At 40.3% G+C, this 57,671-nt stretch carries 52 protein-coding genes and 2 pseudogenes (1 of these 54 running past the window's edge); 27 read left to right on the forward strand and 27 right to left on the reverse strand.

Features of this window, described 5'->3' with window-relative positions; translation table 11 throughout:
* Positions 1 to 222, forward strand: a 222-nt coding sequence (locus O8C68_06530) for a hypothetical protein (protein ID MCZ7395459.1), incomplete at its 5' end; no start/stop codon positions are given.
* Between the two features lie 94 nt (positions 223 to 316).
* On the opposite strand, the gene O8C68_06535 is transcribed toward O8C68_06530, so the two are convergent.
* Positions 317 to 1,615, reverse strand: a complete 1,299-nt coding sequence (locus O8C68_06535; GenBank protein ID MCZ7395460.1) for a tripartite tricarboxylate transporter permease — start codon at positions 1,613 to 1,615, stop codon at positions 317 to 319.
* A gap of 62 nt (positions 1,616 to 1,677) precedes the next feature.
* Here O8C68_06535 and O8C68_06540 point away from each other — a divergent pair, with 62 nt between their 5' ends.
* Positions 1,678 to 2,361, forward strand: a complete 684-nt coding sequence (locus O8C68_06540) for a uroporphyrinogen-III synthase (GenBank protein MCZ7395461.1) — start codon at positions 1,678 to 1,680, stop codon at positions 2,359 to 2,361.
* A gap of 16 nt (positions 2,362 to 2,377) precedes the next feature.
* Here the strand turns inward: O8C68_06540 and O8C68_06545 are convergent, their stop codons facing one another.
* From O8C68_06545 to O8C68_06585, 9 genes and pseudogenes are all read right to left on the reverse strand, one after another.
* Entirely contained in the window at positions 2,378 to 2,611 is a 234-nt protein-coding gene (locus O8C68_06545; GenBank protein ID MCZ7395462.1) for a sulfurtransferase TusA family protein, read from the reverse strand.
* 9 nt (positions 2,612 to 2,620) lie between these two features.
* A pseudogene (gene pstB, locus O8C68_06550) lies at positions 2,621 to 3,370 on the reverse strand (phosphate ABC transporter ATP-binding protein PstB).
* Positions 3,371 to 3,376: 6 nt separating this feature from the next.
* Positions 3,377 to 4,225, reverse strand: coding sequence for a phosphate ABC transporter permease PstA (gene pstA / locus O8C68_06555; protein MCZ7395463.1), 849 nt, complete (start codon positions 4,223 to 4,225; stop codon positions 3,377 to 3,379).
* A complete protein-coding gene (gene pstC / locus O8C68_06560; GenBank protein MCZ7395464.1) occupies positions 4,218 to 5,123 on the reverse strand; it encodes a phosphate ABC transporter permease subunit PstC in 906 nt (301 codons plus the stop codon). Before pstC ends, pstA begins: the two co-directional genes overlap by 8 nt.
* Positions 5,124 to 5,186: 63 nt before the next feature.
* The gene (locus O8C68_06565) at positions 5,187 to 6,215 is read right to left on the reverse strand and encodes a substrate-binding domain-containing protein (protein MCZ7395465.1); all 1,029 of its coding nucleotides are present in this window, start codon (positions 6,213 to 6,215) and stop codon (positions 5,187 to 5,189) included.
* A 283-nt stretch (positions 6,216 to 6,498) separates the two neighbouring features.
* Positions 6,499 to 7,824 carry a putative sulfate exporter family transporter gene (locus O8C68_06570; protein ID MCZ7395466.1) on the reverse strand — a complete coding sequence of 442 codons (1,326 nt, stop codon included), beginning with the start codon at positions 7,822 to 7,824 and terminating at the stop codon, positions 6,499 to 6,501.
* Positions 7,825 to 8,388: 564 nt separating this feature from the next.
* Complete coding sequence (locus O8C68_06575; protein ID MCZ7395467.1) at positions 8,389 to 8,688, reverse strand: hypothetical protein; 300 nt, start codon at positions 8,686 to 8,688, stop codon at positions 8,389 to 8,391.
* Between the two features lie 8 nt (positions 8,689 to 8,696).
* Positions 8,697 to 8,855 (reverse strand): hypothetical protein, encoded by a 159-nt coding sequence (locus O8C68_06580; GenBank protein MCZ7395468.1) that lies wholly within the window; start codon positions 8,853 to 8,855, stop codon positions 8,697 to 8,699.
* Positions 8,856 to 9,271: 416 nt separating this feature from the next.
* Entirely contained in the window at positions 9,272 to 9,580 is a 309-nt protein-coding gene (locus O8C68_06585; GenBank protein MCZ7395469.1) for a hypothetical protein, read from the reverse strand.
* 640 nt (positions 9,581 to 10,220) lie between these two features.
* Between O8C68_06585 and O8C68_06590 the strand changes: the two genes are divergently transcribed.
* On the forward strand, positions 10,221 to 10,367 hold the full coding sequence (locus O8C68_06590; protein ID MCZ7395470.1) for a hypothetical protein: 147 nt from the start codon (positions 10,221 to 10,223) through the stop codon (positions 10,365 to 10,367).
* Between the two features lie 212 nt (positions 10,368 to 10,579).
* On the opposite strand, the gene O8C68_06595 is transcribed toward O8C68_06590, so the two are convergent.
* On the reverse strand, positions 10,580 to 10,834 hold the full coding sequence (locus tag O8C68_06595; GenBank protein MCZ7395471.1) for a hypothetical protein: 255 nt from the start codon (positions 10,832 to 10,834) through the stop codon (positions 10,580 to 10,582).
* 23 nt (positions 10,835 to 10,857) lie between these two features.
* Positions 10,858 to 13,029, reverse strand: coding sequence for an S-layer protein domain-containing protein (locus tag O8C68_06600; GenBank protein MCZ7395472.1), 2,172 nt, complete (start codon positions 13,027 to 13,029; stop codon positions 10,858 to 10,860).
* Between the two features lie 289 nt (positions 13,030 to 13,318).
* On the opposite strand from O8C68_06600, the gene O8C68_06605 reads away from it, so the two are divergent.
* The 3 genes from O8C68_06605 to mqnC are packed head-to-tail and all read left to right on the forward strand — an operon-like array spanning position 13,319 to position 16,540.
* On the forward strand, positions 13,319 to 13,951 hold the full coding sequence (locus O8C68_06605; protein ID MCZ7395473.1) for a MarC family protein: 633 nt from the start codon (positions 13,319 to 13,321) through the stop codon (positions 13,949 to 13,951).
* A 2-nt stretch (positions 13,952 to 13,953) separates the two neighbouring features.
* Entirely contained in the window at positions 13,954 to 15,429 is a 1,476-nt protein-coding gene (locus O8C68_06610; protein MCZ7395474.1) for a dihydropteroate synthase-like protein, read from the forward strand.
* A complete protein-coding gene (mqnC, locus tag O8C68_06615; GenBank protein MCZ7395475.1) occupies positions 15,416 to 16,540 on the forward strand; it encodes a dehypoxanthine futalosine cyclase in 1,125 nt (374 codons plus the stop codon). The genes O8C68_06610 and mqnC overlap by 14 nt, the downstream gene beginning before the upstream one ends.
* On the opposite strand, the gene dph2 is transcribed toward mqnC, so the two are convergent.
* From dph2 to O8C68_06645, 6 genes are all read right to left on the reverse strand, one after another.
* Entirely contained in the window at positions 16,537 to 17,511 is a 975-nt protein-coding gene (gene dph2, locus O8C68_06620) for a diphthamide biosynthesis enzyme Dph2 (protein ID MCZ7395476.1), read from the reverse strand. The two genes, mqnC and dph2, sit on opposite strands and share 4 nt — an antisense overlap.
* Positions 17,511 to 18,158 (reverse strand): S4 domain-containing protein, encoded by a 648-nt coding sequence (locus O8C68_06625; protein ID MCZ7395477.1) that lies wholly within the window; start codon positions 18,156 to 18,158, stop codon positions 17,511 to 17,513. Before O8C68_06625 ends, dph2 begins: the two co-directional genes overlap by 1 nt.
* 162 nt (positions 18,159 to 18,320) lie before the next feature.
* The gene (locus tag O8C68_06630; GenBank protein ID MCZ7395478.1) at positions 18,321 to 19,400 is read right to left on the reverse strand and encodes a hypothetical protein; all 1,080 of its coding nucleotides are present in this window, start codon (positions 19,398 to 19,400) and stop codon (positions 18,321 to 18,323) included.
* A 193-nt stretch (positions 19,401 to 19,593) separates the two neighbouring features.
* Positions 19,594 to 21,504, reverse strand: a complete 1,911-nt coding sequence (locus tag O8C68_06635; protein ID MCZ7395479.1) for a hypothetical protein — start codon at positions 21,502 to 21,504, stop codon at positions 19,594 to 19,596.
* Complete coding sequence (locus tag O8C68_06640) at positions 21,501 to 22,277, reverse strand: hypothetical protein (GenBank protein MCZ7395480.1); 777 nt, start codon at positions 22,275 to 22,277, stop codon at positions 21,501 to 21,503. Before O8C68_06640 ends, O8C68_06635 begins: the two co-directional genes overlap by 4 nt.
* A 114-nt stretch (positions 22,278 to 22,391) precedes the next feature.
* Complete coding sequence (locus O8C68_06645) at positions 22,392 to 25,193, reverse strand: PGF-pre-PGF domain-containing protein (protein ID MCZ7395481.1); 2,802 nt, start codon at positions 25,191 to 25,193, stop codon at positions 22,392 to 22,394.
* A gap of 65 nt (positions 25,194 to 25,258) precedes the next feature.
* On the opposite strand from O8C68_06645, the gene O8C68_06650 reads away from it, so the two are divergent.
* The 3 genes and pseudogenes from O8C68_06650 to O8C68_06660 all read left to right on the forward strand — a co-directional run bounded on the left by O8C68_06650 (position 25,259) and on the right by O8C68_06660 (position 28,034).
* A complete protein-coding gene (locus tag O8C68_06650; protein ID MCZ7395482.1) occupies positions 25,259 to 25,945 on the forward strand; it encodes an ABC transporter ATP-binding protein in 687 nt (228 codons plus the stop codon).
* Complete coding sequence (locus tag O8C68_06655; protein MCZ7395483.1) at positions 25,935 to 27,098, forward strand: FtsX-like permease family protein; 1,164 nt, start codon at positions 25,935 to 25,937, stop codon at positions 27,096 to 27,098. Before O8C68_06650 ends, O8C68_06655 begins: the two co-directional genes overlap by 11 nt.
* A gap of 115 nt (positions 27,099 to 27,213) precedes the next feature.
* Positions 27,214 to 28,034 (forward strand): annotated as a pseudogene (locus O8C68_06660) (DUF1616 domain-containing protein).
* On the opposite strand, the gene O8C68_06665 reads toward O8C68_06660, so the two are convergent.
* The 6 genes from O8C68_06665 to O8C68_06690 form a co-directional block, all read right to left on the reverse strand.
* Positions 28,031 to 28,843: a hypothetical protein gene (locus tag O8C68_06665; GenBank protein ID MCZ7395484.1), complete on the reverse strand. Its 813-nt coding sequence runs from the start codon at positions 28,841 to 28,843 to the stop codon at positions 28,031 to 28,033. The pseudogene O8C68_06660 and the gene O8C68_06665 overlap by 4 nt on opposite strands.
* Positions 28,825 to 30,222 (reverse strand): DUF58 domain-containing protein, encoded by a 1,398-nt coding sequence (locus O8C68_06670; protein MCZ7395485.1) that lies wholly within the window; start codon positions 30,220 to 30,222, stop codon positions 28,825 to 28,827. The genes O8C68_06665 and O8C68_06670 overlap by 19 nt, the downstream gene beginning before the upstream one ends.
* A gap of 2 nt (positions 30,223 to 30,224) precedes the next feature.
* The gene (locus O8C68_06675) at positions 30,225 to 31,166 is read right to left on the reverse strand and encodes a MoxR family ATPase (GenBank protein ID MCZ7395486.1); all 942 of its coding nucleotides are present in this window, start codon (positions 31,164 to 31,166) and stop codon (positions 30,225 to 30,227) included.
* The gene (locus O8C68_06680) at positions 31,166 to 32,158 is read right to left on the reverse strand and encodes a DUF4350 domain-containing protein (protein ID MCZ7395487.1); all 993 of its coding nucleotides are present in this window, start codon (positions 32,156 to 32,158) and stop codon (positions 31,166 to 31,168) included. Before O8C68_06680 ends, O8C68_06675 begins: the two co-directional genes overlap by 1 nt.
* Positions 32,142 to 34,475, reverse strand: coding sequence for a DUF4129 domain-containing protein (locus O8C68_06685; GenBank protein MCZ7395488.1), 2,334 nt, complete (start codon positions 34,473 to 34,475; stop codon positions 32,142 to 32,144). Before O8C68_06685 ends, O8C68_06680 begins: the two co-directional genes overlap by 17 nt.
* Before the next feature lie 193 nt (positions 34,476 to 34,668).
* Positions 34,669 to 34,899: a hypothetical protein gene (locus tag O8C68_06690; protein MCZ7395489.1), complete on the reverse strand. Its 231-nt coding sequence runs from the start codon at positions 34,897 to 34,899 to the stop codon at positions 34,669 to 34,671.
* A 109-nt stretch (positions 34,900 to 35,008) separates the two neighbouring features.
* Here O8C68_06690 and O8C68_06695 point away from each other — a divergent pair, with 109 nt between their 5' ends.
* Positions 35,009 to 36,211: an ABC transporter permease gene (locus O8C68_06695; protein ID MCZ7395490.1), complete on the forward strand. Its 1,203-nt coding sequence runs from the start codon at positions 35,009 to 35,011 to the stop codon at positions 36,209 to 36,211.
* 557 nt (positions 36,212 to 36,768) lie between these two features.
* Entirely contained in the window at positions 36,769 to 38,370 is a 1,602-nt protein-coding gene (locus O8C68_06700; protein MCZ7395491.1) for a glycosyltransferase family 2 protein, read from the forward strand.
* A 4-nt stretch (positions 38,371 to 38,374) separates the two neighbouring features.
* On the opposite strand, the gene O8C68_06705 is transcribed toward O8C68_06700, so the two are convergent.
* Positions 38,375 to 38,899: a metal-dependent hydrolase gene (locus O8C68_06705; protein ID MCZ7395492.1), complete on the reverse strand. Its 525-nt coding sequence runs from the start codon at positions 38,897 to 38,899 to the stop codon at positions 38,375 to 38,377.
* 416 nt (positions 38,900 to 39,315) lie between these two features.
* Between O8C68_06705 and O8C68_06710 the strand changes: the two genes are divergently transcribed.
* From O8C68_06710 to O8C68_06785, 16 genes are all read left to right on the forward strand, one after another.
* A complete protein-coding gene (locus O8C68_06710; GenBank protein ID MCZ7395493.1) occupies positions 39,316 to 39,534 on the forward strand; it encodes an antitoxin family protein in 219 nt (72 codons plus the stop codon).
* Positions 39,509 to 39,937, forward strand: coding sequence for a type II toxin-antitoxin system VapC family toxin (locus O8C68_06715; GenBank protein MCZ7395494.1), 429 nt, complete (start codon positions 39,509 to 39,511; stop codon positions 39,935 to 39,937). The genes O8C68_06710 and O8C68_06715 overlap by 26 nt, the downstream gene beginning before the upstream one ends.
* Positions 39,938 to 39,945: 8 nt before the next feature.
* Positions 39,946 to 40,728 carry a hypothetical protein gene (locus O8C68_06720; GenBank protein MCZ7395495.1) on the forward strand — a complete coding sequence of 261 codons (783 nt, stop codon included), beginning with the start codon at positions 39,946 to 39,948 and terminating at the stop codon, positions 40,726 to 40,728.
* A 3-nt stretch (positions 40,729 to 40,731) separates the two neighbouring features.
* Positions 40,732 to 41,760, forward strand: a complete 1,029-nt coding sequence (locus tag O8C68_06725) for a GNAT family N-acetyltransferase (protein ID MCZ7395496.1) — start codon at positions 40,732 to 40,734, stop codon at positions 41,758 to 41,760.
* 10 nt (positions 41,761 to 41,770) lie between these two features.
* Positions 41,771 to 42,460 (forward strand): class I SAM-dependent methyltransferase, encoded by a 690-nt coding sequence (locus O8C68_06730; GenBank protein ID MCZ7395497.1) that lies wholly within the window; start codon positions 41,771 to 41,773, stop codon positions 42,458 to 42,460.
* Complete coding sequence (locus tag O8C68_06735) at positions 42,444 to 43,508, forward strand: DUF354 domain-containing protein (GenBank protein MCZ7395498.1); 1,065 nt, start codon at positions 42,444 to 42,446, stop codon at positions 43,506 to 43,508. The genes O8C68_06730 and O8C68_06735 overlap by 17 nt, the downstream gene beginning before the upstream one ends.
* 21 nt (positions 43,509 to 43,529) lie before the next feature.
* Positions 43,530 to 44,870 (forward strand): phenylacetate--CoA ligase family protein, encoded by a 1,341-nt coding sequence (locus O8C68_06740; GenBank protein ID MCZ7395499.1) that lies wholly within the window; start codon positions 43,530 to 43,532, stop codon positions 44,868 to 44,870.
* A 51-nt stretch (positions 44,871 to 44,921) separates the two neighbouring features.
* Positions 44,922 to 45,962 (forward strand): CapA family protein, encoded by a 1,041-nt coding sequence (locus O8C68_06745; protein ID MCZ7395500.1) that lies wholly within the window; start codon positions 44,922 to 44,924, stop codon positions 45,960 to 45,962.
* A 4-nt stretch (positions 45,963 to 45,966) separates the two neighbouring features.
* The gene (locus tag O8C68_06750) at positions 45,967 to 47,091 is read left to right on the forward strand and encodes a glycosyltransferase (protein MCZ7395501.1); all 1,125 of its coding nucleotides are present in this window, start codon (positions 45,967 to 45,969) and stop codon (positions 47,089 to 47,091) included.
* A gap of 54 nt (positions 47,092 to 47,145) precedes the next feature.
* Positions 47,146 to 48,402 carry a glycosyltransferase family 4 protein gene (locus O8C68_06755; protein MCZ7395502.1) on the forward strand — a complete coding sequence of 419 codons (1,257 nt, stop codon included), beginning with the start codon at positions 47,146 to 47,148 and terminating at the stop codon, positions 48,400 to 48,402.
* A 12-nt stretch (positions 48,403 to 48,414) separates the two neighbouring features.
* The gene (locus O8C68_06760; protein MCZ7395503.1) at positions 48,415 to 50,286 is read left to right on the forward strand and encodes a hypothetical protein; all 1,872 of its coding nucleotides are present in this window, start codon (positions 48,415 to 48,417) and stop codon (positions 50,284 to 50,286) included.
* Between the two features lie 39 nt (positions 50,287 to 50,325).
* Positions 50,326 to 51,480, forward strand: coding sequence for a glycosyltransferase family 4 protein (locus tag O8C68_06765; protein ID MCZ7395504.1), 1,155 nt, complete (start codon positions 50,326 to 50,328; stop codon positions 51,478 to 51,480).
* Positions 51,470 to 52,741 (forward strand): hypothetical protein, encoded by a 1,272-nt coding sequence (locus tag O8C68_06770; GenBank protein ID MCZ7395505.1) that lies wholly within the window; start codon positions 51,470 to 51,472, stop codon positions 52,739 to 52,741. The genes O8C68_06765 and O8C68_06770 overlap by 11 nt, the downstream gene beginning before the upstream one ends.
* 14 nt (positions 52,742 to 52,755) lie before the next feature.
* A complete protein-coding gene (locus O8C68_06775) occupies positions 52,756 to 53,787 on the forward strand; it encodes a peptidoglycan bridge formation glycyltransferase FemA/FemB family protein (protein ID MCZ7395506.1) in 1,032 nt (343 codons plus the stop codon).
* Positions 53,784 to 54,389: a GNAT family N-acetyltransferase gene (locus O8C68_06780; GenBank protein MCZ7395507.1), complete on the forward strand. Its 606-nt coding sequence runs from the start codon at positions 53,784 to 53,786 to the stop codon at positions 54,387 to 54,389. Before O8C68_06775 ends, O8C68_06780 begins: the two co-directional genes overlap by 4 nt.
* Before the next feature lie 76 nt (positions 54,390 to 54,465).
* Positions 54,466 to 55,623, forward strand: coding sequence for a glycosyltransferase family 4 protein (locus tag O8C68_06785; protein MCZ7395508.1), 1,158 nt, complete (start codon positions 54,466 to 54,468; stop codon positions 55,621 to 55,623).
* Between the two features lie 154 nt (positions 55,624 to 55,777).
* On the opposite strand, the gene O8C68_06790 is transcribed toward O8C68_06785, so the two are convergent.
* Both O8C68_06790 and O8C68_06795 read right to left on the reverse strand, forming a co-directional pair.
* A complete protein-coding gene (locus tag O8C68_06790) occupies positions 55,778 to 57,241 on the reverse strand; it encodes an oligosaccharide flippase family protein (GenBank protein MCZ7395509.1) in 1,464 nt (487 codons plus the stop codon).
* Between the two features lie 57 nt (positions 57,242 to 57,298).
* Positions 57,299 to 57,671 carry the 3' end of a class I SAM-dependent methyltransferase gene (locus O8C68_06795; protein ID MCZ7395510.1) on the reverse strand. Its footprint extends 650 nt past the window's final position, so 373 of the gene's 1,023 nt are visible here — the last part of the coding sequence; its start codon lies off the right edge, out of view — the gene reads right to left on this strand; the stop codon is at positions 57,299 to 57,301.

Here is a 57,671-nt window from a genome sequence, read left to right on the forward strand (position 1 = left end):
GGATGGAGTGTTCATAAATCGCATGCTGTAAAAACTTTTGCAGCATTGAATCCAAGATTGCATCTTATTCCATTACCTTCGTGCTCATCATGGATGAATTCAATTGAACGCATTTTTTCTAGAATCCAGGTTGAAGTTTTGGATAATAGCGATTTTCAATCACCTTTAGAGGCAATTTATACAGTTAGTGCATTCCTTGAAAAAGAGCTTAATTCAAGTTGAAGGCGTAATTAAGTTAGCTTAGAATGTGTCCTAACAAATTCCAGACAGAATAAGAATACCTTCCAGAATTATTTTTAATGTGTTCCTGTATTTTTCACAGGAAATACAGTATGACAGGCAGCATTATCACTCCCATGGCATGTGTTTTTCTTACCTTTGCAAACGATGCCATCATCCCGATGGGTGTGGATATTAAAAATATGACAAACCCGAACCAGCCTGTGAACATGAAAACCATAAAAGACAGCCCTGCAAGGACTCCCGCGCACAGTTTTGAGTAATTGATTCCAGACAGGAAACCTGCTACCCTGTCTCCAAGGTAAATCGTGGTATAATAAGAGATCACCGAAACAAATACTATAACAATCAACAAAATTATTATCACGGAAAGCTCCCACTCTTTTATATTGACAAGTTTATCAATGGCAACCATCGCCCCGCTTCGTGCCTTTTGAATGATATACAGGGCGATTAAACTGAAAATCGCATTCGACGTATTGGCGCTGCTTATTGATACCATGAACTCTTTTGACGAATCCGCTCCTTTTTCCTCACGGACAAAGAGCCTTGCGATTATTGTGCCAACCGCAGAGGATACGCCGGGAAGCCAAGCCACAAAAGAACCTGCTATGCTTCCTGTAAACATGGCGCGAACAATCCTCCTTTCCGAGAGCTCAAACCTGCATTTCTCCTGCTGCGGAGGGATCTCTGATTTTGTCATAAGGCTGATAACAAGCATGGAAGCACCGAACAGCCCCGAAAGAAGAGGAAGAAGAATCGAGGGTTCCCCAAATTTAACAAGCGGCTGCATCAATCCCTCATTGCCGAATGCAAATATCCCGAGCAATCCTGAAATAAAAAACAGTATGACAGCGTACATCTTGAATTTGAGGTGCACAAGCGACCCCTGCCCTTCAACAACTTCCCCGTTCTCGGTGGCTATCATGAGGACCACAATTAATACAAGAATCCATCCGATGTATGCGTTTATTGTATTGTAGATGGTAAGGAAGAAAAATGCCATGGGAATAACCATTAACAGAGAGACGAAGACTGCGCCTGCGCTTCCAAGAGCAGAAAGCCGCACAGCCTCTGCACCTCTTCCCTCCATGAGGAGCGCATGACCCGGGAGTACCGCAAGCGCTGTATCGGGTTCGGGCGCGCCCAGGAAAATAGAAGGAATAATGTCAAGGAAGGTGTGCGCTATGGAATTTGAGAGGATTACCACTGCGATATAGAACGGCGCAAACCCGATGCTTGCGAAGAACGGCGACAGCCCAACAAGGAGCAGGGCAAAGTTATTGACGTGAACGCCTGGCGTGAGACCTGAGATGATGCCGAGGAAGAAGCCAAAGAATATGGAGATAAGGAGGAGGGTAAGGGAGATATCCATAGAGTAGTCTCAAGTCTATTGTAAACAAAAGCATTATGCTTTGATGTGTGATTTTGTGTTGCGTGAAAATCGCAGTCACCAAACTTGAAGAGAAATCCGAAGGCATCCCTGAGCTATTCCGAAGATACGGTCATGAAGCCGTAATAATATCCACTATGCGGTCGGCAGAACCTTCTAACCCTGAACCGCTTTCCCGACTGGCGGAGCGCCTCTCACAAAATGAAATCGACATCCTGGTTTTTACAAGCGCTCTCGGGGTTGAAAAACTTTTTGAGAAAGTAAAACCCGGGGATAACGTGAGAATCGTAAGTGTAGGTCCGAAAACAGCAAGGAAGGTGGAAGAATATGGCATGTCAAGTGAAGTCATCGAGAAATTCTCATCCGGCCACTTTGCGAAATATCTCGGCGACATTAAAGGAAGAACAATCGGCATCGCCCGCGCCGAGGTACCAAATCCGGAATTGATACGCTCCCTGACATCAAAAGGCGCCAGAGTTATCGAAGCCCCTGCATATCGGCTGGAACCCGCTGATAAAAGCATTGCAGGCGAATTAAAAAATGTGGATGCTGTGATTTTTACAAGTGCTAAATCCTTTGAGTTCTCAGGCTTTGATAAGAACAATGCAGATATGATAAAGGTTATAGCTATCGGTCAAAAAACAGCCGAAGCGATGCGAAAACATGGCATAGCTCCAGATATTGTGGGGAACGGTACGCTTGAAAATTGTTTATCTCTTATTTCCTGATAATTACTATCTTCTTTCACTCCTGCTTCTGTATCACTATCTCCCAATCCGTCTTATTTATCTGCTTGACGTTCAATACCTTATGCCCGTCGGCTTCCATGCCCCTTGGCACCTCGGTAACTGCCGTAGCATCATCTACGATCACCTTGAGGATTTTGCCCTTCTCGAGGTTATGCAGCGCCTGTTTAGCATACACAAAATTATATGGGCACTGGTTCCCTTTCGTGTTGATCACTTCATCTATTTTCACATCTGCAAGGAAAGTTCCATTAATATATGCCCGCGTCCTCTCTTCCTTCGGGTTTTCAAACACCTCGTTCGCAGGACCATGCTCTACGATTTCGCCGAGATACAGGTGGATCACGTAGTCAGCAAGCCTCATGGCCTGGTGGATGTTGTGGGTGACTATCACGATGGTGTAATCATTCTTGAGTTTGAGGAGCTGCTGTTCGATATGCTGCGATGAGACCGGGTCTAAAGCCGACGTGGGCTCGTCGCACAGGATTATCTCAGGTTCAACAGCCAGCCCCCTTGCAAGGCAGAGCCTCTGCTGCTGACCTATGGAAAGTTTCGATGCAGGTGACTTTAAGCGGTCTTTCACTTCGTCCCAGAGACCGGCGATTTTCAGGTATTTTTCCACTATCTGGTCTAATTTCTTTTTGTCTTTGATGCCGTGCAGCCGAGGTCCATAAGCCACGTTGTCGTATATCGACATCGGAAGAGGATTTGGCTTTTGCGGCAGCAATCCCATCCTGCGCCTCACCTCGGTGATGTCAACGCTGCCGTTAAGGACATCTATGCCATCGACAATTATTTTCCCTGAAGCTCTTGCTCCCTCCGTGAGATCAATAAGCCTGTTGAAACATTTGAGTAAGGTGCTCTTCCCGCATCCACTCGGTCCTATGATGGCTGTTATCTGCTTTTCCGGTATCTCAACTGTTATGCCTTTTAAAGCCTGATGATCGCTGTAGAACGCATTAACATCCTGGATACTGATATGACTTTTCAAATTTAATCACCTTATAATGTTTTTCATGAACTTCCTGGATAAATACCGTGATGTTAAACTGAGTGCAAGTACTATTAATAGAAGTATCAACGCACTGGCATACGCACGTTGTTGCACCTCGGGGAAGGGCGTGCCAAGCTGGAAGAACACAGCAAGCGGCAATGAAGCTACAGGGTCAAACAGCGAGCGCGGCAGGCTGTCGGTGTAACCTGCTGTGAACAGAATAGAGGCAGCGTCCCCGATCCCTCTGCCGAAGGCAAGGATTACCGCAGTCACTATCCCCGGCAACGCCTGCCTCACCACTACGCCAGCGGTGGTCTCAAAACGCGTTGCTCCGAGGGTATAGGAGGCTTCTTTTAACTCTCCTGGAACCATTTTTATTACCTCTTCCATTGCGCGAATCATTATTGGGAGCTCCAAAATCGTAAGAACCATGATCCCACCCAGGAGCGACGCTCGTATACCTAAATATAGCATTATAATAAAACCGAATGCTCCGTACACGATTGAGGGGGTACCCCAGAGGACATCAAGGGAGAGCCTGATGTAATAGGCAGCCTTTGTTTTCCCAATATAATCTTTCTGCAGCGATAGCGCCGCCGGCAGACTTATCATCAGGGCAAGAATCAGGCTTCCAAATGCAAGGTACAGTGACCCCACTATGGCATTCAGAATCCCGCCTTCCTTTCCAAGATAGTATCCCCCTTTAGGCGTCTGCGTTATCATGGATAACGAAAGCGCAGGCATGCCGTTCCAGACTATCACAGCCACCACTATGAAAAGGCTGCCCACCACCATAGCCAGCGATGAGATCATGAGAGCCTTGAATATCTTTTCCTCACGAAGTTTATCCATGCATCCTCCTCTCAATGCGTATCAATATCAGTCTCGCGCCCAGAGTAGAAAACAAAATGATCAGCATCAGTATGAGGGCGGCAAGCAGCAGGGCTGAATCGTACAGCGGTATGGACATCATTTCGCCATAGTTATTGGCGATCAGCGCAGGCAGAGGATAAGCGGATTCGAAAATCGAGGACGGGATTTTCGCTACATTCCCTACCACCATGAGAACAGCCATCGTCTCTCCGATCGCTCGGGAGAAACCCAGGATAACGGCGGCTGCTATACCCGGTAATGCGGCTCTTATCACAGCATGCTTTATTGTCTGCCACCGTGTGGCTCCGAGCGAGAGGGATGCTTCCCTCACCTCGAACGGCACAGCCTTGAATACCTCGTATGAGATCGAGATAATAATAGGGAACACCATGATAGCAAGCACGATGCCGCCGGCAAGCAAGCTGTAGCCGGTGGAGTAACTGCCGCCGCTCAACAAGGGTATTCCCGAGTTTCTGAATAAAGGTGCTATGGCTGCTACGAGAGGTACGATGGCCAGCACCCCGAAAACTCCGAACACTACAGGGGGTATGCCTGCAAGCAGGTCTATCAGGGGCAAGATCATTGATTTCAATCTCACGTTAGCGTATTCCGCAAGATATGCCGCACTCAGGATAGAGAGGGGTATCGCGAAGACCATGGCAAGCGCGGTTACATAGACAGTACCCAGAATAAAAGGATAAAAGCCAAATTCGCCCCGGGAAGGCAGCCACGTACTTCCGAGCAAAAGCTCGCCCAGCGATTTCACTTCAAGGATCGGCTCAGACCGCAGGAAGAGGACGAAAGCTACAATAAATACCAGAGCGCTTGAGAAAAGAGCGGCAGCCAGCATGAGCCTGCCGGCAATTATATCTTTCAATCGTCTGATATGCATTTTTTTACCAAAATAAAAAGTATAGGGTTAAGGCAAAACCTTAACCGCTCAATCAAGCTTTTTCAACTCACCATCAAGTGTTTCCTTGGACAACTGTATGTAGCCCACCTCATCCACATACTTCTGTCCGTCCGTGAGAACCCATCTTATGAATTCGGAAGTAATTTCTGTGGGCTTTCCTTTGGTCACAAATAATTCGATTCTCGCAGGCGGACTCGGGAACACTCCGTTTTTAATGGCTGCAATTGTTTTTTCCTTGGTGCTTATATTCTCGTCAGGGTCAACAATACCGTTCTCATTCACGTCAAATGGTATTATCTGGATACCCGCCACTGGTAGTCCGGTCTTCATATCAAATGCATAATTGTAGTTGTTATACCCTATTCCTAAGGGGTCTTTCTGCACTGCTGCAAGCAATCCCGGGTCGCCATAAACGCCTGTGCCTTTGAGACTTTCCTGTTTGCCTCCGATGTACTTTGCCCATATATCAGAAGCACCCGATGCATCGCTTCTCGTATATACATGAATTTCTGCTTTATTTTCAGTCCCGACTACATCGCCCCACGTATTCACAGTCCCGTTGAGATACAGAGCCGCAAAGGTCTTTCTTTTGACACCTCTGCTCTGGAGGTCGTTAAGCACCGGGTTTTTTGCATTGACTGTGGCTACAACGGCATCCTTGGTGACGCCAATCGGATATGCGCCTTTCTGGAGCTCCGAGGGGTCAACATCCCTTGAAATCATGCCGATGTCGACAAGCCCGCCAAGCGTGTCAGCCATACCCTTCCCCGCGCCTCCCGCAGAGATCTCAACATTAACCTTTGGATGAAGTTTCTGGAACTCCTCGCCCCAGCGCACAGCCATGGGATACAAAGCGAATGCACCTGATAGCGTTATAGTGCCCGAAAGTTCCTGCGGGCTTGCAGCGGTCTGTACAGCCGTAATTCCAGGTGATGCCGGGGTTGTAGTGACTGCAGGTGTGGCCTGGGTTTCGGACTTTGGATTGCCGACGCATCCTGATAATAATGCACCGATCAGAACTGTGATGAATATAATCGTAATAAATTTTCCTTTCATTAATTCCACCTCGAATTGCTTAAAATAGTCCTTTATTTGTTGTTATCATTTTAATTCACCTGCTTATGATAAGCGAGAGAAGATGGATGGATGTCTATAAATATGCAGAGAAACAGGCGATAATTGGAACGATTGTTACAAAATCCGAATAATTGCGGCAAAAATTGTACGCCAATGAAAATCAACCACGGAGGACACAGAGTTCACAGAGAGAGGATTATTTTTTCTCTGTGTCCTCTGTGCTCTCTGTGGTTTTTCAAACCACCCACCGAGTCTCTCTCTTCTATCCGCCGAAGAACAGGTAGGAAATGAATCCTCCCCAGATTATGGCGATGAGCAGGGAAATCGCATAGACGGCTGCCGGCTTCCCGAGACCGATCTCCTTGAATCTCGAAAAGCGCGTATTGAGCCCTATTGCAAGGAAGGTAAACATGAAGAACGCCACCCTGAGAGGATCGGTTCCGAATGTCACTACAGGTGCAACTGCCCTGGCACCTGCAGCAGCAGAAGGATACGTGAAGGCAATCGCTGACAACACCGCGCTGGTCGCAATATATCCCAGAACGAACTTGGGAAACCTGTACCACAGCACTCCCGGACCTGCATTCGCGCCTGTCTTCCCCAATCTGTACGCCCACACAGCGGCGAGTAAGAATGCTATCACACCAATCCATACGTCAATCATTACCTTGGTCATCACAGCAGAATTCAGTGCTGCTCCATTTGCATTCAGGAGTCCGTCAACTATGGATCCGCTGGCTGACGCTGCTCCGTCTGTCTTAACTGAGAGCCCCATCCACACCCCTGCCGCCGTCGCATGTGTAGGAAAGACATAAGCTGCCACGAAAGGCATTACGACTATCTCTACAGCCGCAAAGATTACAATTATCGACGAGATCACGGTTGAATAGATGGCGGGTGCCTCGATTGCGGCTGCCGTTGCTATGGCGGCTGAAACCCCGCAGACGCCCACACCCGAAGAAAGGGTTGCTGCAAAATCCCTGTCAAGCCCCATCTTTCTTGAAATGAGAAATGCGATGACCCAAACGACAGGGAAAGACAGGAGGGCCGCTGCCAGCATGCCCGGGGCACTTGTGACAAAAGACGTGAGCAGGATCTTGGCGCCCAGGAGCACTATCGCTATCTTGATAAAGAGTTCGCCCCTGGCTGAATCCTTTAACCACGATGGCAGATGCGTCACATTTGTAACCACTATCCCGACTAACAAGGCCACAATGAATCCGACTTCGGCACTTCCTGCAACCTTCACAAGTGGGGCATAGTTCGAAAGTATCCAGATCGCCCAGGCGGTGAAGAATATTACAAAGAATCCCCTGAACCAATCTTTGGGTTTGACTCCGTTGAATTTCAGCGCTGGTGTCAGCAGTATGGCAAGGAAGAAGAAGCTGAAGAGGAGACCTATCCAGGGGTTGAGCGCCTTTGTCGCAAGAGCCTGGCTGATGTCTGACCAGGACTTCGCGGTAGGAATCCATCCGAGTAGAAATATGCCGAGGTACGAAGGAAGCGAAAGGATGAATATTGCCAGCCCGATCCACACTGCCCACCAGTCTTCCTTTTTCCACAGCGATGACCAGTCTATATCTGCCATTTTATGCCTCCTGAACTATGCTCATGGTAGTTCATGGATTAAAAGGAATACATACATATAAATGTGGGGGAGAGAACGTCAATGGCTGCAAAGATTACAAAAATCGAATAAATGCGGCAAAGCATGAAACTAATTCAGACCTGCATAATCCATTACTGCTTTCTGGTCATTCAGGAATTTAACAATCTTATCAAACTCGACATCATTTTTTGATTTTATAGCTTCAACTTTCATCCGACAGGAGTTATTTATTCGAGATTGGGTATATATTTCCTCAGTCATATCTATCTCAATCGAAAGATTATACTGCTGGCTATATATAATTACACGAAGAGGCAGATCTTGACACAATTATTCCAATGTAACAAAAAATTAAACCGGAAGCATTTCAATTTCCCACATCTATTGCCTTGTTGGCAACGTTTCCTGAACGACGGATTTCTGTGACAACGCCGTCAAGTATATTTGGCGCGCTTATTTTAATCTGCATAAAGAGGCTGTTTTTGGTAAATTGGTTCGGAAAAATGAGAGAATGGAGAAATAATTGCCGCAATTGTTTTGTTTTTACATCTCTATCAAAATAAGCTCGAACTTGATACCCATGCAGGATTGACAGAATCCCAGGAATTCTTTTGCATTGACTGACATTTCTTCATAGAGAGATTTCGAGATATAAAAAATAATATGGACCTTTCCTGAATTCCCTGCAATCCTCTTTCTTATCTCGCCGTGAAGCTCCTCAAAAAGGCTTACTAGAGTCTTGAAGTTTATCCTTTTCAGGATACGTATGCGCCCCACCCCAGCCTCATCTACCCAGATACGGTAATTGGCAGATTTTCGAATAAAAACATCCATATCATTCATAGTATGCTCTAGCTGTTTTTGCTGGCTTCGATATCCCATTTGACTTCTTCAGCCAGAGACCGTCTTGCTGCGGCAACAATATCGAGCTGCTCATGGATATATCCGCGCAGGATCATATCTTCGATTTTTTCCGCATCATTTTCGATATCATGCTGGCGGTCAAGCATGTTTCCAAGTTCTCTTTGTGCATGATGCCTGCTTGTACGCCGCCAGCTTCCTTCAATTATCGAAAGCGAGCGGACTAATCTTTCAAGACCGATCCTTATACGGTGGTATTCCGGTCTTCCCAGCCTTTCCTTTGCATAGTTTTCATACCCCGATGCTTCTTGTATTTCCTCAGTACCCTCGGCTATATCCGATACTTCACCATTCCATTTTTTATGGACGGCAAAAACGATCCCTTCTTTGATTGAACATATTTTTCACATCCTCTCTATATGAAAAGATGATATATATCCCTGAATATACAGGCAGGTTTTGTCACAATTTAATCAAAACAGGAATTATTGCGACAACAATTGCCGAATAAGTTAAACTTATACCTATCCCTTATCCAGATAATCTATCTGGTTGATAAATATGCTCACCCATTTTTTAACATTCTTCTCCAGATTTCTGTCCCCTTCTCCGCATATATCTGTGATTTTACAATTAGCATCTTATTGTAAACTGCCATGATAAATGCTATCAGGAAGACAACCTGTGTTATCTCAACAATATAATAGGTGTTAAACACATCACCTGCGATTCTGAACCAAATCGTAAACTTGATTAGTATATTTAGAGCAAACCCTGCTCCAGCAACTGAAATATAAATCCAGGTTCGCTCCAGCACTGCCTTGTCAAGAAATAGATCAGTATTTGATAAGTCCCTGTCCGCCTTGCGTATCATAAAGAGAATCTGCCCAATGAGGATTATTAAAATAAACGCAGCGCATACAGTAAATATTTCAAGGAAAGCCTCAACAAACCCTTTTGTTAAAATCTCTAATTCCTCCTTTATGAAATTTTATGAGTAGGTCATTTGAAGTCATACAATCCGGAACAATAACCAACATACCTATAACGATATTAATAATGCATATATATATTTGTATTGTATCATAATGCCACAAAAGATTAAACATCCCATTTTTTGATAAATCTTCTGTTTTGTATATTTCGGATGGAAATCGAGCCGTTTACCTCTGACTCCATGCAGCTTAAGGTTAAAAGTTAAATAACTATCCATTATTAGTTACAAAAACATTAAATGCTGAAAGTTTCAGGTAATTATTGCCCTTTTGTTCCTGAAAACCGCATAGAGCTGTCAAATATATCCTTTTTACGTGATTTTAATATGTATGAAAACTATGGAATTTCTGGTGATTGAAATGACAACTCAAGAAAACAGAAGGGGTTTTCTTTGCCCCTGGAACAGAATACAGTAAAGGTAAAAGGGATGCCAACCCTGAACCGGTAAAAGTTAAGAAGAGGGCATCTTTTAAAAGCGCGGGCAATGTCCGGATGCATGATACTGTCTGGTGGCTTATATGACCTCGACCAGACAGTACAAATGCCCCAACTGCAAGCATGCAATACCGATAACAAGCGCTGATTTCATAAAAGGAATTGCCATGGTTTCATGCGTGGACTGCGGCATGGATGCTTTCGCTATAGAAGAGGCGCTGTTAAAATGACAAAAAGAAAAAGGGGCGTTTTTTTCCTATCCATTAACGCTCCTTTTTCCAATTCGAGGTAAATATGGATTATAAAACAGAAGAAATAAACGATGATGTAAGCGAAACTGTCGAAAATATGGATGAAGAAGACCTGAGGCGCTTCCTGCGGGGAGGCTTCGGGGCAAAGTGAGCGCATGGGATTTCACATCTCATGCGAGACTACGGATCTTTCAACCAGTATCTGTCATAAGCATGCACATTTTCTTCGATGAACCATGGAGCTTCAACAGGCTATAGTCCCATGCTCTGCAATCCTTCCGCAGCGCCTTCCGCAGATCCATCAACTCTTTTATAATGTTTACGGATACGAGCTGCCGATTTTCCTCAGGATACTTGTCGAATCTGTCCGTTGAAGCTATCCCAACAAGGTCTGCACCCGCAAGCATAGCTGCCTTTTTAATAGGTTTTGCTGATATCCCGGGCATAAAAAATCGAAAGAAAGATGGTCTTAATCCTTCTTCCTTAGTACAAAGTATGCGGCACCACTAATACCTAAGACTGCATAAAACCCCCAGAACCCAAGCAACCCTTTCAGAGGTGCATTCTCTGTCGCTGTCTTTACAGGTGAATCTGACTGTACTGCGGTCACCGCTCCTGCCTGTATCGAGGCAGACGAGGGTACCTGTGTTGCGACTGCTGTTGATGCTATCGCTGGCGCTGAAGTGGAGACTGGAGGGGTTGCAGCCTTCAGTCCTAATGTGGATGTAGCCTGAATTGTCTGCTCAACAAATGGATAAAACCGAAGGGCATCATCCTTATCCGCTATTTTAAATTTCAGGTCGCTATATAAAGGCTGAACACTATTTTGACTGAGGTCTATCTGCTTGTCTTTGTTATAGAGGAGCAAGTAATTCTCATTTGCATCCTTTACCTCAAATACACCGAACTGATCCCCGCCTTTGACTTCAAGCACATTCTCGGAGATAAGCCAGGTGTATCTAAGCTGGACAACTGCTGACATGCCTTCAGCACCTGTAAATATACCATTCACGTAGGTCACGAATAGCGGGAAATCCGACTCTCCCTGCAGGTTTTTCTCGACGTATGTGTAAACCTCACCCTCATGGACGACTTTCGTGTCAACAGTTTTCCCGTCCTTGCTAAGAGTTAGCGATGCCTGCCTTGGAGATACACCGGTATCGAGTGCATCAACCGTAAGATTGTAGCCTTCGCCGAAGTTCCATGTTTCACCCAGCTTCAGTGTCTTTTTATCCCTTCTATCCTGCTCATAGATCAATTTAGCCATCTTGTTTGCTTTGCCGTTCACAGCCACGTATCGGTTGCCAAACCAGCCAAGCTGTGCATACTTGCCGCCTGTACTGCCTTTTGTAAATCCTTTGGAACTGCTGTAACTCAGACCATTCTCCACTGTTAAACCTTTGTCTGTGAACACGGTATAGTTCTGGTCTGTACGCGATGTATTATAGAAGAGATTATTTTTCAAAATGGTCCTGCTGCTGAATTTTAGGCTTGAAGCGGGCTGGGTGATGGTGAGAGTTTCACCTGACTTCCCGCCATTAAAGTTATACCAGAAACCAGGGAATTTCTGGGCATCCCACTGCAATGTGGTATTATATGTTTTTGATTTCTCATCAAAAACCACGCCGTGAAGCTCGTATTTCCCTGGCGTAGTTTTTTGGAGAACTGGATAAAACCGAAGCGAATCGTCCTTATCCGCAATTTTGAACTTGAGATCGCCATATAATGGCGAAACACTATTTTGACTGAGGTCTATTTGCCTGTCCTTGTTATAGAGGAGTAAGTAATTTTCATTAGCTTCCTTTACCTCGAATACCCCGAACTGATCTCCGACTTTAACTTCAAACACATTCTGCGAGATAAGCCAGGTGTATCTAAGCTGGACGACAGAAGCCATGCCTTCAGCACCTGTAAATATGCCATTTACGTAGGTCACGAATAGCGGGAAATCCGACTCTCCCTGCAGGTTTTTCTCGACGTATGTGTAAACTTCGCCCTCATGGACGACTTTCGTGTCAAAAACTTTTCCATCTTTGCTAAGAGTTAGCGATGCCTGCCTTGGAGATACACCGGTATCGAGTGCATCAACCGTAAGATTGTAGCCTTCGCCGAAGTTCCATGTTTCACCCAGCTTCAGTGTCTTTTTATCCCTTCTATCCTGCTCATATACCAGTTTAGCCAATTTGTTGGCTTTGCCGTTCACAGCCACATACCGATTGCCAAACCAGCCAAGCTGTGCATACTTGCCGCCTGTGCTGCCCTTTGTAAATCCTGTGGAACTGCTGTAACTCAGACCATTCTCCACTGTTAAACCTTTGTCTGTGAACACGGTATAGTTCTGGTCTGTGCGTGAGGTATTATAGAAGAGATTATTTGCCAAGATAGTCCTGCTGCTGAATGTTAAACTTGAAGCAGGTTGAGTGATGGTGAGAGTTTCACCTGACTTCCCGCCGTTAAAGTTATACCAGAAACCAGGGAATTTCTGGGCATCCCACTGCAATGTGGTATTATATGTTTTTGATTTCTCATCGAAAACCACGCCGTGAATCTCGACTGTTGTCACATTGGATGCGTTTGCAGGCATTGCCAGTATGAATGAAAGCGCAAATATTGCGATTATTTTAATTATTTTTTTCTCCATGCGCCAGACATTTTTCCGAACCTATATAATATTAGATAAATCAGCAACTTTTGATGGATATATTCTGAAATCGTAACAATAGAGGCAATTTTGTTATGAAAATTTGAGGATATACTTGTTGGATTGTACAATGCACCCCTGAATGAACTCGCTATAGTTTTTTGGCATTTTCGAGCATGAAAATCCGATGTAATTGGAACTTTGAACATGCTCCGTTAATTAACGCATTTCAGCATTAATAAACGGGCTATCCAAAACATTCAATAGCATTTAAGGAATATTACACTCAATGACCCCGGAGCTTACTTTCTTCATATATGCCTTCACATCCATCTTTGCCATCGTCAATCCAGTCAGTGGCGTGATGGCTTTTATCTCCATGACCTCGCACATGAGCCGTGCAGATAAAATCTATATAGCAAAGCGTTCCGTAGTGATAGCCTGCATTGTGGCGATAGTTTTTTCAATATCGGGAGAAATCCTATTAAAACTTTTTAACATCACAGCCGATTCCCTCAGGGTGGCAGGAGGAGTGTTGCTTTTCCTCGTGGCAATAGACATGCTTTTCGCAAGAACCACGCGTGAGAGCATTACAACCGAGGAATTAAAAGATGCCTCACAGAGGGAAAACATTTCGATATTCCCGATAGCAATGCCCCTCTTAACAGGTCCGGGTGCGATTACCACAATCATAGTATTGATCAAAACAGCAGAGAATATCGACTTAAAACTGATAGTAGTAGGGGCAATCCTGCTTACTTTCTTAATCACTTTTTTAATTTTCAGGTTTTCTGATTACTTTAATAAAGTAGTGGGAATGACCGGAATGCTTGTTATGACACGATTGATGGGTCTATTCCTCGGTGCTATCGCAGTTGATTTTATTTCTACTGGAATAAAAGGCATATTTAATCTGGCTTAAGTATGAATATCCTCGTAGCAACAGGGAAACTTGCAGAGAATTCCGTTAAAAAAGCTGTACTGAATGGCGCCGATGTTCTTGTACTGGATATAGATATTGCGGCTTTTATTACACCTGCCCTGCTTCGCCGCTCCTTGCCCGAAAAAAAGTACGATTTAATACTTATTTCAGGTCTTGCAACAGGCGATTTTTCACGGATTGAAAAGGAAATAAATACGCCTGTAAGGCTTGGACCGAAGCATGCTGCTGACCTTGATTTTGTTCTATCCTTTGAAGACATGACTTTTTCCACAAAAGTACCTGCATGCGAACTCTTAATTGAAAAAAGACGTTTTGGCGCTTTTGAAAGAATAAAGGAACTTGAAACCAGAGCGGCTTCACCTTTAACTTTAAAAGGAGTAAAGCTTGGCGGGAATTCCAGGATGAAAGTGATGGCAGAGATAGTGGATGCGGGTCATTTAAGGCTGAATGAATTGACCAGTAAAATAGTATACTTTGCAGAAAGAGGTGCGGATATCATTGATCTTGGGATTTCCCTCGACACCACACTTCAGGAAGTCAGGACTGCCGTGGAAACCGCAAGCAGAGCTTCGGCACTTCCCCTGAGTATAGACACGCTTGACCCTGAGCTAATAAACACAGCCCTGGATTCAGGAGTAGATATTGTGCTCAGCCTGAACTCAGAAAACATCCATGAGGTAAAAGAGAACATCGTCAGGCACAATGCAGCGTCTGTCATAATACCTGACTGCGTGGAGGAACTTGAAAGCTTATTTAACAATATTGAATACGCCCGCAGCCTTGGGATCACAAATATTATTGCAGACCCTGTGCTGGAGCCCCTCGGCAGCGGGCTTGTGGAATCGATCGGAAGGTATTACGAATTCAGGAAACGCCAGCCGACAACTCCTTTATTCTTTGGCGCGGGTAACGTGACAGAACTTGTGGATGCTGATTCTATCGGGATTAATGCCATACTCTGCGGGATTGCAATGGAGCTTGAAGCCGGTATCCTGTTCACGCCTGAATTCAGCCATAAAACCCATAACAGCGTTTTTGAGCTAAAAACCGCCTCCATCATGATGATGCTTGCAAAGGAACGGGGTTCTTCTCCTAAGGACCTTGGAATTGACCTGCTTTCAATAAAGGAAAAAAGACGGCGCGAATTCGCTGTTCTGCCTGAAAATTTTACAGAAGCAAAGCCAAGCGAAAAATGGCAGCTTGACCCGGCAGGATGTTTTAAAATTGCTATCAGCGGCGATGAAATCCACGATGGGAAACTCTATCCTGGAAAAATTGTGGCAAAACATAACAACAATTCAATAGCAGGGCAAACAGCGAAGGAAATCCTTGATACTATCATCGGGTCAGGACTTGTTTCGCGCCTTGACCACGCTGCTTATCTGGGCAGGGAACTTATGAAAGCCGAGCTTGCCCTTAAATTCAGGAGGAGCTATTCCCAGGATGACAAATTTTGAGCTCATAAAAAAACTCACAGGTGACGACGCTGTTGGTGAAATTCTCACCCGTGCCCTGACCCCGTATTTAAATACGGGGAATGTTGAAACACTGGATATAAAAGATGGCGTTAAGTTGCTTGAAAGCAGTAATCTTAACCTTCTTGGCGCAGCAGCGGACGAGATGCGAAAACGCAGCGTCGGCAACCTTGTAACCTTTGTTGTGGACAGGAACATAAACTATACCAACGTATGCTCTTCAAAATGCAAATTCTGCGCGTTCTACAGGGAAGCCGATGCTGTGGATGCATACGTTCTCACGCTTCCTGAGATTCTCTCAAAAGTCGATGAGGCAGTAAAGCTCGGTGCAACCCAGATTCTCCTTCAAGGCGGTTTGAACCCTTCCATAACCATTGATTATTATGAAGAGATGCTGAGGCAGGTTAAGAGAAGGTTCAATGTGCAGATGCATGCATTCTCCCCTCCTGAGATTGTGCATATCTCAAAGTTATATGGGTCAGGTATTAAAGAAACGATTTCACGGCTTCATGAGGCAGGGCTTGATTCCATACCTGGAGGCGGGGCTGAAATACTGGATGACAGGGTGCGAAGCAGCGTCTCGCCCAATAAGATCGGATGGGAAAAATGGAAGGAGGTGATGCTGGCTGCGCATTCACTGGGGATTCCTACCACTGCCACAATGGTCTTCGGGCATGCCGAAACCATAGAAGAAAGGGTAAAGCACATCATCAGAATTCGCGATATGCAGGAAAAATATAACGGCTTCACCGCGTTCATACCGTGGAGCTTTCAACCTGAAAATACAAAGTTAAGCGGTGATTCAACAGGCATGGATTATCTGAAGATGGTAGCCGTAGCCCGCATTCTTCTCAAGGGGTATATTAAAAACATACAAATTTCATGGGTTACGCAGGGTCTCAAAGTTGCACAGGTAGCATTGAACTTTGGTGCAAACGACATCGGCGGGACGATGATAGAGGAGAACGTCGTAAGAGCCGCAGGCGTGCCTTTTCACAGTAAAACCATAGAAGAATTCGTGCATATCGCAAAAAAACTGGGGCGCCCCGTTGCGAGGCGGGATACGCTGTACAATATCCTGGAACGATATTAAGCTTCCAGTATCTCATCCATACAAAGTGCCTCCCATTTTCTCTCCCCGAGCACAATCTCAAACTCCTGCGGCGTCAGAACGGGTACATGGAATCTTTCCGCATCATCAATCGTTATCCTCGGGCATGCCGTGTTCACATAGGCATCAACCTTGAATGCCAGCAATTGCTCGGGCGTTACAAGATCCATCATGATAATAAATGCCTCACGCTTGTGATTATTTGCGCTCTCCTCAAGCCTCTGCGCAAGCCTCATCCTGTTTTGCCCGTTTTTTGTAGAAACAATGATGCCGAAGACTTTTGCTGACATTGACGCAGCGATATACCCGTGCCGCTTTCGCAGTAATCTTTCAGGAGAAACCTCAACAGCCTGATTCAAATAGGGGTCTGCCGCAATCACCCTTTTCCTTGTGGCAATCGCAACCCCGAGCGGGTGGAAAAAGCCGCTGCCGACGTAGAGAATTTCCTCGCAGTCAACTCTCGCTGCCGTGAAATTACACCCGATGACCTGACCCGGATAGCGTACCCTCAAATCTCCTTTTCCAATAACGGCTTCCTTTCCATTTTCCCTCAGGAATTTAGAGATCTCTTCTAATTTATGGATATGCTGAACAGTGGTTATAATGCCAATCCTGCCGGCTTTTAAAAGGGGAAGGGCAGATTTAACTGCCGGTATGACATCGATGCTCGAACGCGCCTCGATAAAAACCACATTCTCGTATCCACCCATGCCTGCGTGCCCGAAATGGAAGAGCATATCGACTTTGCCTGCAAGAATGGTATCGATATCACAGGCTCCGAAGGAAGGATTGCCTGAAATAATTATCTTTGCCTGGCTTTTCCCTTCAATTTCCCTGGCGATATTGATTGCCTGTCTTTTCAGCCCTTCGGGAAATTGAAACCCGACCTTTTCGCAGTTTTTATCCTTTATAATTTTAACTACGCGTTCTAAATCAAAATCAATCTGTTCCATTACAATTTCCTTGCTATTATATACGCTTCCTTTTTTTCAGATTCCAGCACCTGGACAATCTCCAATCCCAGGGATGACAGCTTCCGCAGAATCTGGTCTCTGTCCAGTTCTTTTGGTAATTTCAGCACCTGCAGCAGTAGACCTTTGCTTTTCAGTGAGGTGAGCACATTCTCAAGGGCTTTCATGGAGGATAAAGGGCTTGCGGTAATATCCAGAAGCAAAACATCGAATTTTCCACTTTCAAAAGGCATTGTAAAAACATCCCCGAATTCCACGGTTATATTAGGGTGCTCATGGGCAAGCCTTCTGAGTTCTGAGCGGAACTCGCGGCTGAACTCGATGCCGTGAACATGGGTTGCAACCTCGGACGCAAAGAGGAGAAAACCTCCTGCACTTGAACCTATGTCCAATACGCTGTCCTCCTTTTTGATAAAACCAGTTTTCTCCTGTATCCCTTTAAGTTTCCAGTAGCCTGCGGGTTTATCAAGGTTTTCCATTATTTCAATTTTGTCAGAATATGCAACATCGTACGATGGTTTGGTGATTACCCTTTCATTAACCCTGACGTGCCCTTCAATAATTGCCCGCTTTGCGCGCCCCCGTGAGCCGAGATTGCCAATCTCGACAAGATATGAATCAAGCCTCATAAAATACCTTAAATTCTGCTTGTAGCATGTTAAGTCTATTTTCTTATTAAGACGTACACTTTCTTGCCAATGTACTTTTTGAAGAAAGTATCATAGCACTCAAGAAAGCCTATCTCGATTAAATCGTGGATAACATCAATCTTGCCGATATCCAATAAATGCTTATCTTCTTTTACGACCTCTGATTAACGAACCTGCCAGCAACGTTATTGCAAGTAGAGCTACCGCCGCTTCGAATCCTGGCACTTCCTTCTTTGTTGGAACTGCCGCTGGTGTAGTCTCTATCGGAGTAACTGTTTCTGTTACCTCAATTACTGGTGTTGCTGCCGGTGTAGTGGGAGGCGTTGCTGTTGGTGTAATGGAAGGTGTTACTGCTGGTGTAGTGGAAGGCGTTGCTGTTGGTGTAGTGAAAGGTGCTGTTGGCGTTGATACGGCAATAGTTCCGCTGTAGCCCGCAGCGCCTATGAGTTCAGGATAACCTTGATAAAGAATCCTGTTAGTCGTGATTGCAGCGTATAACCGATAACTGCCAGAAGCCGTAGATGGTATCTGGATATTTGCTTCATAGGTGCCAGTAGCGGTAGTTATGGCATTATTTCCAAAATGCGTCCTGGTTGAATCTTGCACAAACTCTACATCGACGTTGTTAGGGGCAACACTTACAGGAGTTCCATTTTTAGAAACTGTTACCGTAACTTTGATTGTACTTCCCGGGCTTACCTGCTTGATGTTTGGAGTTGCGGTTAAATCATAGTTTGAGACGATTACAGGTTTAGCTATAAAATAGTTAGAATCATCTCGATTCTGGACTGCAAGGGCATAAATACCCGGACCCATTTTATAGCCACCGCTACCGTCATCACAAACATCTGGACAGTTTGAATCAAATCTATCTGCGGATATTGTTGTTGAAATTGAACCCGATGTCGCATAAAAAGTTTTAAACCATGGTGTAATTTTATCAACAGTAAAAAGTACGAGCCTCATATTACTGACTCCTCCACTTACCGTTACACCAACAGGATCACCTATTTTATAATTGCCGATGTCTGCAACAGTAAAGGAAAATGTACTCCCTTCATAGGTAACTGTAAAATCACGATCTGGAACATCGAGTGATTTATCAAATGTTATAGTTGCGCCTGCGGCGTAGCCTACGAAGAAAAGAAATAAGGCTGCAGTCAGCAATATTCCACGTGATATAAATAATCCCAGATCAAATAAATTACGAACATTGTTCATATAATCTCTTAACAAATGAAGATTTAATGAATAGTAACTAATACTATAAAATCTTTACATTGGCAAATATTGTCAATTAAAGGACAGATTTTAACGATATTTCTTGATATCCACTAACATGTCCTATAACTCAAGGTTCTTATTATTCATCTCTAATTCAGATTGTCATTAACAAAAAAGTACACAAGTATTTTTACGTTGTGGATACTGCCACTGACTGGGCTCCGATTACGTTGCCGCTGCCATCCTTTAACTGCAGCGTTATCCTGTTGTTTACAAGATCCAATGTTATCTTCTGCGTTGGTGTCAGGAACACTCCAAATGTCAGCTGGTCGCCCTTGTTTATGGTCAATTTCGTTGCCGGCCCGATGATTGCTCCGGTTTTTGGATCGGTCTGGTTCAACTGCAATGCCAGCCCTGTTATCGAATTTGGTACGACCAGATTAAGGGTTACACCGGTTGCATTGGCACCGACATTCGATGTAGCTACTGCAAAGAATGTTGCGTTGTTAACGCCGGTCCTTACATCCAGGGTCGTGGATATCATGATAACATCCGCCAAGGGTGTTGCACTTGGTGCTGTGGCTGCCATTGTCAGCGTGTTCACTCCGCTTATCGGAGCTGCTGCCGCATTGGTGCCTGTCACGTTGAAGGTCATCGGCGAACTATTGAACGCCGCTGTTGCATTGATAGTCAGCACAAAGTTAGCCGTGCCGCCTGCAGCTATGCTTGCAGGTGTGTTTGCTGAACCTGTGAATGCTGTTCCGTTCCATGGCTGGTAGCTTACAGTTGCGGGCTCCAACGGTGGCGCCTGTGCTATGCTCACATTGGTCGCGGTTGCTGTTCCGCCGTTAATCACCGACATGAATACCGTTATTGGTGTGCCTACCACTGCATTCCTGCTGTTTGGAGTTATGGAGGAGACCAGTGCCGGTAAAGTTAGCGCAAAACTTGCAGTTATAGTTGTGCTTCCGCTCGTGAAGCCAGTATTGCTTGCAGTTGCCTTTATTGCGCCTGCGCTCGTGGCTTTCAAGCTAAGGGTTAGTACACCACTGGCATCTGTAGTGCCGATTACGCTGACACCTGCACCGCTAATAGCAATTCCTGCGCCACTTACTGGCGTGCCTGCGCTTGTTACTGCGAAGGTAACGTTAGTTGGTACGCCTACAGTTATTGTGGTCGGTGCTGCAGTTATGTTCAAGGGTTGCACCGCAGGTATCGGCGTAGGTATTGGAGTAGGTGGTGGTGTTGTAGTTGGACTCGGAGCAGGAGCAGGGGTAGGAGTAGGAGTAGGAGTAGGGATAGGAGTAGGAGTAGCAGTAGCGGTGGTTATTGTAATAATCCCATTGTAGCTGGCTGCGCCGATGGTTTCTGGATAATCTTGATAGATGTACTTATTAGTCGTAATCGCTGCATATAATTTATATGTGCCAGATGCATTAGTTGGTATCTGGATATTTGTTTCGTATGTGCCTGTTGATATGGCTACTGCATTTTGTTCAAATTTTGTTTTAGTTGAATCCTGAAACAACCCTACTTTGACGTTGTTGGGGGCAACACTTACAGGAGTTCCATTCTTGGAGACGCTAACTGTAACTTTTATTGTATTATCAGCATTCGTCTGTGTTTTGTCCGGGGTTACAGTCAAATCATAATCAGAAACAATTACAGGTTTAGCTATGAAGTATTTAGAATCGGCGTGATTCTGGACTGCAAGGGCATAAATACCTGGGCCCATTTTATATCCACCGCTACCACCACAAACATCTGCACAGTTTGAATCAAATCTATCTGCTGGTATTGTTGTTGAAATAGAACCCGGTGTCGCATCAAAAGTTGAAAACCACGGTGTGAGTTTATCAACAGTAAAAAGTACAAGCCGCATATTGCTGACTCCTCCACTTACTGTTACATTAACAGCATCGCCTATCTTATAGTTTCCAATGTCAGCAACCGTAAAAGAAAATGTGCTTCCTTCATAGGTAACCGTAAAACTGCGGTCTGGAACATCAAGCGTTTTATCAAATGTTATCGTTGCGCCTGCTGCACTTCCAATTAAGCTAAACATTGAAACCGCAACTATTATCCATAAATAAGCTTTCATAATTTCTTCTTTATAAACAATGCCATACCCAGAAGGATAAGCAATGTAACTGCTCCGCCTACAAAAGGCATCTTTTCCCCTGCCGAAGGTGGCGCTATTTCGATATCTCCGCCACTTGCAATTGCTAATATCTCAGGATAGTTCATAAATACCTTGCGTTCCGTTGCTATAACTGAATATAATGAAAAGGTTCCATTCGCAGCCTGCGGTATTTCGATGTGTGCCTCATACGCACCCGTTTTTGTCGATGATGCATTTGTTTCGAAAGAAGAACTGCCCTTTGAAAGCACTACCTTTACTGTATTATCCACGTTGACCGGAACACCGTCCCTGCTGATAGCTACTTCCACGTCAAAGCCATTGCCTGCGATTACTTTATTGCTTTTAGGTATCACCGAAAGGTCGTAATCGGATATTACCACTGGTATTGCCTCAATGATATTCGTTCCATGTGAAACCGTTAGCGCGTATGTTCCTGCTTCACCCGTCTTATTTGCAGGTATAACTCCAGCTACGCGTCCGCTTGTGTTATAGAAGCGCTTGAACCACGTTGATAGCTTATCCTTATCATAGAGGACAATAAGCATGTCATCCACGCCTGGAGCATCGACGGTGAAGCCGATATCCTGATTCGTCTTATAACTTCCAATTTCCTTGATTTCGAAAGTCTGGTTTTCATAGCTGACTGTTCTATCAGGAACATCGATTGTCTTGCTAAGGATTATTTCCGTTCCCTCAGCAACGCTAACTGATATGCTTGAGGTAAATATCAAGATCCAAATAAACAATAAAAATTTCGACATAGGTTTATAGAAAGGGAAGACAATCTTCTCTCTTTTAGCAGCTAGCATTCGCTTGAGCCCATCTTTTAAGCAACAATTATTTCCTTATTTACCTCCTTTCCTTATCACAAGGAAGTACACAGCTACCAGAATAATTACAATTACAATTAAAACTGTATACAATGTAACTGGAGGCGCTGTTATTGGTGGCACTGTAACGGAAGGTGTGGGTGTTGGAACTCGCGTAACAGTTGCTGTTGGCGATACAGCCAGTGCTTTTGGAACTCCTACTATCGCATAGCCTGAGAATCCAGGCGTTTCTGCTTTGTAGGTTTCTGCACCTATTTTCTCGGTCTTCAGGTCTCTCCATGCACCGTCAATGAACTTCATCAGCTTGACCGATTCTGCATTATTATTCTTAAGCCAGTCATCAGGGACTTTGAACACTACATATGCATTTTCTATTTTTGAAGATGTGCCGTATCCGGATAATCCCAACCATACGTCGAAATACCTGTACACGCTGCCAGGAGCATCGGATGTGGCCAGTTTAGGTCTGTCTTTGAGGAGCTGCACTTGAGCTGTTACCCATCCTTCATTTGTCCTGGCATCAAACCCGATTCCTTTTACAATATCCAGAGTGGTGAACTTGTACACTATCGTGCCTACCGCGATATTCACATCTTCGCTTTCAGATTTCTCTATGTTGGCGAAGTTCTCGTTGGAACTGGCGCCGCCACCCCCGCTGCCTCCACCACCGCCGCCACCTGAAGGTGGTGGAGTTGGTGCTACAGTTCCGATGAGCGTGAAGGTGCTGAAGTGGGGTATAAGTGCTACCACAAAATTTTGATCCGTATTGCGCACAATTATTAACAGATTCTCAAACCTATGCGTAGTCCTGTTAAAGAATCTGACCTGTAAGCTGTTTTCACTCACACCGGCTGGCAGAGGCTTGGTATAATTAAACCTTGCCTGTATCGGTGGATCAAACCTGGCACCTTCAGGTCCAAGATCAACAATATCTCCAACTACCCTGTCGCCGCTCGAGAGTGCCACGATTGCATTTGCTGGCAGACTTTGGGTTGAATCGGTTGAAACATTTGTAAGGGGATTTCCATTTGCATCAACAGCCAGAGTTCCATTTGGAATTGTTATTGTCACGTTTCCTGATGGTGATGTAATATTGATTGTGGTATTCGTTCTATTGGTATCTGGGTCTAATGGTAATTTATTCTTAATAGCACATTCCGTAGTCCTGATACTATCAGACCCCACAATGTCCTGCCCGCTGATTGTCGTTCCTGTGAGGCTTGCCTGCGTATCACCACATTTGATGCCCGTATCCTGAGTATTAAAATGAAGCATAAGTTTGTTGGCAGGAGTTTCACTACCAACTGGCACTGCACCATCGGGCCCAAATCTTACAGTTGAAATGATTATGCTGGCAACATCAAAGCCGGGAGGTGTGTTGTTAAAGATGGTTACTTTAATTTTACCACTGCTATTCGGGTTGATGACCTTCGGGTTAATATCAATCGTGACATGGATAGCCAGTGGTGTGGGTGTGGGAGTTGGTGTTGCAGTAGGAGTGGGTGTGGGAGTTGGTATTGTAGTAGGTGTAGGTGTCGGAGTTGGTGTTGCAGTAGGTGTAGGTGTCGGAGTTGGTGTTGCAGTAGGTGTAGGTGCCGGAGTTGGTATTGCAGCGGGTGTAGGAGTCGGAGTTGGTGTTGCAGTAGGTGTAGGAGTCGGAGTTGGTGTTGCAGTTGGAACTAAAGTTATACTGCTCTGGTTGAATGCCACAGAGAGATTTGTGCTGTTAAAAACCACTGTATTGACAAGATAACTTCCCGCAGGAAGCGTGCCTGTTTTTAACGTCAGGACAGCAGATATCGAATTAACTGTAGTCCTAGTGGTATTGGATCTGGGAATTATATCTCTGAGACCATTAGCATTATTTAATATTGTACCGTTGATCGTAGCCGCCTGCGCCAGGGTCAGGCATGAACTGCAGGTGATATTTATCTTACCCACGTTATCATTAAAATCAGTTCTATTGATTATGCTGGTAACGTAGGTGTATTTTTCAATGGGAGCGGATGAGTTAAGAGTGATAGTCACGTTCAAATCATGGCCCTGTGCGGCAGCGCCTGTCCCATCTCCAACAGCGAAAGAAGAATTGAAAGGCATTACTTTAACGCCATTCCATGAAATAATCTTCTTGGGGTTGGTGCCATTGGTAACCATTATCAGATAGTTCCCAGGTTTCAGGTCCTGGTTTATAGGGCCGAAATCGCCTGCGGAATTAAGTGGTACGGTGGTGACATTGATTTCATTTTCATCCTTCGCAGTTGTCAGGAACTCATCAAATAGCTTTGAATTATTGTTCCATGTGTCTTTTAAATCATCAAAGTTAATCACAGCAATAGAAAAGTCCGAGAAAAAAGGTATACTGTAGCTTACCTGTTTGAAAGTGGACACGTTGACGACCGTATTTGCAAAAGAACTTGATGCATCTATAGTGTAACTGACCGCTGCTTTACCGCTGGGGCCTATGTAATACACCTTTTGGTTTGGTAAGTCTGTTATGCTCGGTCCAAAGTGACTGGTATTTAAAACCAGCGACCTGTTTCCGCTTACAAGAGTTTTGTTTATTGCGAATTCCAGGCTGATCGTCGGCATCGCAATATCGCTATCAATCAGTCTGACGAAATTATTTGATTTCAGAACATCATCTGTGATTGTATAGTTGCGAGCGGCAACATTGGTATAATTAAAATTTATTCCAGCGTTTGCCGGAACGACCGAAATCATTATTAAAGCCAGTATTAATAATATGGTTGATGCAGAATAACTTTTTATATTTTTTGAACTATGAACCATATCTCCGCCTATAACCTTAACTTTCATAACGTTGTTCACACATATAATATTTACCGTCATAAATATAATTATTAGTATAATGATGATGATACATGGCTGATAAAATCGTGCAGGTTACTAATCTAAGCAAGCACTATCGTGTAGGCGAAGTAGTTATTGACGCACTTCGCGGTGTTAACCTTGAGGTCGAGCAGGGCGAGTTCGTCGTGATACAGGGTCCCAGCGGTTCAGGTAAATCCACCCTGCTGCATATCATAGGCTGTGTGGACGTCCCAACATCAGGCAGCGTGAAAATTAACGGTTACGATACCACGAATTTAAGCGCCGGGCGGCTTTCAAATCTTCGACTGCACACTATCGGCTTTGTATTCCAGCATTTTTTCCTCCTGCCAACACTGACAGCGTATGAAAACATCGAACTGCCCATGCAAGAGGCGAAAATTTCGAAAGACAAAAGGAAAGAGCGGGTTTTAGCCCTGTTAGATTCGGTCGGGCTTTCAGGTCGAGCCAATCACAGACCCGGGCAATTGAGCGGCGGTGAGCAGCAGCGCGTCGCGATAGCGCGTGCACTGGCAAATGATCCTTCCCTTATTCTGGCTGATGAGCCAACTGGTGAACTTGACAGCAGCGGAGGGAGTAAGATAATTGAACTGCTAATCAATTTAAATCAAAAATACGGTAAAACCACAATCGTTGTAACACATGACGAAAATATCTCCAGAAAAGCAATGCGCATAATAAAAATCAGGGATGGATCAATAGTAACTGATGTTAGCTAAGATTGCCTTTTTAAACTTGGTGCATAGAAAATCCAGAACCTTTTTCACAGCATTAGCTATTGGTATTTCTGTGGCGACGGCTATTTTGCTTGTATCTGTTGCTGTAAGTCTGAATCAGAATAACACATCAGCTTTTGAAAAAGAGACCGATTACTGGGTTATACCATCGGGTTCAGGCGTACTTGATCCTGTAACAAATTCAGAAAAAACTATGCTGGGAAATGTTCACCAGCAAATTAATGCCATAAAATCAAATCCCGATGTGAAGAATGCAACTCCTATCTTGAGTAAAGTGATATACGCAGCCAGAAAAGAACCCAAGGTTGTACTTGGGATCGGAATCATACCTGATGGCAATATCTTCATTCCTGCAGACGCTCTATCCTCTGGTGACCCATATTACTATGGAAAAAATCGGACATTCGAAGTTGCAATAAACCAGCAGCTTTCGAACCTGCTTGGAGTTAAAAAAGGAGACTATGTATATCTGGGTGGATCTGCAAACACACTTCTGAATTCTACTCCTTTCAGGGTTACAGCAACAGTAGATTCTGCTGAATTCTCAACTGCACCAGTAGCCATGCTTCATCTTTCTGAACTCCAGGAGCTTACAGGAAATTTAAAAGGGGATAGGGCAAACCAGATAATTGTAAAAGGCGGGAATATCCAGTCCCTGCTGCAGGGATATTTTCCTGATGCTATTGTTCTTTCCGACGCAGAGTATTATGCGCACAGCATAACCGACGATAAACGGACTCTTGCGACTGCAATAGCAATTACTGCTGTTTCTTTCGTATTGGGTGTGCTATTTATATCCACAACAATGATCTTTTCAGTTAATGAGCAACAAAAAGAATTCTCTGTAATGAGAGCAATTGGTATTTCTGATAAGTCAGTCATAAAAATTGTCATGTACGAGTCTGTTATGATCTCTATCATAGGGGGCATCGTAGGCGTGGTATTGGGTTTTTCAGGGAAGTACGCTTTAAACGCTGCAACCAGTTCGTTGTTTGAAATCGACATTGTCTCATCAATAAATCCTGTGATAATCATTGCTGCTTTCTCCACAGCAGTCGTTGCAGGAATAGTTTCAGGGATAATACCTGCTCTCATGGGCAGGCGAGCAAACATAGCCAAGGTATTGGGTGGCTAAAGTGATACCGAAATTACTTTTAGACTTATTGAATAATTCTTTTCATGGATCGAGTTACAAAGTCCGTAGCGGGCTTATATTCAGGCTCCCATCCGACCTTAAGGTTGTTATTGTCATGTCTGCGCTGACCTTTGTATTCGTGCTCATGCCACCTTTAGACAGTACTGCGTTAAGAATAATATTTGGAATACCCTTAGTGCTGTTCCTTCCCGGTTATGCTTTAATAGCCGCGCTTTTTCCCGGCAAAAATGACCTTGATACTATAGAGCGCATTGCCCTCAGCTTCGGATTGAGCATAGCGATTGTTCCCCTCATCGGTCTTGCTTTGAATTTCACGCCGTAGGGCATACGCCTTGTTCCCGTTATTATCTCATTAACTGTTTTTATCTTGATAATGACATTTATCGCTCACCTCAGGCGGCTCAAGCTTCAGGAAAATATGCGGTTTGATGTAAAATTCAAAGAAATGTATCATTCACTTAAAAATGAAATATTAGTCAAAACTGAGAACCGTATTGATAAAATTTTAACTGCAGCTCTTGTTATTTCCATCGTAGCTGCTTTGATTATGCTCGCTTATGTCATCGTTACTCCAAAACAGGGTGAGAAATTCACCGAATTCTATATACTTGGCACAGGCGGCAAGGCTGAAGGTTATCCCACAAACCTGACTGCAGGAGAAATCAGCGCTGTCATCATCGGCATAGTAAACCACGAATACGAACTGTCAACTACACGCTTCGCATTAAATTAGGTGAGGATGTACTGGAAGAGCAGCAGATACGAACAGCACATAATCAAACATGGGAGCAGCAAGTCAATTTTACTCCCGTGCGTGCAGGCGATGGAATGAAACTTCAGTTCCTCCTCTACAAGAACAACAACTTTACACTGCCGTATAGAGATACCCATTTATGGGTGAATGTAAGAGGTTAACGCAGGTTGAATCTTGCGACTATGCTATTTTTACTGTGTTCAACTTGCTCTATTACGATGGTTTTTCCTGTATTTTTGGCAACTATGCACGCTATCAGACTGCAAAAAGAACACCCGATATCGCATATACGCGGCGCTTCTTTAGATACCTTATCGCATAGATTTATATAAACGGGTTCGTTGACTTTTACAGTTATAGAGCTGCCCTGCATTACCTCCACGCTTTGCGCCAGTTCAAGTCCCTCTACAAGCACATCATTTAAAGCCTGCGCCAGGTCGCTCCAATCCGCCCCTTTTTTTTCTGCCATCTGCATAAGGGAATATCCGAGCGGGATAAGTACTAAAGCAGTGCTGCTGGGTTCATCACCTGCCTGAAAAGTTCTCTGTGGAATCTTCTCAGGGATTTTATAATCAGACCTGAGAGGAAGAATAACCCTTATTTCATTATCTGCCAAAATATAAATCCCTTTTGAATATATTTGAAGCTCCTGTATGATATTGTTTATGACAATAATGCTGGAAAGGACGCTTTTCTCCATGAGATCTTCCCTGACGAACCTCTCCGGACTGAGAAAAAGAGAGATAATGCCGAGGTAAGTAGTACCAAGACCTGCGAATAAAAGGATAGAGGCAAGTGTAGTATTATTGTAAGTGAAATAAGAGAGTGCAAGAGTTATAGCCCCGAAAAATATCAATGTATACCCTGTGTTTCTATATTCATTTTTTTTTGCCAGCCCGTGCTCAGCCCTCAGCCTCTCATTCTCTCTTTCCAGCTCAATCATCCTTTTTCTCAGTAATGCGTTTTCCATCTATATACCGCCTGATTGATTATTTGTTCAGGCTTATCTCCCGGGCAAGCTTCCACAACTTTCACGCCCTTAAGCCGTTTGAATTTTTCAATTTTTTTCTGAAATCTCATGTATTCCTGGTAATGTCCCTCCAGTTCAAGTACATCGTATGCCCTGAACATAACCGACGATGTTGCTATTAAAAGAACCTTGTTTCCATAATAAGTTGCAAGGCGTATACTTTCAATCAACGGCGCATCGTATCGTTCTGTTATTATACAGATCATGGAGGGTGTCTTTGAAAAATTTATCACGCGTTTTATTGCCTGGTAAATTCCCTGCTTTTCCATAGCCTTTAAGTGTTCCGAATTCTCGACAAAAAATGGAGCAAGTAAAGAAAAAAATTCATCTTTTGACGAACTCAATTTTTGCCCAAATGCCTTTATCTCCCCCATATCCATAGCCATGGCATATGGCTTACTCTCTTTCTGTTCCAGTGAAAAAAGATTTCTCGATATTTCAAACCGTTTTTTTCCTTTTTTTATTAAAGTCTGATTCGTAATGCGGTCATGCGTAAACGTTAGCAGACCTACAGGTTGATCGTTACCTTCTGCCTGCTGAATCAGATAATTTGCCATCCTGACAGCATTGCCGAGATTGCTATCCGGGTTGGATGTCTTGCTGTGATCAACCAGAACAAACACCGGAAGCCCGATGTCTGATTCGAACTCTCTTGTAAACATGCTGTTAAGCCTCAAACTCGTTTTCCAGTCTATACGCTTGAAGTCGTCTCCCAGCATGTAATTTCTAATGTTGGCAACTTCAATGCCCATACCTTTTTGTTTTGACTTGCCTGAACCATAGAGTGAAGAAATATACTGAGCTAAAATAGATCTTTTTGATAAAACCGGTGGGTAAATGCTGACTTCTGCCCTGCTTTCAAGAGTCATGCTATGCTCAAACATGTGAAAATTGCTTCCGAGATGGATATAGGACTCTGAAAATGAATGCGTTCCGCGCTTGATTGCGCATAACCTGTAGCAGATATTATGATAGGAACTCCCAGCATCGATCTTTCTTGTCACATCTCCAGAAACAAGCGTAAAAGCGTCAGGATATACGTCTTTAAAATATATGTTTTTTAAGTTTTTAGCTTTAATTTTTAACTCCATCTTTACATCCAGAAAATTATCCTGGAACATTCTATTTTTACTGATATTTCTTATTGCATATGAATCGAATGCATCGACCGCAATCAAAAAGCTCACCAGATCAAAAAACAGAATGATAGCTATAGCAATGCCTGCTGCATAAAATAATGGGTTTGTAGTTATTAAACCCAACATCAGGAAAATAAATATAAAAACTATGGCATTTTTTCCTCTATGCTTGAGATGCATTTTTACACAACTTCCACCTGGTTTAAAATATTCTGGATAATCTCGTTTACAGTTATTCCGCCGAGTTCTGAATCAGGCGTTAAAATCAAGCGGTGCCTCAGTACAACCGGGAGTAGATATTTGACGTCGTCAGGAATAACGTATGACCTGCCACGGATTGCTGCGAAGGATTTTGATGCGTTGAGAAGCGCAATAGATGCCCTGGGACTTGCACCAATCAAAAGATCCTTGTTCTTCCTCGTATTTATAACCAGATTCCTGATGTATCGCATTACTTTCTCATCTATATACACTTTTTTCACAGCCGCTATAAGGTCGTTGATTTGCTCTGGAGCGGTCACTTTTCTTATTTCGCTCGATATTCCGTTATCTTTTCGGATGAGTATATCGAGTTCTTCCTTTTCATCAGGGTATCCCACATCGAGTTTAAACAGAAACCTGTCGATCTGCGCTTCAGGAAGTGGATACGTCCCCTCCAGGTCTATCGGGTTCTGGGTTGCGATAACCATAAAGGGCACAGGCACTCTCATGGTCGTTCCCTCAAGCGTGACCTGTCTTTCTTCCATGCATTCCAGCAGGGCGGATTGGGATTTCGGAGAGGCACGGTTGATTTCGTCTGCCAGCACAATGTTAGCAAAAACAGGACCTTTTCTGAGCTCAAAGCTCCCTGTCTTTTGATTATAGATATACGTGCCTGTGATATCCGCTGGCATTATATCAGGAGTGAACTGAATCCTCTTGAAATCACAGCCAAGCACTGAGGCAAATGTCTTGGCAATAGTTGTTTTCGCAACACCGGGATAACCCTCCATGAGAATGTTCCCCTCTGAAAGAAGGCATATTATAAGGTAATTGATAAGGTCGGTTTTTCCTATGACCACTTTGCTTACCTCATCAAAAATAGCTCTGATTGTATGCTGAACCTTTAATAATTCATTTTCCATTATTTCTCTTTCTTTAGTTTGTTTTTAAAAAGCATCAGTTTTCGCTCGCTCCATTTATGTCTTTTTAAGATATCTGAAATTATATTCTCTTCATCCAGTTCACAATAACCATGGTCATTTGTTTTATCTCTTCCGAATAGACCTATCTTGCCTCTGTTCGTATATAAAAATGCCAGAGATACTATAATACCTGCCAACAGGTATTGAGCATAAGGATCTGTCTTTATCAGGTAATCAATATTAGAAACAGGCGGCATTCGACCGCCCTCATCAAAAATTACTGTAGTTCGATTTTCCACAAATTCTCCGAGCAGACGCTTGTTCTCTTCCATCGGGAGCATGCTGTTTATAAATATACTGGGGTCGGCTATTGCTATTATCTTGCCTCTGCCATAGGGGAAATAAGCTATCACAGGATACGAACCCGGTTGCCCACGCTGTGATTCATTTTCAGAAAGCCTGCCAAACCTGCTTGTACTGGCGAGTACTTCAATTGATTTATCTGTTATTACAAGGGATGTCGGATAATTCATCGTGATGTTGCTCACGTTTCCAATGCTTGTTGCTGCTACCGGGAATGTGGAGTTCTTCCAGAAGCTTACATCATCCTGCAGGAGCATATTAGAAAATGAGACAGAAGTTGTAAATCTATTGAGAAGCTCATTTCCTGAGCCGAAATCATCCGAAAGGAGGAGTAGCCCGCCTGCTTCTACAAATTTCCTGATCGTATAAATGTCTTTTTCTGAAAAATTGCCCCTTGGCCCAAGAATGACAAATGCAGTTTCACCGGGTGCGAAGGATACAAGATCGCTGCGAACCGGCATTGCTATAACTCGATGATGTTCAGATATAAGAATTCTGATCTGCATGCCTCCATTCCAATCTGGATTGTATGTGCTGAAGTCCGCCGTGCTCTCGGAGAACCTGAAAGTGCCTATAAGTATGAGGATAGATGCGATTAACAATAATATTTTCTTATTTATTTTTTTCATTGCTTAAATTATGAATTTTTCTTAATAAATCTACAGCTTTTACAGCTTGCTCAGCATCCATCTTTCTGCTGCTGTACATGGCAGTTTCATACAGCTCGGTAAGCTTCAGGAAATCATCTGCAACTGCTGGCATGCTGCTTTTTGCAATATTGTAAAACTCCCAGTGGGTTTGTTGCGGAGCACTTTTGATTCCGGAATATGTTGAAACGCAATCTTTTGCATCTTTGTAGGAATATAAAATCGATTCTTTGAATTGTTTTTGTTCAATAAGATTTTCCAGATGTGCATAAACCTTGATTAACATATCCTGTTCCTGTACTTGCACTGCTGTCTCTTCTGGTTTTTGTTTTATTTCAGCTTCTTTCAGAGGCTCATGTGTAATTGGAGGCGTTTCTGTTTTTGTCCCACTGCCAATTCGTACTTTAATTGCTGATGCAAGAGCATCGATCCATAACGAGAGCTCTTTTCTTAAATAGAAAATAATGATTATACTAATTGCTCCAAGTATTAAAAATAATATATTCCTACTATGCTCTGGTTTAGCTATTATTTCAACGGATATTGAATTTTCAGACGGCAAGAATGGCGAATCTCCAGTGAATTTCACTGTAACAGTGTGGTTCCCCAAACTCGTATTTTTGTCAATCCAGAAGCTAAAGAAAAAATCGCCTCTGGTCACAACTGCAGCCCCCACTTCCTTTTCATCGAGGAGGGTACTTACCCTGGCATTCGGGACTTCAAGGTTCTTATCTGTTAACAGTTTCCCTGTTAGATTGAGATAATCCTGCTGATATGCAATCTTTGCCCCGGATATTATAATTGTAGTCGCTGTCTGCATCAGTGTTATTATTGTTTTATTACCGGATCGAAAGAGCGGCTGCTCTGATGGAATGAACTCGGCATTAACTACATGCTCGCCTTCAGCCATCGCCGGAACGTTGAAATTGTATTGATACAATCCTTTTTCATCGGTTTTAACATTCACAGGGGTTTTGTTATCGAGCTTTATAACAATGTCAGCATCAGTAATGCCTGATGAATTTTTCATAACCAAGCTTCCTGATAGAGTTAGGATATCGCCAAACTTGCCGCGGTCAGGGTCAGCCTTTATAGTAAGTGTGGTATTTTCAGGTATCACTTTTATTGCCGTTGTGTTGCTGGATTGAAGAAGGAGCGGGTCGGATGAAATAAAATCCAGTTTAACTATATGCTCGCCTTCAGCTATCCCTTGAATTTTGAAATCATGATCATACAACCCCTTTTCATCGGTTTTTACATTGGCAAGGGTTTTATTATCGAGCTTTATAACAATATCAGCATCAGCAACTCCTGATGAATTTCTTGCAACTAAGCTTCCTGATAGGTTCAGGATATCACCGAACTTGCCGTGGTCAGGGTTGGCTTTGATTGTAAGTGTAGTATTTGTTTGTTTAATAAAAAACGAGCCTCTGGCAGATGATTCTAATAGCGGTTCATTAACAGGAACGAAATTCACCTGCACAGGGTAAACGCCGGGTTTTTTATTTGATATTTTATATGTGAAATTGTATTTTCCATTCTTATCAGTAGAAATTTTAACGACTTCGTTATCTATTTTAATTGCCAGGCTGGCGTCCGGAACACCAGAACCATTCCCGGGCAATGTCAGGTTGCCTTTTATATATATAGCATCCCCCAGTTCGCCTCCCGGAGGAGAGACTGAAAGTAAAGTTTCAGTTTCATCGAAAAGCGTCAGCTCAACAGTTAGCCATCGCTTCTGGATCTCATTCAACGTGCTGTTAAAGGATAATAATCCATTCTGGTAAAGCGTGATATTCACGCCAGGATACTGCGCCACAGCCTCCATTATAAGTTCCTGCTGCAGGGAACTGAGATTCCCGACAATATTACTGGCTTTGAGCGCTATCTGGATTGCCCTATCAGTCTGGTTGTTCTGGTATGCGAGTTTTCCCTCTTCGTAGAGAGAGCGCAGCTGGTTAATCTGATCAGTAGTCAGGTTCAACGTATTCGCGCTTTTTTTTAGTTCTGTATAAACATCGCCATTAATTCCAATTAAAATGTTATCATTCTCTTTCAATGTTCTCAGGTAGCTCTCGAAATTTTCCTGAGCGCCTTTGATATCCCCCTTGTTCAACGAGATGAATACTCCTGACCAGTAGGACAGCAATTCGTTGATAAGCAGCACCTGCTGCGCCTGAAGGTTTGCAGTAGAAGCGGTAACATTGGCAGGATTTATATGGGAAGGAATACCTCCCGATGCTGGTATGATTACAGCGGAAATTATTAAGAAAACCAGCAGGATATTCAAGTCTTTCATAAAGGGTTACGCCCCTTTATGACGTCCCGAGTCACGCCTCGGGAGGGCGTGTCAGGGTATGGCGCACTATATCCGTCGTTTGAGAACCGAAACATCGGTTCACGCAGTATCCACGTATGCCTGCGGGCATACGTGTCTGCGAAGTAAAGCGGCGCAACGGTTTTTGATAAAACTTTCCTAATGTTCTTCATATTCACCCAATTATCTTCATCACTTTTTTTATCACTATATAGGAGAATGCTATTGCTCCTGCGAGCACAATCCATTTTAACCTCTGTTTCCATTCAGGCTTGAAGTTGAATGGTGCTGTGATTTCAACAAGCACCAGAAAGCCTATCAAATTCAGAACAAAAAAAATCTCAATATCAAGATTATTAGCTATTATTAAGAAAAACAATACTATGAACATCCATGCGGAAAGCATGTATATAAAGCGATGTTGTCTATGAATAGAGGCCATCACCAAGAGATACGACTTTTAACTATTATAACCTTCCATAATAAATATCAACAATGCCAGCGTTTAAAAATTTATGATTGCCCTGCGGAATCTTTCCTATAACAAATTTAGAACGTTCCTGTCGATCACAGGCATCGCTTTTGCAGTAATTTCAATCATACTTCTGGGATCGATAGGCAACGGGCTCATGACGACTGGTGAAAAGACCCTTGAGCGAAGCAGCATGCAGATGTGGATTACAGGAAAGACCTTTGATCTTCAGTCACAGTTTTCAGGGGGTTATGAGGGAAAGATCACTTATGCCCATAAGCTTGAGAAGGAACTTTTAAAGAACAGCAATATTAAAAGAGCGATTCCCGTGCTGACCGAGATAGTGTATGCTTACAGGGAAGGGGCAGAACCGAAAGCTGTATTCGGTCTTGGGATCGAAGAAACCAGCGGCAGTTTTGTCTCAATTCTGCAGGGGGAAGGTCTTGCAGGCGATACCCATTACAACAATGGCATCTATAGCGGTCCCTTAAAGGGGGAAATACTGCTGGACGGAAGGGCCTCCAGATTTCTGGGGGCAAATATCGGGGATACGCTGTATGTGGGAAAAACGCTGACTGAGGCCCGCAATCAGAAATTCAAGGTAGTGGGGCTTACGAATTCGTTATCAAGCTTCAGCTCCGGCCCCATGGTCGTTTTTTATCTTTCAGAACTCCAGGACATATCCGGGAACAATTATTATGATACCGTGAATCTCATAACGCTCAGGCTGAAAGACCCTTCCAGAGCCGAAGAGACACAGAAAAAATTGGAGGCACAATACCCGGATTATACCGTGAGCACAAACCTGAACCTGCTAAAGAAGATAGTCAAGCAAAATTTCCCTATCCTGGCAAGCGCAATTTCGATTGTTGCCCTGGCAGTAATCATGGGATTGATCCTGGTGGTGAACACGGTGCTTTTGTCATTGAACGAAAGGAAGAATGAGATAGGGATTTTAGCGGTGATGGGTATCAAGAGGCGTTCCATATTCATGTATGTGGGGTTTGAAGGGTTCCTGATATGCATAATAGGCGGGGTTACAGGGGTCTTGCTGAGCTTTCCTCTTGCAGGGATACTGAACATGATAGTCTATAAGATGGTGGGATTCAACAACCTCGTTCTGATCGATTATACCTATATTTACATGGGTCTTGCGGTAGCGATCTTCTCAGGACTTCTGACGAGCTTTCTTGCCGTAATGCAGATAAGCCGGATGAACAAAGCCGAGCTGCTGAGAAGCGTGTAGGACGTGTCTTTCAAACAATTAACTGCGCTGGGCAGTCCCCAGACCCCAATATTTGAGAAATAATCCAGCGCGAATATGGTGTCTGGACATTCGTCCAGAGTCAGGGATTGTGCTCTCGCCAAAAATATATCCTGTGGTAAGGGTCTATTCCCTTTAAAAGATTTAGTCCAATTCAAAACACCAAGGAGATCAGGGCAAGTTATGAAACAATAGCGATGTAGTTTTCGATCTGGAAGCGAAATAATAATCGTATCTAACAGCCGACTACAGTGATATTACAATTAAATCAAATTTTTCTTAGCTAATCGGAACTTGTTCTCTACACGTACAGTATTTTCATAATATTTTGACCCTGGTTGCATACTCGCTAAAAAAAATTGCACCGTGAAAATAATGATAATTAAAAATATGATAATCATGATTATAATCAACTATAATTTATAATAAGAAAGATTTAAATATCAATAAGGATTACCAATAGATTGGTGGAGATGCGATAACATCGTAAAATAATCTACTAACCACCATCTTCTCCAAAAAAAGAGGGGAGGTCCGCAATGAGCACACAAATAACATCGGTGGGCCCACTCAAATGGTCAGTAAAACCCTTTAGAATGAATGGAAGCTGTCAAGAGCCATATACCATGAGCAGTGCAATCACCGCAATCCTTCCGGCATTCAATGAAGAAGTTTCCATAGGCAGCGTGGTTCTTCATGCCAGGCAGCATGCACACCGCGTCATCGTGATCGACGACGGCAGCACGGACCGAACTTCCGAAATAGCAAGACTTGCGGGCGCAGAGGTGATCCGGCATCAGTTCAACAAAGGCAAGGGCGCAGCGCTTAGGACCGGCTTTGAGATAGCATCCCAGAACGGTGCGAAGGTTATTGTCACCATGGACTCTGACGGCAGGCATAATCCCGGCATGATCCCAGAAATCATCAATCCTGTTCTAAGTGGGAATTATGATATCGCAATTAGCTCAATGCCTTGCAGTAAAATATCCTCTAATAGAGAAAATCTGTTTTTCCTGAACAAAAAAAATCCCTTTAATTCGAAGACAGGGGTTTTAGCTCTTTCAACCGAGTCTTTAAAAAAAATAGATCTAACACTTCTTAACGGCTCGTCTATAAAAAACATATTGTCCCAGGCTGAAAGGAACCACCTCAAGATAAAATACTTAAATTTTGAAAATGAGCAAAGTTTCAATCAATTCAATGGATACAACATAGGGGTGGTAGTCCCGGCATACAATGAAGAACTGCTGATAGAGGAAACGATCAGGGGTATCCCGAAGTATGTTAAAAGGATATATGTTATAGACGACTGCAGCAATGACCATACCTCTGAGATCATAAAACGTATCACCGATACCAGGGTAGTCTCAGTGCGCCACGACAAGAACCGCGGCGTGGGTGCGGCCATAATCACAGGCTACAAACTGGCGCTTGAGGATGAGATGGATATCGTTGCTGTTATGGCTGGGGATAACCAGATGGACCCGGAGCAGCTTCCGCGCCTTCTGACGCCCATCATTGAGGGGCGGGCGGATTATACCAAGGGAAACAGGCTGATAAGCAAGGAATTCCGCCAGGGTATGAGCAAGTGGAGGTTCGTGGGTAATGCGATGCTTACAATGATCACGAAAATCGGGACGGGTTACTGGCATGTGATGGACCCGCAGAACGGATACACTGCAATATCCAGGCGGACACTTGAGGTGATGAACCTGGATTCCATCTATCCTTATTACGGGTATTGCAACGATATGATGATCAAACTTAATACATTCGGTATGAGAGTGGAAGACGTGGTGATGCCCGCGCGCTACGGCAAGGAGAAGTCAAAAATAAAATACAGCAGCTACATCCTGAAAGTTGCGCCGATGATCTTTCGGGGGTTCCTGTGGCGCCTTAAGACAAAGTACGTTGTGCTGGATTTCCATCCCCTGGTGTTCTTCTACACGGCGAGCATGGTGCTTCTGCCTGCAGGGGTACTTTTCAGTTCCTGGATCCTGGTCCAGAAAATGTATCACAACCCGGTCTCTCAGAACATCCCGCTCCTGGCAGTATTTATAACTCTCATGGGACTGCAGTTCCTCCTGTTCGCTATGCTTTTTGATATGCAGGCTGATAAGAGCAGGAGCGGGACGGTGTGATAGGCTAATGCCTTATTTTTCCCCCGGGAAACAGGTATTTCAAGGCGAGGAGCGTCATGATGATAAATCCTATGACTTCGGCGATGAAATCATACGAGAGACCGACTGTATAGGAATTCCTGGTCATGACAAGGAAATAATCAAACCAGTTATCAGGAGTACCCCGGGGAAAACTCCATCCCAGCAGCGGCCAGAGGAGAATAGCAGGCTCCATCCACATTTCATCTTCCAGGAGGTGCAGGAAAGAAGCGCCGGATATAAAAAGAATGCGCATGTCCCCGCGGCGCCTGTAATGATAAAATCCAGCAAGAGCCAGGAGAAGAACGAATACGAGAGTATGAGCAATAACCCGTCCGCTGGCAATGGAATAAGGAAAGAGTATCCTGCCAAGAAGCTTATCGATAATATCTGGCAGGACCGCACCGAAGGCCACATACCAGTAGTTGATCCTGCCCCGGATTCCGGGTACAAGATACCCGAGGATGAAAAAGAGTCCAAGTGTGACGCCGAGATGACCGAGCAGGAACATGATAGGTTCTATAATTTATGTTAGCTAAAAAGGTTATTCCCGAGGAGCAGATGCCCCTCGATTTCACCCTCTCAAAATCCACTCCCTCTGCTCCGTAGTGGCGCAGCGCTGCCCCACCCTGACGCTGGCGGAGTACTTCCAGGCAGAGAAACTGCCTCTGCGCTTTGCCATGATGCGCCACGACATCGACCGCAAGCCCGTTCCTCACGGCGAGGATGGACACGGAGTGCGATATACAGGCAGGATGTATAAGTTTCTATAGAATATATAACTGAGAATTCTATAAAAAGTTTGTGAGAGGAGCACTCAGGGACGATACGGATTTCCGACTCATTAGGGAATTTTATCCTCTAAATATCGTCAGAATTAAGAATTGAATATATATAGAGTCGAAACATATAATGTTAGAGGTAGTCATGACCCATACAATTGAAGCGGTTTATGAAGATAATGTATTGAAACCCATTAAACCTCTAAAAGGCCTTATGGAACATGAGAGAGTTACACTGATCATCCGTGCATATCCTGTCAAGAAAGGTCTGCGTGAAATAGCAGGAAAACTAACACATACAGAAGCTGAAGAGATGCAGAAACTTATTGATGAGGAGTTTGAGAAAATTGAAGGCGAATGGTAAGCTGGTTGTAGATACAAATGCTGTAATTGCTTACCGAGAAGGTCTCTCTTCAGTTTGCAACTGGATTGATGAAACAGATATACTTTTTTTACCCGTTGTTGTTCTGGGTGAATTGCTTTATGGTGCGATTAACAGTGCAAAACCTCAAAAGAACGAAAACGAGATAAAAATTTTCTCAGCCAATTCTGTTCTCGTACCTGTAGATGAGGGAATTGCTATTCGCTATGCTAAAGTACGTTTAAAGCTCAAGAAGGCAGGCTGTCCTATTCCTGAAAACGACATATGGGTCGCCGCAACGTGTCTATACCTTGATGCTCCGCTTCTTAGCAAAGATGCTCACTTTGACAGTATTCCTGGCCTTGATATTATTAATTGGGAGAAAGATAATGGAGATATAAAGTGAACCCAAGCATGCCAATTGCAAGGAAGCGACCCATGAATTTAGATTTTACCCTCCCTAAATTCCGCTCCCTCTGCACCTGTGTGGCGCAGCATTACCCCACCCTGACGCTGGCTGAGTACTTCCAGGCAGGGAAGCTGCCCCCGCGCTTCGCCATGATGCGCCACGACATCGACCGCAAGCCCATGAGCGCGCTCCTCACTGCGAGGGTGGAGCAGGAGCTGGGGATAAGGGCGACGTATTATTTCAGGATGAATGACACTGTTTTCCGTCCTGGGATCATGCGCGAGATAGAGGGTATGGGTCATGAGGTGGGGTACCATTACGAGGTGCTGGGGAAGGCGAATGGGGATAATGAGAAAGCCATAGAGATGTTCGGGAGGGAGTTGAAAGAGTTCAGGAAGGTATGCGATGTCAGGACGATATGCATGCACGGGAACCCGCTGTCGAAACACGATGACCGCGAACTGTGGAAATCTTACGATTTCAGGAATTTCGGGATCATCGGGGAGGCTTATTTATCAGCGGGGAAGGATGTCAGCTATTTTTCCGATACAGGACGAAGCTGGAACTCGAAGAACAATTTGAGGGACTTTATACCTGGCAGGAGAGAGGAGAGCGCGGCTGAGACTACGGATGATCTGATCGAGATAATAAAAAGCGAAAGATTTGAGAAATTGTACATTTTAACCCATCCTGAAAGGTGGGCGGCGGGCGGTATAGGGTGGGCTGCCAGTTGCCTGACGGATATGGTGTTTAATGCGGGGAAGAAGATACTAGCAGTCGCGAGATAGATAATGATAGAAATCGTATCCAAAATTAAAGATGATGAATGGAAAGATTTCTTGGATAAAAGTACCAAAGCGAGCATATACCATATGCCGGAATGGAAGATATTCTTAGAAAAGACTTTTAATTATAAATCTTATTACCTTTTTGCAAAAGATGAATGTGGAGAAATAGCCGGGTTATTGCCGCTGTTCCATGTTAAAAGTAAATTAACAGGGAACAGGTTGTGTTCTGTTCCATTTTCTCATGAATGCGGTCTTATATGCAACGAAAATAGTGTAAGAGAATTAACTAACGGAGGGTTTAATTTATTCAAAGATTTAAATGTAGATTTCCTTGAAATCAGGGATTATATCGATTCGGAGAGTTTTCAGCATCATAATATATTTTCTACATACATCTTAGAATTATCATCAAATACCGGTGAAGTATGGCAAAAATTGGATAAAGGAAGTGTCAGGTGGGCAATAAAGAGATCGCAAAAGAGCGGAGTTTCTGCAGATACAACAAAAAATATAGAGGATGTTAAAGAATTCTATGAACTGAATTGCATGACAAAAAAAGAAATAGGCGTTCCATGTCATCCATGGAAATTTTTTAAGAATTTATTCGATCTATTGAAAGATAATGTTTCCCTGTACGCCGCTAGATGTAATAATGAACTGATTGCAGGCGGAATCATGGAATACTATAAAGATACAGTACTCTATGGGTATGGCGCCGCAAACCCAAAGTACCTGGGATTGCATCCTTATAACGCTTTCATCTGGAAAAGTATTGAAGATGCATGCAGGAATGGGTATAAATATTATGATTTTGGAAGAACATCATACGATAACTCTGGATTGATTGAATTTAAAAAACGGTGGGGAACGGTCGAGAAGAAGCTGTATTATAGTTATTATCCAAAGAATTCGGGATTTTTAACCCAAAATCGAGATAATTTGAAATATCGGATAGGGACTAGAGTGATCAGAATTATGCCTATGCCGATTTATAAGACTTTTAGTGATACTATATTTGGACATTTTGGATAGGAGTTATACAATGGAAGATTATTATTGGGATACTGTCAATGAAACGAAGGTAGGGGACTATCTCACCAGAAAAGGGAGAGAATTCATTGACTCATTCTTAGAAGATAACAAAATTGGCACTTGTTTGGATGTGGCGTGTGGAAGTGGAAGGTTTAGTATTCCGATATTTCAGCATGGAATTAATATTGTGGCAGTAGATTACGATTTAGTTCCGTTAAAAAAATTAAAGGCGAAAAATGAAAGCTTATCGATCCAAATCTGTAGAGGGGATGCTAATAAACTGCCATTTAAAAAATCCAGTTTTGATTGTGTTGTTTCTATTGAAACAGTTGACTATTTGGATGCAGAAAAATTTATACGTCAATGTAATAAACTATTAAAAATAGATGGTTTTATATTATTTACTTTATCAAATAATAGTAGCTATAAAAAATATATTCAAAGGGCTTTGAGTAAGCACAGAATTTTTTATAGATATGCCTTTCATGATATCGTATCGTATTTAGAAAAAGAGGGTTTTAAAGTGGAGAGATGCATCGGATACAATTGGATTCCCTTTAAAAGGGGTTCAAACAGCAATCTGATAGCTACCTTTGAGATTTTAGAGAAAATATTAAGGTTAGAGTATTTTTCTGCGTTCAGTCCTTGGGTATTTTTCATCGCTAAGAAAACAAAGGAGTCCTATGAAAATACTTGTTGATATCGGTCATCCAGCTCATGTACATTTCTTTAAAAATATGATATGGAAATTGGAAGAAAACGGGCATGAAATTTTAATTACAAGCAGAGATAAAGATGTCGCTTTAAAACTTTTGGATATCTATAAATTCAAATATAAATGCGTTGGCAGATACAGGAAAAATGCAATATTTAAGATTATTGATTTATTAAATATCAATTATAATATATATATAAATTCTAATATGTTTAAACCAGATTTGATCTTAGGCTTTGGCTCAATTAATGCTGCACATGCATCATTTCTTATAAGAAGACCATGTATTATTTTTGATGATGATGAATACTCTTATAAATTTTATAAACCGTTTGCCAAAATAATATGCACGACTCACACTTTTAAAGTCGATTTAGGCAAAAAACATATTAAATTCAATGGATATAAAGAACTTGCTTACCTGCATCCCCTATATTTCAAACCAAATCCTGATTTTTTAAAAGAACTTGGATTAGATAAAAAGGACGATTTTATAATAATGAGATTTGTGGGATGGACTGCTCATCATGATACAGGAAAAAGTAGTTTAGACTTTCAACAAAAGAGATTTTTTGTAAAGGAATTGGAAAAATATGCCCGTGTTTTTATTTCGACCGAAACTGATTTGCCGCCAGAGTTAGAAGAATATAAAATTATAATATCGCCAGAAAAAATTCATGATTTGCTCTATTATGCTAAAATGCTTATAAGTGACTCGCAGACAATGACGACTGAAGCTGCTATTCTGGGAACTCCGGCTATTAGATGTAATTCCTGGGTTGGAAAAGATGATATGTTAAACTTCATAGAACTTGAGCAAAAATATGGTCTAATATTCAATTACAGCGACCCAGATAAAGCGTTTGAAAAAGCAATTGAGATTCTTCAAAAGCCAAATCTAAAAGAAGAGTGGAGTAAGAAAAGCGATAGATTACTAAAGGACAAAATTGATGTTACTGCCTTCATGGTCAAGCTTGTTGAGGATTATCCTAAAAATTATTCGCATAATAAACAAGAACCAGAGATACAATGAGGTTATTTTAGGGGAACCAAAATGTTTCATAAACAATTATTCATATTAGCGCATCAAGTTGGAGATAAAAATTTTTATCCGACATATAAAAAATTGATCCAAAATCAATGGAAATCTTATGAAGAGTTAAAGGAAGAACAGGAAAAGCAGTTACGACATTTGATTAATTTTGTATATCGGAATGTGCCATATTACCATAAATTATTCGATTGTTTGAAATTGAGCCCAGATGATGTTATAAAAATAGAGGATTTGGAAAAACTTCCAATCCTTACCAAATCTATCATCAAAGAGAACTGGGATGCTTTCAAACCAATCAATCTAAACAAAATGAAATACCATGCACAATCAACAGGTGGTTCTACAGGAAATCCTTTGCAATATAGGTTATTAAAATATGATCGTTTTCTTGCAGGCGCATTACTTTATCGAGGGTGGGGATATGCAGATTATGAACTTGGTGATAAAATGGTTTTTTTGGCAGGAACTTCTTTGGATGTGGGGTCGAAACCGTTTGCCATTAAAAAAATTCATGAGATTGCAAGAAATTTAAAAAAGTTATCTGCGTTTGATATGGGCAATGCTGATATGAAAATATATGCAGATATAATTAACTCATTTAAACCAAATTTTATGAGGGGATATGCATCATCAATTGATTTTTTTGCCAAATATATTGAAGAAATGGATATTAAAATATATCACCCTTCTGCAATATTCACAACGGCTGAAAAGTTATATCCTCACATGAAACAAAGAATTGGCAACGCTTTTGGTTGTGAAGTTTATGATGGTTATGGCTTGAATGATGGGGGAGTTAGTGCTTATGAATGTAAGGAACATTGTGGATTGCATATTGATGCCGAAAGAAGCATTATGGAAATTGTTTCTGATGAGGGGGATCAAGTAAGTTGCGGTGAAGGTAAAATATTGGCAACGTCGCTTTATAATTATGCGATGCCATTTATTCGATATGAGACAGGTGATTTAGGGGAGATCACAGATGATGTTTGTGCTTGCGGGCGACATACTAAAATATTAAAAAAGATTGTCGGCAGAGATAAAGAATTATTAATAACACCAACTGGTAAATATGTTCATGGGGCGGCATTTTATAATGATATAATTGGTGAGTTTAAAGAGGCTAATAACATTATTGAGTGCCAGATTATTCAAAGTAAAAAAGAATCTATTATATTTAATATGATTTGCAATAATAATTTTAATGCAACGCAATTACAAAATATTCAAAATATTGTTAAAAAAAGAAGTGAAGGTTGGGACGTTGAATTTAGGGTTGTTGATAAAATTGAGAGGACGAAGGCTGGAAAATATAAGTTCATAATTTCAAAGTTGGTTTGATGGAAAATAAGTACTGGTGGTATGATGTCAGATAATTATGCTGTGACCCTTATGGCTGTTGGTGACATCATGCTGGGCGATCATCCGATATGCTTAGGGCATGGTGTTGGAAGTGTAATAAAAAAAGAAGGCCCAGAATATATATTTGATAATGTTTCCGATGTATTAAAAAAGGCAGATATTACTTTTGGAAACTTAGAGAGTGTGCTGTCAGATATTGGGATTGATTATGGCAACTACAATACAATCCAATTGAGGGGAGCAGAAACTTCTGTGAATGGACTTCTACACGCTGGTTTTGATGTGTTGTCTATCGCAAATAATCATATTTTAGAGCATGGCGAAAATTCGCTAATAAGAACAAAAAAATTACTCTCTGATAATGGCATTCTGGCAGTAGGCGTATCTGAAAATAAAAGAAAATCTAGAGAACCAGTTATTTTTGTTCGGAATGGAATTTCTTTTGGTTTTTTGGCTTATTGTCTTGTGAGAGATAAAACTGCTTATTGTTCGGTTGAAGATTCTCAGGATATGATTAGTGATATAAGAAAAGCAAAAGATAACATTGATATTTTGATTGTTTCGCTTCATTGGGGCAAAGAATTTGTAAGAAAACCATCGCCTGAACAATTTTCTCTTGCTCACAGAATAATTGATGCAGGAGCTAATCTCGTATTAGGGCATCATCCACATGTGTTGCAGGGTGTAGAGACTTACAATGAAGGAATGATTGTCTATAGTTTAGGCAATTTTGTTTTCGATATGTGGCAAAGGAAAATGAGAGAATCAATGATTTTTTCATGTAGATTTTCTAAGAATGGAATTGTTGATTTTAAAATCATGCCTGTGTATATCAATGATTTTTATCAACCATGTTTACTTCAGGAAAATGCAAAACATATATTGCTGTCAAAAATTATGGATGAATTTTTAGAGCATGTTGTTGAGGATGCATACCAAGAAGAAGTATGGGCTTGTAGAACTAAATATAGGTTGGAACTTGTTATACATTTAATAATAAATTTCTATAAATATAATCCGATTTATCTATGCCAAATTGCTAAAAATTTCATTAATAAACAAAGGTGTTGATTTCATGAATTTACTGGTTTGTATGAAACTATCAGATAGAAGTCTGAAATACCATATCTATCCAATTTCATTATTGGATGAAGTTGATAGAATCTTAATAGTTCGGGATCAACAAGGACCCGAAATAAAGAAAGTCGAATATTATTGTCCACCTAAATGGAGTTTAGACATGCCAGTATTTGCCTTTTTTGTTAGATTCTTATTAATGGTATATTTATCATTAAAGGAGAAACCAGCACTTATCCACAGTTATCTTTTATTTCCTCATGGATTTTTGGCATTTATTGTCGGAAAAATAACAAGAAAAAGAGTAGCCGTATCACTAATTGCTGGCCCTTTGGAGTTGTATGTGTTAGGTAAAAGTCCGATTGAAAAATATGCATATACTAAACCCTTACCAAAATTATCCATAACCGGGAAAATAATTCTAAATATCTTACAAAAATTTGATGCTATTGTAGTTGCCGGAACAATGACAGAAAATTATCTGTTGGATAAAGGAATTGCCACGGATAAAATTTTTCGAATACCATATGTTATAGTTGATAGCAAATGCCGACCGATGCATAGGAATAAGGTTTATGACCTTATATATGTGGGCAGACTCGCAAAGGTGAAGCATGTTGAGATTGTACTAAAAACCGCACATAAATTGGTAAACGATTACAATTTATATAATTTGAAAATTGCAATCGTGGGTGACGGTTTTTGTTGTAAGAAGATGAAAAACTTGTGTAAAAAAATGGAATTAGTATCGAATGTAGATTTTTTAGGATATAAAAATGATATTGCATTCTATTTTAACAAGTCCAAGATGTCAATTATAACATCTGAACGAGAAACTGGTCCTCTAACAATGATCGAATCTATGTTATGTGGTGTTCCAGTAATTTCTTCTCGTTGTGGTGATTTAATTGTTGATTTCTTAAAGGATGGATATAATGGCTCTATAATTGATGATTATGCTGATGTTGAAGCATATGCATCTGAACTAAATAAGATCCTATCAAATCAAAAGTTATTAGATAACTATTCAAATAATTCAATGAAAATATCGCAGAATTTAAATGCTGAGAACGTTTCAGGTGCTTGGCATACTCTATTTAGTAAAGTTATGCAGCAAGGATAAAAGGGGTGGGTTACATTATTAAAATCTGTATGGCTGTTACAAATCCTTGTACAAATGACGCCCATGTATTATCACTTTCTTGTATATGCTCAAAAACCTGAACAGGGATTAAAAATGACACTAAAGGTACTTCTATTCTCTGACTATCCCTCTCCGAACGGGATTATTAGTGGTGGAATACCAAGGGCGGTATATAATTTAGTTACTGAACTATGCAAATTAGATCCCTCATTAGAAATTCATGTATGCACACTGACCTCAGAAGTTAAAGCGGATATAACAAAAAGAACAGTTCCAAAAGAAAATCTTTTCATCCATTATATAAGGTTTCCATTAGCAAAATATCCTATTTTCATTCCAAGTTTATTAACTCAGAGAATTGTAAAGAGAGAAATTAATAAAATTAACCCAGATATAGTACATGTCCAAGGAATAGGTAAATTTTATGCATATCCAATAATAAGACTAAAATTTAATCCAGCAATCATCACGGTACATGGAGTTATCCATGAAGAATCAAAAACATGGAATGGCTTTTTAGGCAAGTATCGAGCAATTGCAGGACGAAGATTAGAAGATTATGTACTTAAAAATGCTAAATATTTAGTGGCTGTTAGTCCATATGTAAAAAATATTATAGAACCTGTTACTAAAGGAGATATTTCTGTAATATTCAATCCAGTTGAAGAAAAATTCTTTAATGTAAAAAAAGAAGAAATATGCCATAGAATTTTATTTGTTGGTGGAATTGAGCCAAGAAAGGGGTTGCATGTATTAATAGATGCTATCAAAATTGTTAAACAGGATATACCTGATGTCAGATTACATATTGTTGGCGGTATCAGAAAGAAGGATTACTTTACTAAAATCTATGAAAAAATAAAAGAGTATGATTTATCAGAAAATGTTATTTTTAAAGGAGCGGTAGCAGAAGAAAAATTAATCAAAGAATATTCCGAAGCTGCGATATTTATACTGCCATCGAAAGAAGAATCTTTAGGTATTGTATTATTAGAAGCTATGGCAACAGAAACGCCAATCATAGCTTCTAATATTGGAGGAATACCATACATAGTAAGAGACGGTTCAAATGGATATTTAGTGGGTTTTGGTGATTATAAAAAAATGGCAGAATATATTCTCGTTTTATTATCTGATACAAAAAAAAGAAAGGCAATGGGACTTATAGGTAAAGAGATAGCAGTACGATATCATCCAAAGGCAATAGCCATGGAACATTTACAGCTTTATAAAAGGTTATTGACTGACTACAAATCATCAGTTTTCAACTTAATAAAACGGTCTATATAATGAAAAGGAAAAATGAAACTAAAAGAAAGCATTTCTAAATTAATTATAGAAAAATTAGATTTAATCCTTGCATCAGGAGGTATCCTTTTAGGGATTTTTATTATTTTTCTATCTTTAACATATAGCATACACCAGCAGGATATTGGCGGAACAATATTCATTGCCTCGTTTTTATACCTTTTATTAAGAAAGAGATTGGTTAAAGCAAGTGAAACTTTTCACTTTGGAGCAACAAGAAAAATAATATATATTAATAACATTATTTTTTTTATTGCTTTCAATTTTAGTGTATGGCTCCTGTATAGTATCCTTTATTACAGACCTGTAATTTATTTCATACTTGTTGGTATTGCTTGCGCGTCGATTGCTCTGGAAATTCTTTATGCAGACAGAAAATGGACAGGATTGGTTTTAGTTAAAATTCTGTTGATTGGAATTACTTTATATGGAGGAATTTATTATGAATTTTCTGATATTTATGGAGCTGATACTCACTTTCATAATGGTCAGACAACAATATATGTAGAGAAGGGACATATCGTTCTCGATGCTCCAACCGGCTGGCTAAACTCATATTATTATTTCCCAATGTTTCACTTACTTGCGGCCTCAACAAGCATTATTAGTTCTTTAAATGTTCATGATTCAATCTTTATATCAATAACTTTTTCATTAGTTTTTTCAGTAATTTTTGTTTTTTTAATAGGAGAAAAATTGATTAATGCAAAAGTAGGGTTACTGGCAGCCCTCATGCTTGTAGTTGGTAATTACAGAATTTTATTTGGTGCAGGCGCAATTCCAATGACTCTTGGAATCGTGTATTATACAATAATTTTGTATTTATTTGTTGTAAACACACCAAAACCGATAATTAAAAGAAGTATTGTAATTTTTCTATCTATTATTTTAGTACTAACCCATACAATTGCAGGTTTTATAATGTCTTTAACAATAATATCACTTGTTACATGGAAATATTTACATAACTATTTAAGTAATAATTTTATTACTAAATTTTCAATTTTCTTGAATACAGCATTAGTATCTACAGGTCTGCTTATAGGTTATTGGATGTATGCAATAGAAATACCTGGAAGATCATCCTTGACTTTCTTTGACTATTCTGTGTCAGCCCTATACAGGGCTTTAACATATGATGCTGAATTTGCAACCGGTACCATTACTAAAATATCTCCTTATATTTCAACCAATTATTCTGAATATTTGTTGGATAATATGGGTTACTTGATTTTTTTAGGGATGGGTTTAATTGGAACTTATGTCTGGATCAAGAATAAAAATGAAATTAAAACTCCATTGTGTCTTACAATGGTGGTTATGTTTGCATTTTTATACGGATTTTCGCTCATGGGAATGAGGACAATAATTCCAACAAGATGGTTTGGTTTTGTTTATATTTTTCTCGCTCTTGTTTCTGCCTCCGGAATATTTAAGTTGGCAAATTTATTGAATATAAAATTTAAAACAGTCACAGTCCTGATTATTATTTTCTCGATATCATTCTTTATGGTTACTTCAACAGTTTCCAATGATGACAACCCTTTGTATAATAAAGAACATGCAACCAGACAGGGAAATAAGGCATCAGAATTGCAGGGTGCTGTGAAAATTAAAACTATTTTTAATGGAACTTATGGTTCGATAAGTTCAATTTTGATATCTCAAGATTATAATTTCAGTAAAGAAGAGGGTAAATTGTATATACTAAATAAAGATGCTTTCAGAATCCCGATGGTTTTTGAAGAAATACAACATAGAATAGTCAAGCCATTTATCCTCACGAATGAATTTAAGATAAAATTGGAATCACAGAGTAATGAGATTTATGATAATGGCGAGGTATGGGGATATTTGATTAAATGAATAAAAAAGAGAAACCATTATGAATTTATTAAAATCACCATGAGGCTTATTGCACAATATAACCCGAGGTTTAATCCTATTGTAGGAGGAGGAGAAACATATATATCAAATCTTGTCGAAAGTATGAAAAACTATAATTTCGAAATAATAACAAATGCGTTGCCCGGGCATCCTCTGGAGGAGAAGTTTTCTGAAAATACTTTGATAAGACGATTTTTACCATATGATAGAAGCTTGATTCCATTTGGCAACTCAGCATTAAGCAAATATTCTTTTCCATATAGAATAATGACTGATATTATAAGAATATATAGAAAAAACCAATTTATCGGAAATTCCAGTTATGCTATAATTCATTTTCATGGAATGGGATTTGGTGGTAATCTGCTGCGAGTGGATAAATGGATAAAAACTCTTTTTTTATCAAAATATATTGATTTTAATTGGATTAGTATTCCCAAAGTCCTTACAATACACAATTTGTTTTCTCCATTAACAGATAATGCTATTTTTGAAAAATATGAGCATTACATTATCGACCAGTTTGAAAATATAATTTGTGTGGATAAAAACATTGAAAGTTATGTTAACAATTATTTAAAATCAAAAAACCAGAACAAAAAAATATCATTTATTCCAAATTCAGTTGATTTAAATAGGTTCTCTTTTTCTAAAATAGAGCAAAGAAAAAAACTTCAGATTGGTTTTGCAGGGCGGTTTGAACGCTCACGAGGTATTGTTTTTTTGCAAAAATTAATAAAAAATCTGCCTGATTTTTGTGAACTTCACTTGACATGCAATCCTATTCAAATTCATAATAATTCAAATATTCATTTCTATGGATCACTTCCGGAAAATAAAATTCCAATTTTCTTGAAAAATATCGACATTCTTTTTAATCCTGTGATTGCTGAAGGAATATCGAGAATTACTCTTGAAGCAATGTCCAGCGGGCGATCAGTAATTATGCTTGATAAAGGTAATAGGCACCCAATAATTCATGGCAAAACTGGCTATCTCGTAAAAGAAGATATTAATGATTTAATCAATTTACTTGAACATATAAAAGACAATAGAGATGATTTGCAAAAATTAGGCTATAATGCTAGAAAAATAGTTGAGGATGAATTTAGTAATGAGGTTATAATACCAAAGATTGAAAAAATATACGAGGACCTACTGAATGAAAATTAGTATTAAGGTGGGGGTTATCGAAGATACGCCATTGAAAAATGATGTAATCACGGAAATACTAAATCACCAAGGAATATTATTCAAAATATGTAATGAAAAAAATGTTGAGAATCATTCTTGTGTTATTTCAACCATAAATAAAGATATTAAATACAAAAATGTGATTTATATCGATGATGATTTTTTAAATGATTATTTATTTGCACTAACAGGGTCATTGAAATTAGATGAGAAAGATAGGATAGATGCATCAGTTGTAGAACATGAAATTCAATTAACTGAAAAAATAAGGAACTGTTATCATGGCCAAAATCTACCTTTTATAAGAAAATGGTTCTGGCCTGATTTTAAACAAGCATGTTGCATTATAACTCATGATATTGATGAAATTGACAGGTGTCCATCAAGAAAAAAATCAAAATTTGAATGCATCAAATATATACTGTCACATATAATGCTCAAATCTTATGGTGATAATATCGACACATTATTGAATATTGAGGATGAAAAATCGATTAAATCTACATTTTATCTATTCCCAAAATATTCACAAAAGAGTCATTTCTTCAACATTCTTGAAAAAATAAAACATAAGGGGCATGAAATTGGTCTCCATGGATCACCTGAAGCCGCATTAGATGAAAAAGATTTCATTGCTGAAAAACAAGAACTTCAAGAGAAGACAGGTGAAGAAATTATAGGCCATCGGCAACATACTTTGACACGAGCATTTTTGAATCCAAAAACATTGCAGATAATTAATAATTGTAATCTAAAATATGATATTTCAATTGCATCCAATGAAAAATTCGGTTTTAAATCAGGGATTTGTTATCCATATCATCCATTCGATATGGATAACAAATCAAAATTTAAGTTTTTAGAAATTCCTTCGCCGTATATGGACTGGACTGGCATACATAGAAATTTTAATGCGAAACAACATATTGAAATAATGGCGGAACTCACTAAAACTGTTGAACTGCACCATGGTTGTTTAGTATTAAGTTTTCATAATTCATATATTAACAAAAGATTATTTCCCGAAATTTACGAAACATTTTTAAAAACATTGGATTACGTGTCGGAAAAAAATTACTGGATTGCAACAGCAAGTGAATGTGCTGAGTGGTGGCAAAAAAGAGAGGACGTTGAAATGGAAATCTATTTTGAAAATGGAAAGATTATTGGAAATTCAAGTACAAAAATGCCCATTCGAATAGAATATATCAATAAATATCTAGATGTTTTTGTTAAATAAGGATTTGAATTAAAATGATTAACGTCAGAATTGCAAATAATGATGATAAGAGGGCATGGAACAATATAGCATTGAAAGCAAAAAATAGTACTTATGCCCATACCTGGGAATGGAAGGAGGTTATCGAAAAAGGATTTGGCATTGAATCTTTATATCTTGTTGCAGAAAATAATTCAGGCGAAATTGTTGGAATATATCCAGGGTTCCTGAGGCCGTTGGAAATAAAAAATATCGAATCCATATCGAGAAAATTTAGGATATTTGAATCCCCATTGTATATGACCTGGGACTACGGTGGCCCATGTGTTTTACCAGATGCAGATGAAGGAATTTTAGATGATTTGATTACTCAAATGGAAAGGTTCGCAAGGCAAAAAGGAGCTGTTTCTTTAAGACTTTCTCCGTTTGAAGGAAATAATCTTAAGAAAATTTTGGTAAAAAAGGGGTATAGGATATCGGAGAGGTTGACATCTATTATCAACTTAATGATCAGCGAACAGGAACTATGGGAGGGATTAAATAAAAAGACTCGCACACCTATACGAAAAGCAAAAAATTCAGGAGTGGAAATTAGACAAGATAACACAGAATTTGCATTGAAGATTTTATTTAATGCCATGCATTCGTTATCGAAATTCAAAGGATTTGACATCCCCCAATTTGAATTTTATAAATATGCCCTGGATGAACTGGGTGATAAAGAAATGGTTAAAATATATTTAGCCAATCACCAGGATAAACCAATCGGTGCTGCACTTGTACTTTGTTTTAAAGATATGATTGTTACGAGATATTGGGCAATTTTGCCAGAATATCGCTCATTGCAGGCAAATAATTTATTGGTTTGGGAAATACTTATGGACGGAAAGAAAAATGGATATAAAAAATGCGATCTTGGTGGTATGCCTTCTGAAGAGAAAGATGGAATTTACATTTTTAAATCAGGCTGGAATGGTGAAATAAGACATGTCGATTGGTTTGTGAAAAATGTAAGGTTTGCGCGCATGATAGAATTATACAGGCGCATTAAATCGGGAATAAAATGACTGTTAATAAGTTTTTTGCACTAAAAATTTATAACGCTGTTATTAATACTGCAACAAGAATTTATTTAATGGCCAACATGAAAACGATGTTTATAAATCCACGCAAATATCCGGTCCCGCATGGAACAATTATAATAAGACAAATGAATACAAAAGATTTGACTGATGTTATCGATATATTCTATAACAGTTTCAATCATTTATCTGCAGAAGAACAAAATCAATATGCTGAGGAAATGAAAAAATATGTATATAAATACCCTGCAATAAATAGTGTCGCAGAATTTGAGGGGAAAATCGTGGGTTTTATTACGTCTGTACCGAGATTACATCTTTCTAAAAAAGGCATTGAAATTCACCTTAATATAACTTGGATGGCAATAGATTCTAATTATAGAGGGTTAAAAATATCAAATGAAATGTTGGATTATTTATTATATGTGGGATCAGCGATGCGCAATATAAAAAAAATTATGACACAAACTAATGTTACCAACATTCCAGCGATAAAGGCATATGAAAAATTAGGGTTTAGTCATACAAAGATATTACCTGAATTTATAAATAAAGAAGATGGAATAAAATTAGAAAAGATAATTTAGTGGTTAGAAAACTAGTTAAAATGTGTGTTTAGTAACTGATAATTTCGAATGCAATAAAAATATAGGTGAATTGAAAATGAAAATTGTATTTGTATCCTCTCTAAAGATAACGGATGTGGGGGGTGTACTTTCACATATGAAATCCTTAGGTGAAGGTTTGGAAAAATTAGGGCATACAGTAGATTATATTACTGCATCATCTATTCCAAGACCGATCCTGGTATTTGGTTTATATACACCCCTTATTATTCTCAAAAAGTTCAAAACTATTAAGGTAATATATCAAGAAATATCGTTGATCTTCATGTTTTTAAATATTGTTATACTCAAACAAATTTTTAATAGATATGATCTGATTTGTATGACTGATTATACTGTATTTATTCCAAATCTTGTGATAAAAAAAATATATAAAATTCCATTAATATCCTTTATTCACAGTTATATGAGCCATAGTATAGAAATTGTAGGAATGCAAAGAGATAGTTTAGCGGGGAGATTTTTAATCAAAGAACAACAGATTCTTTTAAAACATGCTGATTTACTAATCCCTGTTGATTCGAGGATTGAAAATAATTTAATTTCAGAATGGAAAATAAATCCAGATAAAATTGAAAAAATGATTAATTTCGTTGATATCGAAGAATTTAAACCAAGGAAATCCAAACAATTATTTGGATTGCCCAATAAAAAAATTGTTTTATGCCCAAGGAGAGTAAATGATCCGAAAAACGGAGTTATATATGCAGTAAAATCTATGAAATATCTAAATGATGATGTTCTCTTGGTGATTACAGGCAATAAGGGTGAAGTAGTCGATAATATTAAAGAAACTATGAAAAAAGATGGACTTGAGCATAGGATATTATTCCTGCCTTTTATACCTCATGAAAATATGAAATACCTATATAATGAAGTAGAAATTGTGATTATACCCTCTATTAATTATATGGGTCTTGAAGAGGCAACTTCAATATCTGCTCTCGAAGGAATGGCATCTGGAAATATTGTTATTGCTTCAAATATTGGTGGTTTAAAGGAGATTATCCATGATGGTATGACTGGTTTCCTAGTTCCAGAAAAAAATCCTCACAAAATTGCTGAAATAATCACTCAATCACTTCAATCCGATACAAGTGAAATTGTAAGGAATGCACGAAAATTTGTTGTTAAATATTGCTCCAATGTAAAGAGAGCGGAAGAACTATTGAATGTCTGTGCGAAAATAAAATGAATATTTCCCACTCAGCTTTTTTTTAGCTAAGAATTGTAGGGAATAAATATAAGCAACTTCATGCCTAATTCCTCGAACCCCTTCCCAAGAGTTGTCATGTGAGAGATCACACCGCCAACATCCGATATTTTCAAAGTAGAAACGAATAGAATTTTCAAAACTTAAAAATCTCCTTTTTATTATTTAAAAAACTGATAAATATCTCCTTTTCTTTTGAATTTAACTGTGAAAAAACCGCATAAATTGTGATAATAATTAATAATATCGAAGCAAAAATAAAAGTATAACCATTTAATAGTTGAATAATAAAATATGATATACTAAATATTGATGACGTATGAAGAAATAATTTTTTCCAATTCATAAATTTGATTCTTAATTTAATTTGAAGATATATTATCAAAGTTAAAACATAAAATACATAAGAGATTAAATATGCATAAGCAATGCCATTAATGCCTTTTTCAATAAACAAATTTAATAATATTACGAAAGAAATCGCCCAAAGAATATTTAGCAAAAATGACCCCCAAACTTTAGCAGTTCCCTGTAGAAAGACACCCTGAATTAGTCCGATAGATATTACAAATGTTGTAATGGTCATTATGAATGTTGGAAACCAAGCATCGTTATATGTTGACCCATATAATAATTCTATAATGATTTTCGAGAACAATCCCATCACTACCGTCAAAGGAAGTAATATTAAAATCAATATCTTGGTTACATCAGAGAATGTATGGGATAATTTTTCTTTATCTATAGAATCAAGTTCTGAAATAAGAGGAAAAAGTGGAACAGATATAGCAGATGGTATAAATAATAGACTACTTGAAAGAGTACTCGCGATTCTGAAAAATCCCACTGCTTCAAATCCTATGTTGATTGCTAAAAGAGTATTAGCGTACAAACTAGCAATCGAAATAACGATTACTGCTAAAAAAGATGGTATTGAGTAATTAATTAAGGTTTTATATTGTTTTAGGTTATTTATATTGAAATTTAATGAAATCCCTGTAGTATGGGGTCGTAAATAAACAATGAATATAAATATATTTATGATCGTTGCTAATAAAGATGCAATTACAGCACCTATGAGACCGTAAAAATAAATGGAAACCACAAATAATGCGATCGCTATTGAAGTTTTGAGTACATTAATTTTCGATAAAAGAGTTATCTGATGAAGCCCTTGAAGTAAGTAATTTCCAATATCTGCATAAGCATTAAAGATGACAACAAGAGACGATATTGCTATTAAACTTACTAAAATTGGCTCGTTATATACTTTAGAAAAATAGCCTGCACTAAGGTAATATATTATTGATGAAAACAAAGAGAAGACGAAAATCAAAACGATTGAAGTTGATAAAATATGACCTGTTTCTTCATTTGATTTTGATGCCGCTATATATCTGGTCAAAGCAACTGGAATGCTAAAAGTAGCCATCAAAGATGCCATTGTCTGTAAATTTCCTAATATCGAAAATATGCCTAAATCAGATGGCCCCAACAGCCGAGCGACGACTATAGATTGAACTAACATCATTAATTTTATCAAAACTGATGCTATAAGTGTATAAGCAGCGCCTTTGGCTAGACGTTCAAGTACAATCACTTAATTCACCGACCTTCCCTCCTCAATCCAAGCCTCACCGTATTATTCCTAACTGTATTATTCCTCAACGTCACTCACCACATTCTGTTGATTTCGTTTCTTTTGCAATATGCAAAACAGATGATATTTGCCACAGCGAGGATCTGGAGAGGGTTTGATAATTTGTTTCACTAAATTCAATTTTTTAACAATTTTCATCGAAGTTATTAATGTATAAAGGTTATTGACTGAGCGCCTCAAAGTATTTTTTTGTTTGGTCAGAATAGTCCTAATTCCTACTAAGTAAGGATACCCCAAACATTCAATATGAATGAGATCAAACCCAATTTCTTTTGCAATATAATAACAGGTATTAAAAGAAAGGTATTGCATATGTTCAAAATCCACTCGGAACAGTACGGGATCATTTTCGAATAGTGAAAAAGAAGCA

The sequence above is a fragment of the Candidatus Methanoperedens sp. genome, from assembly GCA_027460525.1.
Lineage (GTDB): Archaea > Halobacteriota > Methanosarcinia > Methanosarcinales > Methanoperedenaceae > Methanoperedens.

Bases quoted from the DNA above. Each gene is read 5' to 3' on its own strand.
- O8C68_06690 (MCZ7395489.1), bottom strand. From the start codon at position 34,899: ATGCTTTCCGCATGGATGTTCATAGTATTGTTTTTCTTAATAATAGCT.
- O8C68_06775 (MCZ7395506.1), top strand. From the start codon at position 52,756: ATGATTAACGTCAGAATTGCAAATAATGATGATAAGAGGGCATGGAAC.
- O8C68_06680 (MCZ7395487.1), bottom strand. From the start codon at position 32,158: ATGAAAAAAATAAATAAGAAAATATTATTGTTAATCGCATCTATCCTC.
- O8C68_06720 (MCZ7395495.1), top strand. From the start codon at position 39,946: ATGCCAATTGCAAGGAAGCGACCCATGAATTTAGATTTTACCCTCCCT.
- O8C68_06725 (MCZ7395496.1), top strand. From the start codon at position 40,732: ATGATAGAAATCGTATCCAAAATTAAAGATGATGAATGGAAAGATTTC.
- O8C68_06630 (MCZ7395478.1), bottom strand. From the start codon at position 19,400: ATGAACAATGTTCGTAATTTATTTGATCTGGGATTATTTATATCACGT.
- O8C68_06595 (MCZ7395471.1), bottom strand. From the start codon at position 10,834: ATGCCCGGGATATCAGCAAAACCTATTAAAAAGGCAGCTATGCTTGCG.
- O8C68_06655 (MCZ7395483.1), top strand. From the start codon at position 25,935: ATGTTAGCTAAGATTGCCTTTTTAAACTTGGTGCATAGAAAATCCAGA.
- O8C68_06580 (MCZ7395468.1), bottom strand. From the start codon at position 8,855: ATGCTTGACCGCCAGCATGATATCGAAAATGATGCGGAAAAAATCGAA.
- O8C68_06780 (MCZ7395507.1), top strand. From the start codon at position 53,784: ATGACTGTTAATAAGTTTTTTGCACTAAAAATTTATAACGCTGTTATT.
- O8C68_06785 (MCZ7395508.1), top strand. From the start codon at position 54,466: ATGAAAATTGTATTTGTATCCTCTCTAAAGATAACGGATGTGGGGGGT.
- O8C68_06750 (MCZ7395501.1), top strand. From the start codon at position 45,967: ATGAATTTACTGGTTTGTATGAAACTATCAGATAGAAGTCTGAAATAC.
- O8C68_06760 (MCZ7395503.1), top strand. From the start codon at position 48,415: ATGAAACTAAAAGAAAGCATTTCTAAATTAATTATAGAAAAATTAGAT.
- O8C68_06695 (MCZ7395490.1), top strand. From the start codon at position 35,009: ATGATTGCCCTGCGGAATCTTTCCTATAACAAATTTAGAACGTTCCTG.
- O8C68_06590 (MCZ7395470.1), top strand. From the start codon at position 10,221: ATGACCTCGACCAGACAGTACAAATGCCCCAACTGCAAGCATGCAATA.
- O8C68_06565 (MCZ7395465.1), bottom strand. From the start codon at position 6,215: ATGAAAGGAAAATTTATTACGATTATATTCATCACAGTTCTGATCGGT.
- O8C68_06675 (MCZ7395486.1), bottom strand. From the start codon at position 31,166: ATGGAAAATGAATTATTAAAGGTTCAGCATACAATCAGAGCTATTTTT.
- O8C68_06740 (MCZ7395499.1), top strand. From the start codon at position 43,530: ATGTTTCATAAACAATTATTCATATTAGCGCATCAAGTTGGAGATAAA.
- O8C68_06735 (MCZ7395498.1), top strand. From the start codon at position 42,444: ATGAAAATACTTGTTGATATCGGTCATCCAGCTCATGTACATTTCTTT.
- O8C68_06770 (MCZ7395505.1), top strand. From the start codon at position 51,470: ATGAAAATTAGTATTAAGGTGGGGGTTATCGAAGATACGCCATTGAAA.
- O8C68_06710 (MCZ7395493.1), top strand. From the start codon at position 39,316: ATGACCCATACAATTGAAGCGGTTTATGAAGATAATGTATTGAAACCC.
- O8C68_06705 (MCZ7395492.1), bottom strand. From the start codon at position 38,899: ATGTTCCTGCTCGGTCATCTCGGCGTCACACTTGGACTCTTTTTCATC.
- O8C68_06625 (MCZ7395477.1), bottom strand. From the start codon at position 18,158: ATGAGGCTTGATTCATATCTTGTCGAGATTGGCAATCTCGGCTCACGG.
- O8C68_06745 (MCZ7395500.1), top strand. From the start codon at position 44,922: ATGGCTGTTGGTGACATCATGCTGGGCGATCATCCGATATGCTTAGGG.
- O8C68_06765 (MCZ7395504.1), top strand. From the start codon at position 50,326: ATGAGGCTTATTGCACAATATAACCCGAGGTTTAATCCTATTGTAGGA.
- O8C68_06585 (MCZ7395469.1), bottom strand. From the start codon at position 9,580: ATGATACGCAAGGCGGACAGGGACTTATCAAATACTGATCTATTTCTT.
- O8C68_06685 (MCZ7395488.1), bottom strand. From the start codon at position 34,475: ATGAAAGACTTGAATATCCTGCTGGTTTTCTTAATAATTTCCGCTGTA.
- dph2 (MCZ7395476.1), bottom strand. From the start codon at position 17,511: ATGGAACAGATTGATTTTGATTTAGAACGCGTAGTTAAAATTATAAAG.
- O8C68_06665 (MCZ7395484.1), bottom strand. From the start codon at position 28,843: ATGGAAAACGCATTACTGAGAAAAAGGATGATTGAGCTGGAAAGAGAG.
- O8C68_06650 (MCZ7395482.1), top strand. From the start codon at position 25,259: ATGGCTGATAAAATCGTGCAGGTTACTAATCTAAGCAAGCACTATCGT.
- O8C68_06570 (MCZ7395466.1), bottom strand. From the start codon at position 7,824: ATGGCAGATATAGACTGGTCATCGCTGTGGAAAAAGGAAGACTGGTGG.
- O8C68_06575 (MCZ7395467.1), bottom strand. From the start codon at position 8,688: ATGAATGATATGGATGTTTTTATTCGAAAATCTGCCAATTACCGTATC.
- O8C68_06700 (MCZ7395491.1), top strand. From the start codon at position 36,769: ATGAGCACACAAATAACATCGGTGGGCCCACTCAAATGGTCAGTAAAA.
- O8C68_06670 (MCZ7395485.1), bottom strand. From the start codon at position 30,222: ATGCATCTCAAGCATAGAGGAAAAAATGCCATAGTTTTTATATTTATT.
- O8C68_06755 (MCZ7395502.1), top strand. From the start codon at position 47,146: ATGACGCCCATGTATTATCACTTTCTTGTATATGCTCAAAAACCTGAA.
- O8C68_06635 (MCZ7395479.1), bottom strand. From the start codon at position 21,504: ATGAAAGCTTATTTATGGATAATAGTTGCGGTTTCAATGTTTAGCTTA.
- O8C68_06730 (MCZ7395497.1), top strand. From the start codon at position 41,771: ATGGAAGATTATTATTGGGATACTGTCAATGAAACGAAGGTAGGGGAC.
- pstA (MCZ7395463.1), bottom strand. From the start codon at position 4,225: ATGGATAAACTTCGTGAGGAAAAGATATTCAAGGCTCTCATGATCTCA.
- O8C68_06605 (MCZ7395473.1), top strand. From the start codon at position 13,319: ATGACCCCGGAGCTTACTTTCTTCATATATGCCTTCACATCCATCTTT.
- mqnC (MCZ7395475.1), top strand. From the start codon at position 15,416: ATGACAAATTTTGAGCTCATAAAAAAACTCACAGGTGACGACGCTGTT.
- O8C68_06600 (MCZ7395472.1), bottom strand. From the start codon at position 13,029: ATGGAGAAAAAAATAATTAAAATAATCGCAATATTTGCGCTTTCATTC.
- O8C68_06610 (MCZ7395474.1), top strand. From the start codon at position 13,954: ATGAATATCCTCGTAGCAACAGGGAAACTTGCAGAGAATTCCGTTAAA.
- O8C68_06535 (MCZ7395460.1), bottom strand. From the start codon at position 1,615: ATGGATATCTCCCTTACCCTCCTCCTTATCTCCATATTCTTTGGCTTC.
- O8C68_06645 (MCZ7395481.1), bottom strand. From the start codon at position 25,193: ATGAAAGTTAAGGTTATAGGCGGAGATATGGTTCATAGTTCAAAAAAT.